Annotated in this window: 53 protein-coding genes and 1 tRNA gene; 21 read left to right on the plus strand and 33 right to left on the minus strand. The window is 71.3% G+C overall.

Annotated features, from left to right (window positions below):
* Positions 1-1391, minus strand: a 1391-nt coding sequence (locus ACSJD1_RS11750; RefSeq protein ID WP_438855495.1) for an ABC-F family ATP-binding cassette domain-containing protein, incomplete at its 3' end; no start/stop codon positions are given.
* Positions 1392-1504: 113 nt separating this feature from the next.
* On the opposite strand from ACSJD1_RS11750, the gene ACSJD1_RS11755 reads away from it, so the two are divergent.
* Positions 1505-2623, plus strand: a complete 1119-nt coding sequence (locus ACSJD1_RS11755; protein ID WP_438855496.1) for a winged helix DNA-binding domain-containing protein — start codon at positions 1505-1507, stop codon at positions 2621-2623.
* 158 nt (positions 2624-2781) lie between these two features.
* Here the strand turns inward: ACSJD1_RS11755 and ACSJD1_RS11760 are convergent, their stop codons facing one another.
* Positions 2782-3348, minus strand: coding sequence for a YceI family protein (locus ACSJD1_RS11760; RefSeq protein WP_438855497.1), 567 nt, complete (start codon positions 3346-3348; stop codon positions 2782-2784).
* A 74-nt stretch (positions 3349-3422) separates the two neighbouring features.
* Complete coding sequence (locus tag ACSJD1_RS11765; RefSeq protein WP_438855498.1) at positions 3423-4607, minus strand: glycoside hydrolase family 3 N-terminal domain-containing protein; 1185 nt, start codon at positions 4605-4607, stop codon at positions 3423-3425.
* A gap of 62 nt (positions 4608-4669) precedes the next feature.
* Here ACSJD1_RS11765 and ACSJD1_RS11770 point away from each other — a divergent pair, with 62 nt between their 5' ends.
* The 5 genes from ACSJD1_RS11770 (at position 4670) to ACSJD1_RS11790 (ending at position 9845) form a co-directional block, all read left to right on the plus strand.
* On the plus strand, positions 4670-5512 hold the full coding sequence (locus ACSJD1_RS11770; protein ID WP_438855499.1) for an oxygenase MpaB family protein: 843 nt from the start codon (positions 4670-4672) through the stop codon (positions 5510-5512).
* Positions 5509-6003: an Lrp/AsnC family transcriptional regulator gene (locus ACSJD1_RS11775; RefSeq protein WP_155052368.1), complete on the plus strand. Its 495-nt coding sequence runs from the start codon at positions 5509-5511 to the stop codon at positions 6001-6003. Before ACSJD1_RS11770 ends, ACSJD1_RS11775 begins: the two co-directional genes overlap by 4 nt.
* Before the next feature lie 109 nt (positions 6004-6112).
* The gene (pdhA, locus tag ACSJD1_RS11780; protein ID WP_438855500.1) at positions 6113-7249 is read left to right on the plus strand and encodes a pyruvate dehydrogenase (acetyl-transferring) E1 component subunit alpha; all 1137 of its coding nucleotides are present in this window, start codon (positions 6113-6115) and stop codon (positions 7247-7249) included.
* The gene (locus tag ACSJD1_RS11785) at positions 7246-8274 is read left to right on the plus strand and encodes an alpha-ketoacid dehydrogenase subunit beta (RefSeq protein ID WP_438855501.1); all 1029 of its coding nucleotides are present in this window, start codon (positions 7246-7248) and stop codon (positions 8272-8274) included. Before pdhA ends, ACSJD1_RS11785 begins: the two co-directional genes overlap by 4 nt.
* A complete protein-coding gene (locus tag ACSJD1_RS11790; RefSeq protein ID WP_438855502.1) occupies positions 8271-9845 on the plus strand; it encodes a dihydrolipoamide acetyltransferase family protein in 1575 nt (524 codons plus the stop codon). Before ACSJD1_RS11785 ends, ACSJD1_RS11790 begins: the two co-directional genes overlap by 4 nt.
* A 92-nt stretch (positions 9846-9937) precedes the next feature.
* Here ACSJD1_RS11790 and ACSJD1_RS11795 read toward each other — a convergent pair whose 3' ends face one another.
* Entirely contained in the window at positions 9938-10444 is a 507-nt protein-coding gene (locus tag ACSJD1_RS11795) for a hypothetical protein (RefSeq protein WP_438855503.1), read from the minus strand.
* A gap of 121 nt (positions 10445-10565) precedes the next feature.
* On the opposite strand from ACSJD1_RS11795, the gene ACSJD1_RS11800 reads away from it, so the two are divergent.
* Positions 10566-10781, plus strand: a complete 216-nt coding sequence (locus ACSJD1_RS11800; protein ID WP_438855504.1) for a hypothetical protein — start codon at positions 10566-10568, stop codon at positions 10779-10781.
* 39 nt (positions 10782-10820) lie between these two features.
* On the opposite strand, the gene ACSJD1_RS11805 is transcribed toward ACSJD1_RS11800, so the two are convergent.
* The 10 genes from ACSJD1_RS11805 to rplU all read right to left on the minus strand — a co-directional run bounded on the left by ACSJD1_RS11805 (position 10821) and on the right by rplU (position 17943).
* Positions 10821-10896: transfer RNA gene (locus ACSJD1_RS11805), tRNA-Ala, on the minus strand.
* An 80-nt stretch (positions 10897-10976) separates the two neighbouring features.
* A complete protein-coding gene (gene rsfS / locus ACSJD1_RS11810; RefSeq protein WP_438855505.1) occupies positions 10977-11384 on the minus strand; it encodes a ribosome silencing factor in 408 nt (135 codons plus the stop codon).
* 52 nt (positions 11385-11436) lie between these two features.
* A complete protein-coding gene (locus tag ACSJD1_RS11815; protein ID WP_438855506.1) occupies positions 11437-12159 on the minus strand; it encodes a hypothetical protein in 723 nt (240 codons plus the stop codon).
* A 569-nt stretch (positions 12160-12728) separates the two neighbouring features.
* Entirely contained in the window at positions 12729-13328 is a 600-nt protein-coding gene (gene nadD / locus ACSJD1_RS11820; protein ID WP_438855507.1) for a nicotinate-nucleotide adenylyltransferase, read from the minus strand.
* Between the two features lie 16 nt (positions 13329-13344).
* Positions 13345-13566 (minus strand): hypothetical protein, encoded by a 222-nt coding sequence (locus ACSJD1_RS11825; protein WP_438855508.1) that lies wholly within the window; start codon positions 13564-13566, stop codon positions 13345-13347.
* 69 nt (positions 13567-13635) lie between these two features.
* Positions 13636-14916, minus strand: a complete 1281-nt coding sequence (locus ACSJD1_RS11830; RefSeq protein WP_438855509.1) for a glutamate-5-semialdehyde dehydrogenase — start codon at positions 14914-14916, stop codon at positions 13636-13638.
* Between the two features lie 46 nt (positions 14917-14962).
* On the minus strand, positions 14963-15748 hold the full coding sequence (gene proB, locus ACSJD1_RS11835; RefSeq protein WP_438855510.1) for a glutamate 5-kinase: 786 nt from the start codon (positions 15746-15748) through the stop codon (positions 14963-14965).
* The gene (gene obgE, locus ACSJD1_RS11840; protein WP_438855511.1) at positions 15745-17280 is read right to left on the minus strand and encodes a GTPase ObgE; all 1536 of its coding nucleotides are present in this window, start codon (positions 17278-17280) and stop codon (positions 15745-15747) included. The genes proB and obgE overlap by 4 nt, the downstream gene beginning before the upstream one ends.
* A 75-nt stretch (positions 17281-17355) precedes the next feature.
* Positions 17356-17613, minus strand: a complete 258-nt coding sequence (gene rpmA / locus ACSJD1_RS11845) for a 50S ribosomal protein L27 (protein WP_067948501.1) — start codon at positions 17611-17613, stop codon at positions 17356-17358.
* Between the two features lie 21 nt (positions 17614-17634).
* Positions 17635-17943: a 50S ribosomal protein L21 gene (gene rplU, locus ACSJD1_RS11850; RefSeq protein WP_166548834.1), complete on the minus strand. Its 309-nt coding sequence runs from the start codon at positions 17941-17943 to the stop codon at positions 17635-17637.
* 238 nt (positions 17944-18181) lie between these two features.
* Here rplU and ACSJD1_RS11855 point away from each other — a divergent pair, with 238 nt between their 5' ends.
* Entirely contained in the window at positions 18182-18463 is a 282-nt protein-coding gene (locus tag ACSJD1_RS11855) for a DUF4031 domain-containing protein (RefSeq protein ID WP_438855512.1), read from the plus strand.
* Here ACSJD1_RS11855 and ACSJD1_RS11860 read toward each other — a convergent pair.
* The gene (locus ACSJD1_RS11860; protein WP_438855513.1) at positions 18449-21220 is read right to left on the minus strand and encodes an Rne/Rng family ribonuclease; all 2772 of its coding nucleotides are present in this window, start codon (positions 21218-21220) and stop codon (positions 18449-18451) included. The genes ACSJD1_RS11855 and ACSJD1_RS11860 overlap by 15 nt on opposite strands.
* A gap of 272 nt (positions 21221-21492) precedes the next feature.
* Between ACSJD1_RS11860 and ACSJD1_RS11865 the strand changes: the two genes are divergently transcribed.
* On the plus strand, positions 21493-22116 hold the full coding sequence (locus ACSJD1_RS11865; RefSeq protein WP_438855514.1) for a vitamin K epoxide reductase family protein: 624 nt from the start codon (positions 21493-21495) through the stop codon (positions 22114-22116).
* Positions 22117-22209: 93 nt separating this feature from the next.
* On the opposite strand, the gene ndk is transcribed toward ACSJD1_RS11865, so the two are convergent.
* The 5 genes from ndk to ACSJD1_RS11890 form a co-directional block, all read right to left on the minus strand.
* Complete coding sequence (gene ndk, locus ACSJD1_RS11870; RefSeq protein ID WP_438855515.1) at positions 22210-22632, minus strand: nucleoside-diphosphate kinase; 423 nt, start codon at positions 22630-22632, stop codon at positions 22210-22212.
* Positions 22629-23114 carry a DUF4233 domain-containing protein gene (locus ACSJD1_RS11875; protein ID WP_438855516.1) on the minus strand — a complete coding sequence of 162 codons (486 nt, stop codon included), beginning with the start codon at positions 23112-23114 and terminating at the stop codon, positions 22629-22631. Before ACSJD1_RS11875 ends, ndk begins: the two co-directional genes overlap by 4 nt.
* Entirely contained in the window at positions 23111-24484 is a 1374-nt protein-coding gene (locus ACSJD1_RS11880; RefSeq protein WP_438855517.1) for a bifunctional folylpolyglutamate synthase/dihydrofolate synthase, read from the minus strand. Before ACSJD1_RS11880 ends, ACSJD1_RS11875 begins: the two co-directional genes overlap by 4 nt.
* Complete coding sequence (gene ileS / locus ACSJD1_RS11885) at positions 24481-27807, minus strand: isoleucine--tRNA ligase (RefSeq protein WP_438855518.1); 3327 nt, start codon at positions 27805-27807, stop codon at positions 24481-24483. The genes ACSJD1_RS11880 and ileS overlap by 4 nt, the downstream gene beginning before the upstream one ends.
* Before the next feature lie 272 nt (positions 27808-28079).
* The gene (locus ACSJD1_RS11890) at positions 28080-28430 is read right to left on the minus strand and encodes a GntR family transcriptional regulator (protein WP_438855519.1); all 351 of its coding nucleotides are present in this window, start codon (positions 28428-28430) and stop codon (positions 28080-28082) included.
* Between the two features lie 90 nt (positions 28431-28520).
* Here ACSJD1_RS11890 and ACSJD1_RS11895 point away from each other — a divergent pair, with 90 nt between their 5' ends.
* From ACSJD1_RS11895 to ACSJD1_RS11910, 4 genes are all read left to right on the plus strand, one after another.
* Entirely contained in the window at positions 28521-29861 is a 1341-nt protein-coding gene (locus tag ACSJD1_RS11895; protein ID WP_438855520.1) for an MFS transporter, read from the plus strand.
* A gap of 190 nt (positions 29862-30051) precedes the next feature.
* Positions 30052-32646, plus strand: a complete 2595-nt coding sequence (valS, locus tag ACSJD1_RS11900) for a valine--tRNA ligase (protein ID WP_438855521.1) — start codon at positions 30052-30054, stop codon at positions 32644-32646.
* Entirely contained in the window at positions 32643-33089 is a 447-nt protein-coding gene (locus ACSJD1_RS11905; protein ID WP_438855522.1) for a GNAT family N-acetyltransferase, read from the plus strand. Before valS ends, ACSJD1_RS11905 begins: the two co-directional genes overlap by 4 nt.
* The gene (locus ACSJD1_RS11910) at positions 33089-33316 is read left to right on the plus strand and encodes a hypothetical protein (protein WP_438855523.1); all 228 of its coding nucleotides are present in this window, start codon (positions 33089-33091) and stop codon (positions 33314-33316) included. Before ACSJD1_RS11905 ends, ACSJD1_RS11910 begins: the two co-directional genes overlap by 1 nt.
* A 10-nt stretch (positions 33317-33326) precedes the next feature.
* Here the strand turns inward: ACSJD1_RS11910 and ACSJD1_RS11915 are convergent, their stop codons facing one another.
* The 6 genes from ACSJD1_RS11915 to sufB form a co-directional block, all read right to left on the minus strand.
* Positions 33327-34148, minus strand: a complete 822-nt coding sequence (locus ACSJD1_RS11915) for a methyltransferase domain-containing protein (RefSeq protein ID WP_438855524.1) — start codon at positions 34146-34148, stop codon at positions 33327-33329.
* A gap of 89 nt (positions 34149-34237) precedes the next feature.
* Positions 34238-34567, minus strand: coding sequence for a metal-sulfur cluster assembly factor (locus tag ACSJD1_RS11920; RefSeq protein ID WP_344369016.1), 330 nt, complete (start codon positions 34565-34567; stop codon positions 34238-34240).
* Between the two features lie 20 nt (positions 34568-34587).
* On the minus strand, positions 34588-35355 hold the full coding sequence (sufC, locus tag ACSJD1_RS11925) for a Fe-S cluster assembly ATPase SufC (protein WP_438855525.1): 768 nt from the start codon (positions 35353-35355) through the stop codon (positions 34588-34590).
* 64 nt (positions 35356-35419) lie between these two features.
* Positions 35420-35746, minus strand: a complete 327-nt coding sequence (locus tag ACSJD1_RS11930) for a non-heme iron oxygenase ferredoxin subunit (RefSeq protein WP_438855526.1) — start codon at positions 35744-35746, stop codon at positions 35420-35422.
* Position 35747: 1 nt separating this feature from the next.
* Positions 35748-36929, minus strand: coding sequence for a Fe-S cluster assembly protein SufD (sufD, locus tag ACSJD1_RS11935; protein WP_438855527.1), 1182 nt, complete (start codon positions 36927-36929; stop codon positions 35748-35750).
* 3 nt (positions 36930-36932) lie between these two features.
* A complete protein-coding gene (sufB, locus tag ACSJD1_RS11940; protein ID WP_438855528.1) occupies positions 36933-38351 on the minus strand; it encodes a Fe-S cluster assembly protein SufB in 1419 nt (472 codons plus the stop codon).
* 246 nt (positions 38352-38597) lie between these two features.
* Between sufB and ACSJD1_RS11945 the strand changes: the two genes are divergently transcribed.
* On the plus strand, positions 38598-39536 hold the full coding sequence (locus ACSJD1_RS11945) for a COX15/CtaA family protein (protein WP_438855529.1): 939 nt from the start codon (positions 38598-38600) through the stop codon (positions 39534-39536).
* 10 nt (positions 39537-39546) lie between these two features.
* Here ACSJD1_RS11945 and ACSJD1_RS11950 read toward each other — a convergent pair whose 3' ends face one another.
* Entirely contained in the window at positions 39547-42459 is a 2913-nt protein-coding gene (locus ACSJD1_RS11950) for a helix-turn-helix transcriptional regulator (protein ID WP_438855530.1), read from the minus strand.
* Positions 42460-42602: 143 nt separating this feature from the next.
* Between ACSJD1_RS11950 and ACSJD1_RS11955 the strand changes: the two genes are divergently transcribed.
* Positions 42603-42854: a hypothetical protein gene (locus ACSJD1_RS11955; RefSeq protein ID WP_438855531.1), complete on the plus strand. Its 252-nt coding sequence runs from the start codon at positions 42603-42605 to the stop codon at positions 42852-42854.
* A 143-nt stretch (positions 42855-42997) separates the two neighbouring features.
* Here ACSJD1_RS11955 and ACSJD1_RS11960 read toward each other — a convergent pair whose 3' ends face one another.
* The gene (locus tag ACSJD1_RS11960) at positions 42998-43918 is read right to left on the minus strand and encodes a heme o synthase (protein ID WP_438855655.1); all 921 of its coding nucleotides are present in this window, start codon (positions 43916-43918) and stop codon (positions 42998-43000) included.
* Positions 43919-44205: 287 nt separating this feature from the next.
* Here ACSJD1_RS11960 and tkt point away from each other — a divergent pair, with 287 nt between their 5' ends.
* Genes tkt through pgl form a run of 6 tightly spaced genes read left to right on the plus strand, consistent with a single transcriptional unit; the run spans position 44206 to position 52320 of the window.
* The gene (gene tkt / locus ACSJD1_RS11965) at positions 44206-46302 is read left to right on the plus strand and encodes a transketolase (protein ID WP_438855532.1); all 2097 of its coding nucleotides are present in this window, start codon (positions 44206-44208) and stop codon (positions 46300-46302) included.
* 23 nt (positions 46303-46325) lie between these two features.
* Positions 46326-47435: a transaldolase gene (tal, locus tag ACSJD1_RS11970; protein WP_438855533.1), complete on the plus strand. Its 1110-nt coding sequence runs from the start codon at positions 46326-46328 to the stop codon at positions 47433-47435.
* Positions 47432-49036, plus strand: coding sequence for a glucose-6-phosphate isomerase (locus ACSJD1_RS11975; RefSeq protein WP_438855534.1), 1605 nt, complete (start codon positions 47432-47434; stop codon positions 49034-49036). Before tal ends, ACSJD1_RS11975 begins: the two co-directional genes overlap by 4 nt.
* Before the next feature lie 13 nt (positions 49037-49049).
* On the plus strand, positions 49050-50591 hold the full coding sequence (gene zwf, locus ACSJD1_RS11980; RefSeq protein ID WP_438855535.1) for a glucose-6-phosphate dehydrogenase: 1542 nt from the start codon (positions 49050-49052) through the stop codon (positions 50589-50591).
* Positions 50588-51553: a glucose-6-phosphate dehydrogenase assembly protein OpcA gene (locus tag ACSJD1_RS11985; RefSeq protein WP_438855536.1), complete on the plus strand. Its 966-nt coding sequence runs from the start codon at positions 50588-50590 to the stop codon at positions 51551-51553. Before zwf ends, ACSJD1_RS11985 begins: the two co-directional genes overlap by 4 nt.
* Positions 51550-52320 carry a 6-phosphogluconolactonase gene (gene pgl / locus ACSJD1_RS11990; protein ID WP_438855537.1) on the plus strand — a complete coding sequence of 257 codons (771 nt, stop codon included), beginning with the start codon at positions 51550-51552 and terminating at the stop codon, positions 52318-52320. The genes ACSJD1_RS11985 and pgl overlap by 4 nt, the downstream gene beginning before the upstream one ends.
* Before the next feature lie 91 nt (positions 52321-52411).
* On the opposite strand, the gene ACSJD1_RS11995 is transcribed toward pgl, so the two are convergent.
* The 5 genes from ACSJD1_RS11995 to gap all read right to left on the minus strand — a co-directional run bounded on the left by ACSJD1_RS11995 (position 52412) and on the right by gap (position 56254).
* Entirely contained in the window at positions 52412-52777 is a 366-nt protein-coding gene (locus ACSJD1_RS11995) for an RNA polymerase-binding protein RbpA (RefSeq protein ID WP_438855538.1), read from the minus strand.
* 10 nt (positions 52778-52787) lie between these two features.
* Positions 52788-53039, minus strand: a complete 252-nt coding sequence (gene secG / locus ACSJD1_RS12000; protein ID WP_067947350.1) for a preprotein translocase subunit SecG — start codon at positions 53037-53039, stop codon at positions 52788-52790.
* 205 nt (positions 53040-53244) lie between these two features.
* Entirely contained in the window at positions 53245-54033 is a 789-nt protein-coding gene (gene tpiA, locus ACSJD1_RS12005; protein WP_438855539.1) for a triose-phosphate isomerase, read from the minus strand.
* The gene (locus ACSJD1_RS12010) at positions 54024-55238 is read right to left on the minus strand and encodes a phosphoglycerate kinase (protein WP_438855540.1); all 1215 of its coding nucleotides are present in this window, start codon (positions 55236-55238) and stop codon (positions 54024-54026) included. The genes tpiA and ACSJD1_RS12010 overlap by 10 nt, the downstream gene beginning before the upstream one ends.
* An 11-nt stretch (positions 55239-55249) precedes the next feature.
* Positions 55250-56254, minus strand: a complete 1005-nt coding sequence (gap, locus tag ACSJD1_RS12015; RefSeq protein WP_438855541.1) for a type I glyceraldehyde-3-phosphate dehydrogenase — start codon at positions 56252-56254, stop codon at positions 55250-55252.
* Positions 56255-56280 lie beyond the last annotated feature (26 nt).

Here is a 56280-nt window from a genome sequence, read left to right on the forward strand (position 1 = left end):
AGCACGTTCGCGCCCGAGACGACGATGGTGGCGAGTGCCAGGCGGGTCTTCTCGCCTCCGGAGAGCACGCCGGCGGGCTTGTGCACGTCGTCGCCGGTGAACAGGAACGAGCCGAGGACCTTGCGCGCCTCGGTCTCGGTGAGGTTCGGCGAGGCGCTCACCATGTTCTGCAGCACCGTCCGCGAGACGTCGAGCGTCTCGTGCTCCTGCGCGTAGTAGCCGATCCGCAGGCCGTGGCCGGCGTCGACGACGCCGGTGTCGGGCCGGTCGACGCCCGCGAGGATGCGGAGGAGCGTGGTCTTGCCCGCGCCGTTCAGGCCGATGATGACGACCTTCGAACCACGGTCGATCGCGAGGTCGACGGCCGTGAAGATCTCGAGCGAGCCGTAGCTCTTCGACAGGTCGGCGGCGGTCAGCGGGGTTCGCCCGCAGGGCGCGGGAGTCGGGAAGCGGAGCTTCGCGACGCGGTCGACGGCGCGGACCTCCTCGAGTCCAGACAGCAGCTTCTCGGCCCGGGCGACCATCTGGTGGGCCGCCGCGGCCTTCGAGGCCTTCGCACCGAACTTCGCGGCCTGCTGGCGCAGCGCGTCGGCCTTCTTCTCGGCGTTCGCACGCTCCTTCTTGCGGCGCTCCTCGTCGGCCGCGCGCTGGCGGAGGTAGTGCTTCCAGCCCATGTTGTAGACGTCGATGACCGACCGGTTGGCGTCGAGGTAGAACACCCGGTTCACGACCTCGCCGACCAGCTCGACGTCGTGGCTGATGACGATCACGCCGCCGCGGTAGCCCTTCAGGAACTCGCGGAGCCAGACCACCGAGTCGGCGTCGAGGTGGTTCGTCGGCTCGTCGAGGATCATCGTGTCCGCGTCGGAGAACAGGATGCGCGCGAGCTCGATGCGTCGTCGCTGGCCCCCCGAGAGGGTCTTCAGCGGCTGGTCGAGGATCCGGTCGGGCAGGTTCAGGTTCGACGCGATCGATGCGGCCTCGGCTTCGGCGGCGTACCCGCCGAGGGCGGTGAACCGATCGGTGAGGGTGCCGAACCGCTTCATCGCCTTCTCGGCGACGACGGGATCGCTGGAGCCCATCCGCTCGGAGGCCTCGCGCATGCCGACGACGAGCGACCCCAGCCCGCGGGCGTCGAGGATGCGCGTGCGGGCGAGCATCTCGGGGTCGCCGGAGCGCGGGTCCTGCGGGAGGTACCCGATCTCGCCGGAGCGATCGATGCGACCGTCGGTGGGCAGCGTCTCTCCCGCGAGCGTCTTCGTGAGGGTCGTCTTGCCGGCGCCGTTGCGCCCGACGAGGCCGATCTTGTCGCCCGAGGAGACGCGGAAGCTCACGCCCTCCATGAGCAGGCGCGCACCGACGCGGATCTCGAGGTCGTGGACGGCGAGCACGGTGACCTCCGGGGCCGGGAGCGGGGATGGTGGGCGTGCCGAGCGGCACAGCCCTCCAGTCTAGCCTCGGGCGGCGGATGCCGCGTGTCGGCGGTGCGCGGCAGACTGATGCCATGCCGTCCGGTTCGTCCCAGCTCGCGCGTGCGGTGCGCCTGACCTCGCACGGGTTCCGCACCCCGGCCGACGACGCCGCGAGCGTCGTCGGGCGCCTCGGGGCGATCCAGGCGCAAGACCTCGGCGCCGCGAAGTGGGTGATCGGGTCGCGGATGACGCGGCCGACGCCCGACGCGGTCGATGCGGCGCTCGCCGAGCGACGGGTCGTGCGCTCCTGGCCGATGCGCGGCACGCTCCACGTGATGCCCGCGAGGCTGCTGCGCCCGACGCTCCGGCTCACCGCGGCGCGCGTGCTGGCGAACGCCCGGCTGCGTCACGAGCGACTCGAACTCGGCGAAGCCGAGTACCGCCTCGCGCGGGATGCGGTCGAACGCGAGCTCGCCGGCGGCGGCACGGCCACCCGCGACGAGCTCTCCGAGCTGTGGCGAACGGCGGGGATCGACGCGAACGGGCCCCGCACCTACCACCTCATCTGGTGGCTCGCGCTCGACGGCGTGCTCTGCGGCGGTCCGGTCGATGGGCGGCTCCAGCACTTCGCGCTGCTCGACGAGTGGGCGCCGGCGGGCGCCGACGAGCCCGACACGTCCGAGGCGACGCTGGCCGAGCTCTTCACGGCCTACGTCGGCGGGCACGGCCCGGCCACGCTCGCCGACTTCGCCTGGTGGAGCGGTTTGACGATGCGCGACGCCAGAACCGCCCTCGACGGAGCCGGCGACGCCATCGAGCGATTCACCGACCGCCCCCACGACGACGGACCCGACCGATACATCGCGGCCGGTGCGACGGATGCTGCGGCATCCCGCCCGAGCGGCGCGCTCGCGCTCGCCGGGTTCGACGAGTACTACCTCGGCTACGCCGACCGCTCTCCCGTCTGCGATCCGGAGTTCGGCGACCTGGTCATCCCGGGCGGCAACGGGGTGTTCCAGCCCACGCTCATCCTCGACGGCCGCGTGGTCGGCACCTGGAAGCGGGCCGGCACCGCGGCGAAGCCGCGCGTGGAGTTGCGGTGGTTCGAGTCGAAGCACGCCTCGGCGGCATCCCGCTTCGAACGCCCGGTCCGGGCGTGGGCGAGGTTCCAGGGCATCGAGCTGGCGGGCATCGATTCGACGACGCCCTGAACCACAGCGCGCCGACTCGTGAACCCGTTCGCGCGCCCGCGCACGGCCCGGCGAGTCGCACGGCGCGAACGTGGACGAGGGGCCGCATCGGCGTCAGCCGGTACGACCCCTCGGTCCTCATCCGCCCGGCCGCGTGAGGCGACCGGACGGGAACGCGCTCAGTCCTGGACGAGCGCCGCCTGGAGCTCGAGCGTGATGGTGACCTGCTCGCCGAGGAGCACGCCACCGGTCTCGAGGGCCGCGTTGTAGGTGAGGCCGAAGTCCTCGCGGTTCACGACGGCCTTGGCGGTCGCGCCGCCCTTGTAGTTGCCGTACGGGTCGCCGCCGAAGCCGCCGAAGTCGAAGTCGAACGTGACGGGCTTGGTGACGCCGCGCATGGTGAGCTCGCCGTCGACCTTGAACTGGCCGCGCTCGACGCGGACGCCGGTCGAGACGAAGTCGATGGTCGGGTGCTGCTCGGCCTCGAAGAAGTCGCCGGTGCGAAGGTGCGCGTCGCGGTTGGGCTCGTTGGTGGTGATCGAGGCGACCTCGGCCGACGCGGTCACGCGCGACTCCAGCGGGTCCTCGGCGGTGATGAACGTGGCGTCGAAGCGCTCGAACTTGCCCTTGACCTTGCTGATCATGAGGTGGCGGATGCTGAAGCCCACCTCGCTGTGCGTGGGGTCGATCTTCCAGGTGCCGGCGCGGTAGCCGGGGATCTCGAGGGTCGTCGCGGTCGTCGTCATTCGGGTCTCTCTCCCAGTCGTTGCGTTCCGGGCCGGGTGGCCACGATGAATGCAAACGCATGGACCTCGCGGATCTATTCCCCGACTTCCGTGGCGAGTTCGCGACGGAGCTCCAGGACGCGGGTCGCCGCCTCCTCGAGACGCTCCGAGGGGATCCGGCCGTCGGCCACGGCGCCCGCGATCGAGGCTGCCAGCCCCTCGACGCTGATGCCGAACTCCGACGGGTCGGCGGGCAGCACGTAGAGCAGCAGGTCGCTGCCGGCCGCGACCGCCCGGATCGCGTTCTCCCCCGGGTCGGCGTACTCGGCGAGCCCGTTGTGCTGCAGCATCAGCATGTCGTCGGTGACCAGCACGCCGTCGAACCCGAGTTCGTCACGCAGGATCCGGTGCCACTCGGACGAGAGCGACGCGGGAGCGGCATCCACCGCCGGGTAGCTGAGATGCCCGGTCATGACCAACTCGACGTCGGCATCGATCGCCGCCTCGAACGGCAGCGCCGGCCCGGCTCGCCACGCATCGAGCGAGAGCGGTGCCGACGGGACCGAGACGTGCGAGTCGCCCGGCGCGGCACCATGGCCCGGGAAGTGCTTGACCGTGCTCGCGACCGCGCCGCGCTCCCCGTCGACGGCGGCGGCGACGTGCTCGGCGGAGGCCGCGGGGCTGGTCCCGAGGATCCGGTCGTAGATGAACGAGGACGGATCGTCCGTGACATCCGCCACGATGCCGAAGTTGACGTTCACGCCGGATGCCGCGAGCGCCGCCGCGCGTGCGGCGAACGCGTCGTGCGTCGCCGCGGCCGGCTGGTCGCGGAGTTCGTCCGGCGCGGGCGCGGGGTCCCAGGGAATTCGGCTGACGATCCCGCCCTCCTGGTCGATGCCGATCAGGGTCGCCGCCTCCGGATCGGCCTGCAGGGCGCTCGTCAACCCGGCGAGTTCCGCCTCGGAGCCCGGGATGTTGTCGCCCATCAGGATGACCCCGGCGATGCCCCGGTCGATGAGCGCGCGCATCGAGGCGGGATCGGTGCCCGGTGCGTGCAGCATGAGCAGCGAAGCGGCACGTTCCTCGTCGGTCATCGCGGCGACCCGCTCAGCCGCCCACTCGCCCGGAGTCGACGGGGTCGGACTCGGCGTCGGCGTCGGCGTCGCCGAGGCCTCGCTCGTGGCGGCCGGTGCCGACGCACCCGGGCTCGCGCAGCCGACGAGCACCGCGGCACCGAGGAGGACTGCGGCGACCGACGACGAACCCGCTCTCAGACGCACCCGCGAGAGTCTACGCGGCACGGCTGGACGACTCCCGCACGCGCGAGGTGGAGACTGGACGGATGAGCGACGACCACGATCCCGGACGCGAGCGGGCCGTGCTCCGGCGGCATGCGGCGGATGCCACGCTGATGGCGGGCGGCGCCACGGCCATCCTGCTGCAGCTGGCCGACCCTCGCGTCGCGGCCGGAGTCGCGCGCCACAGCCGGTTCCGCGACCGCCCGCTCGATCGGCTCGTCGGCACCCACGCGTACCTGACGGCCCTCGTGTTCGGCGACGAGCAGGACATCCGCCACGTCTCGCGGATCGTCGACGCTCGGCACGCGAGGGTCCGCGGCGACGGCGAGCACCCGCATCGCCCCGCGTACGACGCGCGCGACGCTGATGCGCAGCGGTGGGTCGCCGCGACGCTCCTGGCCGTCGCGCTCGACCTCGAGGAGCGGTTGAACGGCGCACGCCTCGACACGGCGACCGCCGACGCGCTCGTACGCGGATACGCGCCGATCGCCGCACGCCTGCAGGGCGCGCCGGCCGGCTGGCCCGCGACCCGCGCCGAGTTCGAGGCCTGGTGGGCCGACCGGCTGGAGTCGCTCCAGGTCGGCGACGACGCCCGGAGCGTCGCGCGCGACCTGCTCGCCGGCACCGGCCTGCCTCCCGTGCTCGTGCCGCTGATGGTCCCGGTCCGGTTGGTCACCGCGGGCCTCCTCCCGCCGGCGCTCCGCGCCGCGTACGGCATCAACTGGACGCCGCGCGTCGAGCGCGCCGCCGACGGATGGCTCACCGCCATCGCGGTGCTCCGGCGCATCGTGCCGCCCGAGGTCAGGGCCATCCCGACGCGGACTTCGCTCCGACGACTCCGTCGCCGCAGCCGGTACGCTGAGGGTGACCTGCGAGGACGAGGATGACCCAGCACGCACCCCACCACGACGAGCCGCTCGACGCGATCGACCGGCGGATCGTCGCGGAGCTGAGCCGTGACGGCCGACTCTCGGTGCGCACCCTCGCCGAGCGCGTGCACATCTCGCGGACGGCCGCCCACAACCGCGTGCTCGCGCTGCAGCAGCGCGGTGTGATCACCGGCTTCGGCGCACAGATCGACCGCAAGTCGATCGGCCTGAACATCTCGGCGCTCGTCGTCGTCCGCATCGGCGACGTCTCGTGGGAGTCGATCGCTGCGAAGCTCGCCACGCTCCCGTTCGTCGAGAAGGTCCAGGCCGTCTCGGGCGACATCGACATCATCCTCACCGTGAGCGCGCCCGACCACGAGCAGCTCAGCCAGGCGATCCTGCGCGACATCCACGACATGCCCGGGGTCGTCTCCACGCGCTCGCACCTGATCCTCGAGGAGATCGACGGACGACCCCCCGCGCAGTCGCTGGACATCTGGCGCTCCTGAGGGGCTCGCGGCCGGACGATCGGTCCGTGTTTCGCCGTTCCCGTGCCGATCGTTCACCGTTGTCCCGCACGCCGAGCGAGGTCGATGCAGACTGTCGCACCATGGCCACATGAGCCTCAACGTCGAGCATCACGAGCCACGCGTCCTCCCCTCCGAGAAGCCGATCCGACTCCTCGACAACGCCGGGCACGCACTCCACGGCCGCGAGACCGGCGGGTTCGAGCTGCCGCCCGTCGAACGCCTGCTCGACCTCTACCGACGCATGGTCGTCGCCCGCCGCTTCGACGTGCAGGTCACGGCGCTCACCAAGCAGGGACGCCTGGCGACCTATCCGTCGGCGTACGGGCAGGAGGCGTGCGAGATCGGCGTCGTGTCGGCGATCACGGCCGACGACTGGCTGTTCCCGACGTATCGCGACAGCATCGCGCTGCTCACGCGCGGCCTCGAGCCCGGCGAGATCCTCCAGTCCTTCCGAGGCGACTGGCACAACGGGTGGGACCAGCACGCGCACCGCACCGCCGCCATGGCGACGCCGCTCGCCACGCAGGCGCTGCACGCGGTCGGCCTCGCGCACGCCGCGCGCCTGCGCAACGACCCGATCGTGACCCTGACCTACCTCGGCGACGGCGCCACGAGCGAAGGCGACGCCCACGAGGCGTTCAACTTCGCGGCCGTCTGGCAGACCCCGACCGTCTTCCTCGTGCAGAACAACCAGTTCGCGATCAGCACGCCCATCGCCCGCCAGACGCACGCGACGACGCTCGCCGACAAGGCCGTCGGGTACGGCATGCCCGGCTACCACGTCGACGGCAACGACGTCGCGGCGATGTTCGCCGTCGCGACCGCCGCGGTCGCCCGCGCCCGATCGGGCGGCGGCCCCACCCTCATCGAGGGCCTCACGTACCGCATCGAGTCGCACACGAACTCCGACGACCCGACGCGGTACCGCGCTGCGCGCGACGTCGAGCACTGGAAGCGCCGCGACCCGATCGAGCGCCTCGAGAAGTACCTCGTCTCCGAGGGGGCGCTGACCGACGACGTCCGCGCCGAGATCACCGAGGCCGGTGAGACGCTCGCCGCCCGCACGCGCGATGCGATGAGCCAGGCCCCCGAGCTCGACCCGCTGGAACTCTTCGACCACGTCTACGCGACGCCGCGCGCCGCGCTCGCCGAGCAGCGCGCCGCGCTCCAGGCCGAGCTCGCCGCCCGCGCCGGGGACGCACGCGAGGAGGCGGTCGCCCGATGAGCACGCCCGTCACCGAGCCCGTGGCGGATGCCGCGGCATCCGCCCCACAGTCGCTCACCATGGCGGGCGCGCTGAACGCCGCCCTCCGCGATGCGATGGCCGAGGACGACCGCGTCGTCGTCTACGGCGAGGACGTCGGCCCGCTCGGGGGCGTGTTCCGCGTCACCGACGGTCTCCAGGCCGCGTTCGGCGACGAGCGCGTGTGGGATTCGCCCCTGGCCGAGTCCGGCATCGTCGGCACCGCCGTCGGCATGGCGATGTACGGGTTGCGCCCAGTCGTCGAGATGCAGTTCGACGCGTTCAGCTACCCGGCGTTCGAGCAGATCGTCTCGCACGTCGCGAAGATGCGGAACCGGACCAAGGGCCGGGTGAGCCTGCCCATGGTCATCCGCATCCCCTGCGCCGGTGCGATCGGCGGCGTCGAGCACCACTCCGACTCGTCCGAGGCGTACTGGGCCGCGACCCCCGGCCTCACCGTCGTCATGCCCTCGAACCCGGCCGACGCGTACTCGATGCTCCGCGAGGCCATCGACAGCGACGACCCGGTCGTCTTCATGGAGCCGAAGAGCCGCTACTGGTCGAAGGCCGAGCTGTCGCTCCCGGTGCGCACCGCGCCCATGAACCGGGCCGAGGTCGTCCGCGAGGGCACCGACGTCACCCTGATCGGCTACGGCCCCACGGTGCGCACGGCGATGGATGCCGCGGCCGCCGCCGAGGCCGAGGGGCTCTCGATCGAGGTGGTCGACCTCCGGAGCCTCTCCCCGTTCGACGACGAGACGGTCGGCGCATCGCTCAGGAAGACCTCCCGCGCCGCGGTCATCCACGAGGCCGCCCAGTTCGGCGGCTACGGCGCCGAGGTCGCCGCGCGCCTGACCGAGCGGAACTTCTTCCACCTCGCCGCGCCGATCCTTCGGATTACGGGCTACGACATCCCCTATCCGTCGCCGAAGCTCGAGGAGCACTACCTGCCGACGCCCGACCGGGTGCTCGAAGCGCTCGCATCGTGGGAATGGGACCTCGCATGAGCGCGCGCGAGTTCATCCTGCCCGACCTCGGCGAGGGTCTCACCGAGGCCGAAGTGGTCGCCTGGCTCGTCGCCCCCGGCGACGAGGTGAGCGTCGACCAGCCCGTCGTGGAACTGGAATCGGCCAAGTCCGTCGTGCAGCTGCCGACGCCGTTCGCGGGCGTCGTCGAATCGCTCGGGGGCGAGGTCGGTCAGGTGCTGCATGCCGGCCAGGTGCTCATGCGCCTCACCCCGGTGGGCGCCGACGTCGACGCCCCGAGGGCCGACGCGACGACGGATGCCGCCCCGCCGGCCGCCCCTGCGGGCGACGCGATGCCGGCGCAGCCCGAGCCGGTCGCCGCGGAGCCCGGCATCGCCGTGCCGACCGAGGCCGCCTCCGAAGAGTCCGGCGCCGTCCTCATCGGCTACGGCACCCGGACGAGCGCGGCGACGGCCCGATCGGCCACGGCGCCCTCCCGGTTCGGCCGACGCCGGACGGACGGCGAGGCGCCTGCGGCATCCGGACCGGACGCATCGACCGCGGGGACCGAGGCGCCCGCGCCCGATCTCGCCTCGGACTCCGGTGCGGCCCCTGGCGCCTCCGGCGATTCCGGCGCGGCCGGGCACGACGACGAGGAGCGCGCGCTCGCCGAGGCGCACGCCGCGCACACCCTCGAGCACGGGCGCCACTCCCCCGTGATCTCGCCGATCGTCCGGCGGCTCGCCCGCGAGCACGGGTTCGATGCGAGCGAGCTGCTCGGCAGCGGGCCCGACGGCCTCGTGGTCCGCGCCGACGTCGAGGCGTTCATCGCCGAACTCGACGAGGCGCGAGCCGGTCGCGGCGCCGCACCCGCGATGCCGTCGATGCCCCCGGTCGCCGCGGCCCCGTCGGCGCCGCGCGCCGGCGAGCAGCGCGTCCCGCTCGATCGCATGCAGCGGGCCGCCGCGGCGCACTTCACGCGCTCGCGTCGCGAGATCCCCGAGGCGACGGTCTGGATGGACGTCGACGCGACCGAGCTGCTCGCCGCGCGCCGCCAGCTCAACGCGGCCACGGGCGAGAAGTTCGGCATCACGGCGCTCGTGGCTCGCTTCGCGATCGCCGGGCTCCGCCGGCATCCGTCGCTGAACGCCAGCTTCGACGCCGATCGGAACGAACTCGTGCTGCACTCGGGGATCAGCCTCGGGCTCGCCGCTCAGACGCCGCGAGGGCTCCTCGTCCCGGTCGTTCACGGTGTCGACCGGATGTCGCTCCGCGAGCTGCGCGACGCGATCCAGGCCCGCACCGACCAGGCGTCGACCGGCGCGTTCCCGCCCGACGCCCTCAGCGGCGGAACGTTCACGCTGAACAACTACGGCACGCTCGGCGTGGACGGCTCGGCCGCGATCATCAACCACCCCGAGGCGGCGATGCTCGGCATCGGACGTCTCGTCGAGCGGCCGTGGGTCGTCGACGGCGCGATCGCGGTGCGGACGGTGACCGAGCTCACGATCTCGTTCGACCACCGGGTGTGCGACGGGGCGGAGGCGGCCGCGTTCCTCACCTTCATCGCCGGGTGCATCGAGCGACCGATCTCGCTGCTCGCCGACCTCTGAGCTCATCGCGTGTCCCCCGCGGCGCGCGATGACGAGATGGCGAAGGCGCATCCGGACGGATGCGCCTTCGCCGTTTCCGGGCTCCGGCCGGTCTAGAAGAAGTCGTCGGGAGTGCCTGCGGCGCGTTGGACGTCGCGGGTCTCGATACGGGCCGCCTCGAGCTTGGCGACCGCGACGCGCAGACCCGATTCCATCTGCGCGGCCCAGGCGTCGGACTCGCGCGCACTCGTCTCGGCCGCACGGGCGCGGGACTCTGCGGCATCCGCCGAGCGGCGCGCCTCGGCCACCTGCCGAAGCGCGAGCGAGATGCCGTAGTACGCCGCGACCATCGTCGCGATCGGGGCGGCGACGATCGCGAGTGCGGCGATCCCGGAGGCGTCGGCGCTGAAGGCGACGACGAGCGCGAACGCGAGGAACAGCGCCGCGATCGCGACGAGCACCACGAGCATGAAGCGGAGGTCGCGGCTCCATGAACCCCGCTTCGCGGTCGCGTCGGCCCGGGTGTCGGTGGTGTCGGGTTCGGTCTGGAAGACGACGGTGTCGCCGTAGGCGCCGTCGCCGCCCGTGTGGTCGACGGGCCGCGTGGTCGTGTCGCTCATATCGCGCAATCCCCCAGTCTTGGCATGTCCCCCAATTGTGGGCCGGGCCGGTGGGGCGGTCAAGCAAGCGCGCCGGATCATCGCCCGCCGCATTGTCGGTGGGTCGTGAGAACCTCTCGACATGGGAATCGTCGAACTGATGCAGGCCAGGGAGCTCGCCGTGGGCGACATCCTCGTCAGCGCGACCGGCGGCTCGTACGAGATCGCGAAGGTCGCTCGGGTGGGTCGGGGCATCCGCGTCCAGTACCTGACCGAAGACGGCCGGCACGGCCGCTTCACCGCCGCGCCCGAGTCGATCATCCGCGCACGCCGGTCGCACGCGACGCACGCGGCCTGAACGACGAAACCCCCGAGCGATCGCTCGGGGGTTTCATTCTGGTGGATCTGAGGGGACTCGAACCCCTGACCCCCTGCATGCCATGCAGGTGCGCTACCAGCTGCGCCACAGACCCGCTCTTGAATTTCGCTGCCCTCTCGGGGCAACGGATTCAGACTACACCAGCCTCCCAGAGGAAATGAAATCGAGCCGGCCTCAGCTGAGCGACGCGGTTCCGGAGCCTGTCGGGGACCCGTCGCGCTCGATCAGCGGCCCCACGGGGATCGCCGGGCAGTCGCGCCAGAGGCGCTCGAGACCGTAGTACATGCGCTCCTCGCGGTGGAAGACGTGCACGACGAGGTCGCCGAAGTCGAGCAGTGCCCAGCGGCCGCCGTCGCGTCCTTCGCGACGCGCCAGGTCCTGGCCCTCCTCGCGGAGCGCCTCGGTCACCGCATCGGCGATCGCGACGACGTTGCGCTCGGCGGAGCCCGTCACGAGCAGGAAGACGTCCGCGAACGGCAGCGGATCGGACACGTCGAGCGCGACGAGGTCCTCACCGCCCTTCGCGTCCGCTGCGCGCGCAGCGATGGCGAGCAGTCGGTGTGCGTGGTCGGTTGCGGTCATGTCCTCGACTTCCCGGAAGCCGGCGTGCGGCCCGCTCCCATCATGTCCTCGATCAGAAGAGCCCTGCCATCGCGCCGACGACGAGCGTCGCCACCACGCCGAGCGCGAGCACGCCCGCGGTGACGGCGAGCACGAGCGGCACGTTCATGCCCTCCTTGCTCGGGGGCGCCATCATCGCCTTGCTGGGCTGCTGCGTGCTGATCGCCCGGGTCGCCGCGACCGGCGCGACGCCGGGGCCGGCCAGGTCTTCGACCGAGTCGAACAGGCGGTCGACGTCGCTCGAGTCGATCTGGCTCGGATGCACGCCGGTCGCACCGTAACTGCGGGGCAGGTCGATCGAGCCGGTCACGATGATCTCACCGCTCGGTGCGAGCTGATGGCCGAGCGTCCCCTCGTCGGGCAGCGACGGCAGGATCAGCGCGTTCGTCGTCGTCGGGACGCCGCGCGGCGACCCGCCGCGCGAGAGCAACTGGTCGTACGGCTCGGAGTGGTCCTCGGGGAGGTTCAGTTGCGAGGTCCAGTGGCCGACCGGCTTCGGCGCGACGACCGGCTCGTCGAGGCCGGCATCGACGGTGGTGTGCGGTGCCGCCGTGCGAGACGGCGCCGGCTGGTGGGGGTGGCGCGGCAGCTGGAACTCATCGCGAGGGCGTCCTTCGACCGGTCGCTGCGGCGCTCGCTGCGGGGCGCCGCCCGCGGGCGCCGGTCGCTGGGGCGCAGCCTCGGGCGGTGCCTCGTCGATGTCGTCGAAGCCGTCGCCCGCGTGCGACTCGAGCATGGCGCGCAGCTCGCGACGGGTGAGCGTGCGCTCGGGTGTCGTCTGCGGTGCGGGAGTGCTTCGCGGTGGGCCCTGCGGGGGCCGCGGCGCGGCGGCGGGCGGAACCGACCCCTGGCCGACTCCCCGGCCCGGATACGGCCGGTCGTCGACCGGTACCGGCATCGCGCCCGACGTCGTTGCGGAACGCGGGGGCTGCGGTGCGCGCTGCGGCGCCTGGGCCGGCGCACTCGGCGCGGGTCCGGGCGATTGCCTGCGCGGGTCGTTCCACCCCTGCGAAGGTCGCTGCGACGGCGGGACCTGGCGCGGATCGGGCTGCCGCGGCGGCGTGCCCGACGGCCCGCCGGTCGCCGTCCGGCTCGGCGGCGCGACGCGTGGGTCGGGTCCCTGGGGAAACGCCGGCTGCGCCGGCCGCTGCGAGGACGACTGCGCCGCTGGGGCCGGAGGTTGGGCAGACGCGGGCGCGGGTGCGCCGCCGCCTTCGGGGGCCGACGTCGCGGCGCGCTGCTGCTCGAGCATGCGCTCTCGCTCGCGCATCTCTCGGCGCGTGAGCGGCGGTTCCTGCGACGACGTCATTCGACACTCCGGTAGAGGTGGTGCTTGGAGATGTACTGGACGACCCCGTCAGGCACCAGGTACCACACCGGTGATCCCCGGTGCACTCGATCCCGGCAATCGGTCGACGAGATCGCCAACGCCGGGACTTCCAGCAAGCTTACGTCCTGCTCGGGCAGTCCCGAAACGGACAACACATGTCCCGGACGACTCACAGCCACGAAATGCGCGAGGCTCCACAGTTCCTCGACGTCCTTCCAGGAGAGGATCTGCGCGATCGCGTCGGCGCCCGAGATGAAGAAGAGGTCGGTGTCGGGTCGCTCCCCGCGGATGTCGCGGAGCGTGTCGATCGTGTACGTCGGCTTCTCGCGATCGATGTCGACCCGGCTGACGGTGAACCGCGGATTCGACGCCGTCGCGATGACGGTCATCAGGTAGCGGTGCTCCGCCGGCGTGACGACCTCCTTGTAGTACGGCCGACCGGTCGGTACGAACACGACCTCGTCGAGGTCGAACTCCTGCGCGACCTCGCTCGCTGCCACGAGGTGCCCGTGGTGGATGGGGTCGAAGGTTCCGCCCATCACGCCGAGGCGCGGGCGCCGCGCTGCCGAGGTCATGGCCGGACCGATGCGATCAGTGACCGCCGTGCTCGTGTCCGGCGTGGCGGGCGGCGTAGGCCTCGGCCTTCGAGCGGTGGCGGTTGGCGACGTCACGGTAGGAGTAGACGACGACGCCGAGCGCCACGAAGACCGAGAAGACGATGACGCCGAACCAGATCGGGTCGAACGGGAGTTCCCTCGCGTGGACGGTCTCGGTCATGAGAGTGCTCGTCTGCAGTGCGGTCGCCAGGCTCATCAGCCGTTCCTCCAGGTGTTTCGGGTGACGCTCGGGTCAGTCTATCGGTGCGGACGGGCGGGCGCGTGCTCAGCCGCGCACGTGGCCCGCGCCGCGCACGATCCACTTCGTGCTCGTGAGTTCGGGCAGGCCCATCGGGCCGCGGGCGTGCAGCTTCTGCGTCGAGATCCCGACCTCGGCGCCGAAGCCGAACTCCGCACCGTCGGTGAAGCGGGTCGAGGCGTTGACCATGACCGCCGCGGCATCCACCTCGTCGAGGAACCGCTCGGCGTTGCCGAGGTCGTTCGTGACGATCGATTCGGTGTGCTTGGTCGAGAACCGGCGGATGTGCGCGAGTGCATCGTCGAGCGAATCGACCACGCCCACGTTGAGGTCGAGGCTCATGTGCTCGGTGGCCCAGTCCTCGTCGGTGGTCGGCAGGGCGTCGGGGTGCAGGGCGCGCACGCGCTCGTCGCCGTGCACCGTGACCCCGGCTGCCTCGAGCCGGGCGAGCACGGGCGGCAGCAGCCGCTCCGCGGCGTCGGCGTGCACGAGCAGCGTCTCGAGTGCGTTGCAGACACTGGGTCGCTGCACCTTCGCGTTGTGGACGAGGTCGACCGACCAGTCCTCGCGCGCGCTCGCGTCGAGGAACATGTGCACGACTCCGGCCCCCGTCTCGATCACGGGAACGGTGGCCTCGTCGACGACGGCGCGGATCAGGGCGGCGCTCCCCCGCGGGATCAGCACGTCGACGTGGTCGCGAGCGCGCATCAGGTGGCGTGCGCCCTCGCGGCCGAAGTCGTCGACCCTCTGCACGAGGTCGCCGGGCAGACCGGCGCCCGCGATCGCCTCGCGGAGCACCTCGACGAGCACGGCGTTGGTGCGCTCCGCAGCGGAGCCGCCGCGCAGGGCGACCGCATTGCCGCTCTTCAGGGCGAGCGCCGCGATGTCGACCGTGACGTTCGGCCGGGCCTCGTAGATCGCGCCGACGACGCCGAGCGGCACGCGCACCTGCTCGATGCGCACGCCGTTCGGGAGGGTGCGACCGCTCACGGTCTCACCCACGGGGTCGCCGAGCCCGACCACGTCGAGCACGGCGTCGGCGATGGCGCCGATCCGCACCTCGTCGAGGGCGAGGCGGTCGAGCAGGCCGGTGCCGAGCCCCGCCGCGCGACCGCGTTCGAGGTCGTCGCGGTTCGCAGCGACGATGTCGTCGACGCGCGCCCGGAGCCGTTCCGCGATCGCCGCGAGCGCGGCATCCTTCTCGGCGGTCGTCGCACGCGCGAGTCGGCGCGATGCCTCCTTCGCGGCGGCGAGGCGCGCGTCGAGCACCTCGGCGAGGTCGGCGGGGGCGGTGGCGACGTCGGTCATGCGTCCAGCCTAGTTCCGCACCCGAGGGCGGATGCCGCGTGTGACGTCAGCCTGCAGCGGGCTCGAACCAGGTGCCCACGGGCTCCCCCGCGAGCGCCTCGTCGACGAGCGAGGTCGCCGTCACGAGCACGCCGGTGCCGGATGCCGCGGCGATGCGTGCGGCCGAGACCTTCGTCTCCGCGCCGCCGGTGCCGACGCCGGCGCGGCCGATCGAGCCGATCTCGACGCCCGCCAGCTCGTCGCCGAACGGCACGTGCGTGATGCGCTCCGCGCCCGGAAGGTGCGGCGGCCTCGTGTACAGCGCGTCCACGTCGGAGAGCAGGACGAGCAGGTCGGCACCCGTGAGCTCGGCGACCATCGCGGCGAGCCGGTCGTTGTCGCCGAACCGGATCTCGTGCGTCGCGACCGTGTCGTTCTCGTTCACGATGGGCAGGATCCGCAGGCCGAGCAGACGTTCCATGGCGCGCTGCGCGTTCAAGCGGTGGGTCGAGTTCTCGAGGTCGCCCGCGGTGAGCAGGACCTGGCCGGCGACGATCCGGTAGCGCCGCAGCGACTCCTGGTACCGGTAGATGAGGATGTTCTGGCCGACGGATGCCGCGGCCTGCTGGGTCGCGAGGTCATCGGGCCGGGCGTCGAGCGCCAGGTACGGCATCCCGGTCGCGATCGCACCCGAGGAGACGAGCACGACCTCGGCGCCGCGCGCGTGCGCGCCCGCGAGGGCGTCGACGAGCGGGGCGATCTGGCCGACGTTCTCCCCGGAGATCGAGGAGGAACCGACCTTCACGACGATGCGCCGAGCGGAGGCGATCCCGTCGCGGGTCAGACCGGTCATCCCCGCCCCTCGTCGTCGGTGCCGGCGGCGTCCTGGTCGCCGACCCAGATGCCGGCCTCGCGCTCGCGCTCGAGTTCGGCGCGGGCCTCTGCCTTCGCGTCCATGCGCTCGTGGTACCCGCTGCGTCGTTCCGCGCGAGTGGCGCGGCGGCGCTCGTCGAGTCGGTCGTCGGTGCCGCGGGGGGACGACATCAGCTCGGCCGTCGAGGTGAGCGTCGGCTCCCAGTCGAAGACGACGCCGGCACCCGGTCCGATGACCACGGTCGAGCCGGCCACCGCACCGGCGCGGACGAGTTCGTCCTCGACGCCGAGGCGGGCGAGCCGGTCGGCGAGGTAGCCGACGGCCTCGTCGTTCTGGAAGTCGGTCTGCGCGACCCAGCGCTCGGGCTTGGTGCCGAGCACGCGATAGATCGTGCCGTAGCTGCCGCCCTCAGGCTTGACCACGAACTCGGCCTCGCGGACCGCCCTGGGACGGATCACGATGCGAGGCGCCTCGGGCTCCTGCGCCGCCTCGGCCCGGGCACGGTCGACCTCCTCGCCGAGCGCGAAGCCGAGCTGTCGGAGGCCCTCGTGGCTGACGGTCGAGATCTCGAACACGCGGTAGCCGCGCGACTCGAGCTCCGGGCGGACGAAGTCCGCGAGTTCGCGCGCCTCGGGGACGTCGATCTTGTTGAGCGCGACGAGCTGCGGACGCTCGAGGAGCGGCACCTGGCCTTCGGGCACCTCGTACGCCTCGAGTTCGCGGAGGATCACCTCGAGGTCGGTGATGGGGTCGCGGCCCGGCTCGAGCGTCGCGCAGTCGAGCACGTGCAGCAGCGCCGAGCAGCGCTCGACGTGACGGAGGAACTCGAGCCCGAGGCCCTTGCCCTCGCTCGCGCCCTCGATGAGGCCCGGAACGTCGGCGACGGTGAAGCGGTGGTCGCCGGCCTGCACGACGCCGAGGTTCGGGTGCAGCGTGGTGAACGGGTAGTCGGCGATCTTGGGCCGCGCCGCGGACAGCGCGGCGATGAGGCTCGACTTGCCGGCCGACGGGAAGCCGACGAGTGCGACATCCGCGATGGTCTTCAGCTCGAGCGTGACCTCGCCCTCGTAGCCGGGCGTGCCGAGCAGCGCGAAGCCGGGGGCCTTCCGCTTCGGGGAGGCGAGCGCCGCGTTCCCGAGGCCGCCTTGGCCGCCGGGCGCCACGACGAACCGCATCCCGGCCTCGGTGAGGTCGACGAGCTCGGCGCCGGCGTCGTCCTTGACGACGGTGCCGACGGGCACGGGCAGCTCGAGGATCTCGCCGGCGGCACCGGACCGATTGTCGCCGGCGCCGGGCTGGCCGTTCTCGGACGAGCGGTGCGGTCGGCCGTGGTACGCCAGGAGGGTCGTGACCTGCGGGTCGGCCACGAGGACGATGTCGCCGCCGTCGCCGCCGTTGCCGCCGTCGGGGCCGGCGAGCGGCTTGAACTTCTCACGGCGCACCGACACGCAGCCGTTGCCGCCGTGGCCGGCGCGCAGGAACAGGCGCACCTGGTCGACGAAGCTCACCATCGCCGCATCACTACTCCTTCTCGGGAAACACGTGAGGGCGAGCCGAAGCCCGCCCTCACGAAAACCGGTCGCTGCTTACGCGTCGACCGAGACGATGTTCACGACCTTGCGGCCGCCCTTGTTGCCGAACTCGACGGCGCCCGCCTCGAGGGCGAACAGCGTGTCGTCGCCGCCGCGACCCACACCCGCACCGGGGTGGAAGTGCGTGCCGCGCTGGCGGACGAGGATCTCGCCGGCCGAGACGACCTGGCCGCCGAAGCGCTTCACGCCGAGGCGCTTGGCGTTCGAGTCACGACCGTTGCGAGTGGAGCTCGCACCCTTCTTGTGTGCCATAGTCCCTGTCTCCTCTGGCCGTTACTTGATGCCGGTGATCTTGACGCGCGTGAGCTCCTGACGGTGGCCCTGGCGCTTCTTGTAGCCGGTCTTGTTCTTGAACTTCTGGATCACGATCTTCGGACCGCGCAGGTCGTTCAGGACCTCGGCCGTGACCGTGACCTTGGCGAGCGACTTCGCGTCGGAGGTGATCTTGTCGCCGTCCACGAGGAGGACGGGCGTGAGCTGGACGTTGCCGTCCTTGTCGGCCGCGATCCGGTCCATCGTCACGATGGTGCCGACCTCGACCTTCTCCTGCCGGCCACCGGCGCGCACTACTGCGTAAACCACTTCTCGTACCTATCTCCGGGGAGCCTTGCGACTCCGTCTACTTGATGGGATGTCACTGCGCGGGAGACCCCAGCGGGAAGGAGGGTCGTCACTGCCAGAAAACTGTGCGTGCCGTCCGGGATAAGCGGTGGCACCAACGGTCGAGTTTACCGGAAGCCGGCAGGGCGGTCAAACGCGCTCCGACCGCGTGTCGTCGGGGCTCCGAGCGGATGCCACGGGCGCGGCGTACACTCGCTCCATGGCCGTGCTGATCGACCCGCCGCTCTGGCCCAAGCACGGCACCGTCTGGTCGCACCTGGTGAGCGACACGTCGATCGAGGAACTCGTCGAGTTCGCCGATCGGACGGGCATCCCACGGCGCGGTTTCGACCTCGACCACTACGACGTGCCCGCCGAACGGTACGACGAGCTCGTCGCGGCAGGGGCCGAACCCGTGCCGCCGCGCGACCTCGTCCGCCGGCTCGCAGCGAGCGGCCTGCGGGTCACGCCGCGCGAGCGGCGGGCCTCACTCGGTCGCTGAGTCCGCCGACGAGCCGTCCGGTCGGGTGATGACGGGCGGAGCGCCCGCCGGGCTCAGCGCGGCCGTGGAGACGCGACGACCGCGCGAGCGCGAGCGTCCCTCCCCTGCCGCCTTCGGCGCAGGAAGCGAATCGAGCACCGAGTCGAGCAGGTTCTCGGCTTCGGCCACGCGACCGGGCCGCTCGCGGCGCACGGGCGCTTCGGGCAGGTCGATCAGGGCCGCCGTGCGCGACTCCGCCTTCTCCGCGGCGGGCGCCGGCTCGTCCCCCGGTCGATCTCCGGATGCCTCGGCGGCGCGATCCTCGCGATCGCCTGACGGCGAGCGGTCGCCGCTCTGCTGCGACCCCGAACCGCGCGAGCGACGCCGGCCGCGCCGGCGCTCGCTCCGCTGGCCCGGCTCGGTGCCGGCGGGCGCGGCATCCGTCGTCTCGGACTCCCGGGCGGCGGCCTTCGACGCGCCCTCGACGGCCGTCTCGCTCGACGCCGGCGCCTCGGTCGGGGCCGATGCGTCGGCGGACTGGGCCGGACGGTGCTCCTGGTGCGCGACGGTCGACGCGGCGATCTGGGCGAGCGCGTTCTTCACATCCTCCGTGATCGCGTGCGTGCCCTGGTGCGCCTTGTCGACGGCCGGCTGCTGCGACTGACCGCCGTTGCCGCCGCCGTTGCCGCCGCCGCGGTTGCGGCGCCGCTCGACCTGCTGCTGCGGAGCACGGTGCTTCGCCACCGGCTCGTGGTGGACGATGATGCCGCGACCGGCGCAGACCTCGCAGGGCTCGCTGAAGGTCTCGAGGAGTCCGAGCCCCAGCTTCTTGCGCGTCATCTGCACGAGGCCGAGGGAGGTGACCTCGGCGACCTGGTGCTTCGTGCGGTCGCGCGAGAGGCACTCGACGAGGCGGCGCAGCACGAGGTCGCGGTTGGACTCGAGCACCATGTCGATGAAGTCGACCACGATGATCCCGCCGATGTCGCGCAGACGCAGCTGGCGGACGATCTCCTCTGCGGCCTCGAGGTTGTTCTTGGTGACCGTCTCCTCGAGGTTGCCGCCGGAGCCGACGAACTTGCCGGTGTTGACGTCGACGACGGTCATCGCCTCGGTGCGGTCGATGATGAGCGAGCCGCCGGAGGGGAGCCACACCTTGCGCTCGAGGGCCTTCTCGATCTGCTCGGTGATGCGGAATTGGTCGAACGCGTCGCGCTCGCCCTCGTAGGCCTCGACGCGCTCGAGCAGGTCGGGCGCGACCTGGCCGAGGTACTTCTCGATCGTCCGGCGCGCGTCGTCGCCCTCGATGATCATCTTCTGGAAGTCCTCGTTGAAGACATCGCGGACGATCTTGATGAGCAGGTCGGGCTCGGAGTGCAGGAGTGCCGGGGCCTGGACCTTCTCGATCGTCTGCGAGATGTCGGCCCACTGGCTGATGAGCCGGTTCACGTCGAGCGTGAGCTGCTCCTCGGTGGCGCCCTCCGCGGCCGTGCGGACGATGACGCCCTGGTTCTCGGGGAGCACCTCCTTCAGGATCTTCTTGAGGCGCGCGCGCTCGGTGTCGGGGAGCTTGCGGCTGATGCCGTTCATCGAGCCGTTCGGCACGTACACGAGGTAGCGGCCCGGGAGCGAGATCTGGCTGGTCAGGCGAGCGCCCTTGTGGCCGACCGGGTCCTTCGTGACCTGGACGAGCACGCGGTCGCCCGGCTTCAGCGCGAGCTCGATGCGGCGCGGCTGGTTCTTCTCGCCGTTCTCGGCGGCGGCCTCCCAGTCGACCTCACCCGAGTAGAGCACGGCGTTGCGGCCACGGCCGATGTCGACGAACGCGGCCTCCATCGACGGCAGCACGTTCTGCACGCGGCCGAGGTAGACGTTGCCGATGAGCGACGCATCCTGGTTGCGGGCGACGTAGTGCTCGACGAGCACGTCGTCCTCGAGGACGCCGATCTGGATGCGGCCGCCCTTCTGGCGCACGACCATCTGCCGGTCGACCGACTCGCGACGCGCGAGGAACTCGGCCTCGGTGATGACCGCGCGGCGGCGACCCGCGTCGCGGCCGTCGCGACGGCGCTGCTTCTTCGCCTCGAGGCGGGTCGAGCCCTTGACCTTCTGCGGCTCCGTGATGAGCTCCGGCTCGCGGGGCTTGCGGACCTTGACGACCGTGTTCGCCGGATCGTCGTCGTTCGTCCGCGACTCCTCGCCGCTGCGGCGGCGCGACCGGCGTCGCACGCTCGATCCCTCGCGGTCGGCCTCGCGCGCGCCGTCGCGATCGTCACCGCGCTCGGGACCGGACCCGGCCGGCGGCGCGTAGACGGGCGGCGCGTGGAAGATGAGCGACGTGGTCGAGAGCACCGACGGGATCGGCGACTCGGTCTCGGCCGTTCCGTCCGCGGCGGATGCCTCGTCGGCGCTCTCCGCGGTGGCCTCGGCTTCCTCGGTGGCGGCCTGCCGGTCATCGGCCCCGGCGTCGCCGCCGGGCGTGTCGGCGGTCCCACCCGCGGGAGCCTCGGACGAGCCTGCGTCGGCGACGGGCAGGCCGTTGGGCGACTGGTCGCCCGCCGTCTCCTCGACCGGCGCGCTCTCGGCGGCGGCGGTCGATGCCTCCTCGGCCGGCTCCTGCTCGGCCGGCGCGGCCTCCTCGCGAACCGGGGCATCATCCGTGTACCGGGGGACGACCTGGGCACGACGACCCGTGCGGCGACTCCCGAAGAGCCCTCCGCGACGACGAGGCTCGTCGCCACCGGGTTCGGTCGGCGGTGTTGCGTTCTCTTCCACCATCTCTGGTGCACTCCTACACCGGGTGCGACGGCCGCGCCGTCGTTCCCGTACTCCTCAGAGCGGTCCGGCGCGTTTCGCGCTGGTCCGCCAATCCTTCACTGCTGCGCCCGGCGGGTGCCGGTGACGCCAAATCTCGCGGTTCCTCCGCGGATGGGATGCGGTGCATCCTCGAAGCCCTCGTTGGCGTCGCACCGGGCGCGGCCCGGGCGACTGCAACGATTATCGCACGCTCTCCCAGCGACCCGGCGAATCGCCGTGCCAGAATCGGGGTCATGCCCGAATCCCCCCGCGGATCCCGACCGATCGGCATCGCCGTCTTCCTCCTCGTCGCGGGAGCGCTGGGGCTCCTCGCCGCGTTCGAGCTGTCGCTCGAGAAGGTGCTCACGCTCGCCGATCCGAGTCACATCCCGAACTGCAATGTCGGCGTCCTCGTCGGCTGCAGCACCAACCTCGCGTCGTGGCAGGGCAGCCTGTTCGGGTTCCCGAACCCGTTCATCGGGCTCATGGCATGGCCGGTGGTCATCACGATCGCGATGGCGCTGCTCGCGGGCGCGAGCTTCGCCCGGTGGTTCTGGATCGGGCTGAACGTGGGCGTCACGGGTGCCGTCGTGTTCGTGGGCTGGCTGATCTACCAGAGCATCTACGCGCTCGACGTGCTGTGCCCCTGGTGCATGCTCACCTGGGCGGTGACGATCCCGACGTTCCTCGTCGTGACGCTGCGGAACCTCCGCGACGGCGTGTTCGGCTCCGCGCCCGGCCTCCGGCGTTTCGGGGCAACCGCCATGGGGTGGATCGTCGTGATCACGGCGGCCTGCTACGCGCTCGTGATCGTCCTCGCACAGGCGCAGATGAACGCGATCCCGCGCGTCATCATCGACCTGCAGAACCTCTTCTGACCCTCGACGGCCGTCGCGACGAGCGGGCGCGGAGACGACGGCGGGGCCGCGGCATCCGCTGATCGGATGCCACGGCCCCGCGCCGCACGTGGCTCAGGCGAACCAGAGCGAGAGCTCGCGCTCGGCCGACTCGACCGAGTCCGAGCCGTGCACGAGGTTCTGCTGGACCTTCAGCCCCCAGTCGCGGCCGAAGTCGCCGCGGATCGTTCCGGGCAGCGCCGTCGTCGGGTCGGTGGCGCCCGCGAGCACGCGGAAGCCCTCGATCACGCGGTTGCCCGCGACGCGCATCGCGACGACGGGTCCCGACTCCATGAACTCCATGAGCGGCTCGTAGAACGGCTTGCCCTCGTGCTCGGCGTAGTGCTGCGCGAGCAGGTCGCGGTCGGCCTGCACCATGCGGATGTCGACGAGGGAGTAGCCCTTGGCCTCGATGCGGCGCAGGATCTCGCCGGTGAGGTTGCGCGCGACGCCGTCGGGCTTGACGAGGACGAGGGTCTCTTCGATGGCGGTGGTCATGCGGATTCCTTTCCTGGGTCGGCGACCGCGGCGGCCTCGGCCGCCCGGGCACGATCGATGCGCGCGCCGACGATCATGCAGTACACCCACATGCCGCCGAACAGCGCGCCGACGACGAACATCGCCGGGTTGAGGAGCCCCGAGAGGATGAGGAGCGCCTGCAGGGCCCAGCCCAGCACGTACGCCCACTCGTAGCGGAGCAGGGGGATGGTGAGGACGAGGCCGAGGATCACGACGCCGCCCGCCGCCAGCGGCACCCACGACGGCAGGCCGAACGCGCCGCCGTCCTCGCGGGAGAGACCCCAGATCACGAGGGCCGCGAGGAAGACGACCACGATCTCGAAGGTGAGCACGATCGACGCGAGGCTCTCGCGCACGGAGCGCACCCGGCGGGCCGGACGGACCGGATCACCCTCGATGCCGTCGACCGGCTGGTCCGCACCCATCGGCTCGTCGCCGGGGTTCGGTGCGGCGGCGGTCATCGGTCGCTCCAGCCGCGGTCCTCGGCGATCGCGAGCACGTCGCCGACGAGCGTGATCGACCCGGTGACGACGACGGCGCGCTTCTCGGCGCGCCCGGCCCAGTCGCGAGCCTCGTCGAGGGCGTCGTCGAGTCGCTCGGCGACGTCGACGCGGTCGGATCCGACGACGGATGCCACGACGGTCGCGAGCTCGTCGGCGGGCACGGCACGGTCGGACTCGGATCGGGTCGCGATGAAGTGCGCTCCGGTGGGCTCGAGCGCACGCACGATGCCCGCGGCGTCCTTGTCGCCGAGCACGCCGAGCACGACGACCAGCTCGTCGAAGTCGAACACCTCGCCGAGCGCCGCGACGAGGGCCGTCGCACCGTGCGGGTTGTGCGCGGCATCGACGAGGATCGTCGGTTCGGTCGACACGAGCTGCAGGCGGCCGGGTGAGGTGACGGCACCGAGGCCCGCCTCGAGCACGTCGTCGGCGAGCCGCACCGCGCGGCCGAGGAACGCCTCGACCGCGGCGATCGCGACGGCCGCGTTCTCGGCCTGGTGGCGGCCGTGCAGCGGAAGCGCGAGGTCGCGGTACTCCCCCGCGAGCCCGCGGACCGAGACGAGCTGCCCGCCGACGGCCACGCGCGAGTCGACCACGGCGAAGGCCCCGCCCTCGACCGCGAGGCTCGCCTCGTTCCGCTCGGCGACCTCGCTCAGCACGGTGAGGGCCGATGGGTCCTGGAACGCGGTCACGACCTCGGCGCCGGGCTTGATGATCCCGGCCTTGGTCCGCGCGATCTCCTCGACGGTGCGGCCGAGCCGCTCCTCGTGGTCGATCGCGATCGGCGTGATCACGGCGACCTGGCCGTCGGCGACGTTCGTGGAGTCCCATTCGCCGCCCATGCCGACCTCGAGCACGACGACGTCGACCGGAGCGTCGGCGAAGGCCGCGAACGCCAGCACGGTCAGGGCCTCGAAGTAGGTGAGCGCCTCCTCGTCGGCGGCTCGCAGCTCGTCGTCGACGATCGCGACGACGGGCGTGATCTCCTCCCAGATGCGGGCGACGGCCTCGTCGGCGATCGGCTCGCCGTCGACGCGGATGCGCTCCGTGAACCGGACGAGGTGCGGGCTTGTCAGCAGTCCGGTCCGGAGTCCCTGCGCGCGCAGGATCGACTCGATCATCCGGCTCGTCGACGTCTTGCCGTTGGTACCGGTGAGGTGGATGACGGGGGCCGCGCGGTGCGGGTCGCCGAGGAGCTCCACGGCGCGGCGGGTCGCGTCGAGCCGCGGCTGCGGCGCCGACTCGCCGACGCGCGCGAGCAGGTCGGCGTAGACGGCGTCGGCCGCGTCGCGCTCCTCAGGGGACGAGTCAGGGATCGCGTCGGTCATCTGGCGTCCTCCGTCAGCTTCGACACCGCGACGAGCAGCTTCGAGCCGTCGCCGAGCCGGTGGGCGGTCTCGCCGTCGACCTCGCCGACCGTGACGAGCAGCTCCGGAGCGAGCGTCTCGCGGCCGATGAGGTCCCGGTGCACCTCGGCGGCCTCCGCGCCGGCGGCGTCGAGCGTGAGGTCGAGGCGGATGCGATCGCCGACCTCCAGCCCGGCAGCCTTGCGGGACTCCTGCACGGCGCGGACGATGTCGCGCGCGAGGCCCTCGGCCTCGAGCTCGGGCGTCGTACGCACGTCGAGGATCGCGAAGCCGCCGTCGGCGAGGAGGCCGAGCGCGTTGCCGCCGTCGGCACCGCCGCTCGCCTCGAGCACGAGGTCGTACTCGCCCGGCTCGAGCGCGATGCCGCCGGCCATGACCGCGTCGCCGTCGAGCGACCAGTCGCCGCCGCGGGCCGCCTGGATCGCCTGCTGCACCTGCTTGCCGAGCCGCGGACCCGCGGCGCGGGCGTTCACCGTGAGCCGCTTGGTCACGCCGTAGGCCGCAGCGCTCGAGTCGTCGAGCTCGACGAGGTCGACGCGCTTGACGTTGAGCTCGTCGCGCAGGATCGACTCGAAGGGCGCGAGGCTCGCGGCATCCGTCGTCACGACCGTGAGCGACGCGAGCGGCAGCCGGACGCGACGACCGGCCTGCTTGCGGAGCGCGAGCACCGCTCCGGTGACCTCGCGCACGGCGTCCATGGCCGCGACGAGCTCGGGGTCGGCCGGGAACTCCTCGGCGGCGGGCCAGTCGGCCAGGTGCACGCTGCGACCGCCCGTGAGGCCGCGCCAGACCTTCTCGGTCACGAGCGGCAGCATCGGCGCCGCGAGGCGCGTGAGCGTCTCGAGCACGGTGTACAAGGTGTCGAACGCCTCGGCACCGGCGCCGTCCTCGCCCACACCCTGCCAGAACCGGTCGCGCGAGCGACGCACGTACCAGTTGGTGAGCACGTCGCCGAAGTCGCGGAGCTTCTGCGAGGCGAGGGTCGTGTCGAAGTCCTCGTAGTCGGCCGTCACGGCCTCGACGAGGTCGCGGAGCTTCGCCAGCAGGTACCGGTCGAGCACGTCGGTCGACGTCGTCGAGCGGGATGCCTCGTAGCCGCCCTCCCTCGCCGTGTTGGCGTACAGCGAGAAGAAGTACCACGTGCTCCAGAGCGGCAGCATCAGCTGGCGCACGCCCTCGCGGATGCCCTCCTCCGTCACGACGAGGTTGCCGCCGCGCAGCACCGGGCTCGACATGAGGAACCAGCGCATCGCGTCGGATCCGTCGCGCTCGAACACCTCTGAGACGTCCGGATAGTTGCGGAGCGACTTCGACATCTTCTGCCCGTCGCTGCCGAGCACGATGCCGTGGCTCACGACGTTCTTGAACGCCGGACGATCGAAGAGCGCGGTGGCGAGCACGTGCATGACGTAGAACCATCCGCGCGTCTGGCCGATGTACTCGACGATGAAGTCGGCGGGGTTGTGCGTGTCGAACCAGTCCTGGTTCTCGAACGGGTAGTGCACCTGCGCGAAGGGCATCGAACCCGAGTCGAACCACACGTCGAACACGTCGCTGATGCGGCGCATCGTCGACGTCCCGGTCGGGTCGTCGGGGTTCGGCCGCGTGAGCTCGTCGATGTAGGGGCGGTGCAGGTCGGGCTCACCCTCGGGGTTGCGAGGCACCCGGCCGAAGTCGCGCTCGAGCTCCTCGAGCGAGCCGTACACGTCGACTCGCGGGTACTCGGGGTCGTCGCTCTTCCACACCGGGATGGGCGAGCCGAAGTACCGGTTGCGGCTGATCGACCAGTCGCGGGCGTTGCCCACCCACTTGCCAAACTGGCCGTACTTGACGTTCTCGGGGACCCAGGTGATGTCCTCGTTGAGCTCGCTCATGCGGTCGCGGAACTCGGGCACGCGCACGAACCAGCTCGAGACCGCCTTGTAGATGAGCGGGTTCCGGCAGCGCCAGCAGTGCGGGTACGAGTGCTCGTAGCTCGCCTGCCGGAGGAGGCGCCCCTCCGCCTTCAGCAGCTGGGTGAGCGGCTTGTTCGCGTCGGACCACAGCAACCCCGCGACATCCGTCACCTCCGGGAGGAACCGGCCCGAGTCGTCGACCGAGATCACGACGGGGATGCCGTTGGCCTCGCAGACCTTCTGGTCCTCCTCGCCGTAGGCGGGCGCCTGGTGGACGATGCCCGTGCCGTCCTCGGTCGTGACGTAGTCGGCGACGAGCACGCGCCAGGCGCGCTCGAGCCCGAACCGCTCGACGTCGGCGTAGTAGTCGAAGAGCCGGTCGTAGGTGACGTCTTCGAGCTCGGCGCCCTGCACCGTCCGCGAGACCGCGGCGCGTGCCTCGTCGGGCGAGTCGTAGCCCAGCTCCTTCGCGTAGTTGCCCACGAGGTCGAGCGCGAGCAGGTACTCGGCGCCCAGCACCTCGGTGTCGTCGGTGCCGCCCGGGGCGTGCTCGCGGAGGACGGTCGCGTCGGGTGTGCCGTTCGGACCGGCGGGCACGACCGCGTAGGTGATCTCGGGCCCCACGGCGAGCGCGAAGTTCGTCGGGAGCGTCCAGGGCGTGGTCGTCCAGGCGAGCGCGCGCACCGCGGTGAGGCCGAGCGCCTCGGCCTTCGGCCCCGTGAACGGGAAGGTGACCGTGACCGTCTGGTCCTGCCGCGGCTTGTAGACGTCGTCGTCCATGCGGAGCTCGTGGTTCGACAGCGGAGTCTGGTCGCGCCAGCAGTAGGGCAGCACGCGGTGCCCCTCGTAGGCGAGGCCCTTCTCGTGCAGCGTCTTGAAGGCCCAGAGCACCGACTCCATGAACGTCACGTCGAGCGTCTTGTAGTCGTTCTCGAAGTCGACCCACCGCGCCTGGCGCGTGACGTAGTCCTGCCACTCCTCGGTGTAGCGGAGCACGGCGTCGCGCGCGGCGCGGTTGAACGCGGCGATGCCCATCTCCTCGATCTGCACCTTGTCGGTGATGCCGAGCTGGCGCTCGGCCTCGAGCTCGGCGGGGAGGCCGTGGGTGTCCCAGCCGAACCGGCGGTGGACCTGCTTGCCGCGCATGGTCTGGAACCGCGGGAAGACGTCCTTCGCGTATCCGGTGAGGAGGTGCCCGTAGTGCGGCAGGCCGTTCGCGAACGGCGGGCCGTCGTAGAAGACCCACTCCTCGGCGCCCTCGCGCTGGTCGATCGAGGCCTGGAAGGTGCCGTCGGCCTTCCAGTGCGCGAGCATCTCCTGCTCGATCGCCGGGAAGGACGGCGACGGCGTGACGGACTGCGGCTCGGGGTCCTGGCCCTTGGGGTACAACGCTCGCTCCTGCTGGATCTCGCCGGTTCACGAGGACGGCTGGCTCGTCGAGCCCCACCGCGGTACCACCCCGCTTGCCCCGGCGATGCCGGAACCTCTCGTTCGTCAGCTGTGACGGGCTGGACCCGTTCGGTTCTACTGACGGGACGGACGCCGGGGCACCGTTCCGCGTTCTTCCGAAGACTCCCCGGTGATGGCCGGATCGACGTCGCTGTCGTCAATGGTACCGCGCGCTCCGCCGCACCGCGCCCCCGCCCCGCGTCGCCGGTGGCTCAGCGCCACGCCTCGCGCACCAGCGCGAGCAGTGCCTCGCGGTCGACGCCGTTCAGTCGCGCCTCGTCGACGAGGTCGTGGATGGCGCCGGCCAGCGCCGTGTGGTGGCCGAGCCGCTTCGCGACCGTCGCGCCCCGCCCCGGGTGCAGCTCGATGAACCCCTCGTCGCGGAGCAGCCGGTACGCACGCAGCGCGGTGTTCACGTTGACGCCGAGCTGGGCGGCGAGCCCGCGGGCGGGCGGCAGGCGCTCGCCGAACCCGATCCGCCCGTCGACGATCGCGGCGCGCAGGGCGTCGGCGAGTCGTTCGAAGATCGGTCCTGGGTCGGCCGGGTCGATGGCGATGCGCACGCGATGATCGTACCTATTGCGCTAGTCGCCATGTCACAACCATCGCAACTCGGTTGTCGAGGCATCCGCTCGCTGTCAGGATGGCTCCCCGTGACCACCGAAGCCCCATCCCCCGCTTCCCTTCCCGCCGCCTCGTCGCCGGTCCGCCGCGTCGCCTGGGCGTCGATGATCGGAACCTCGCTCGAGTCGTTCGACTTCTACGTCTTCGCCTACTTCAGCGCCTACTTCATCGGCCCGCTGTTCTTCGACCCGCTCGGCACGTTCGGCGGCACGCTCGCCGCGTTCGCCACGATCGGCGTCGCGTTCGTGGTGCGCCCGCTCGGCGCCGCGATCTTCGGCCACATGGGCGACCGGCTCGGTCGACGCGCGACGCTGCTGTGGACCGTCGGCATCATGGGCGTCGCGACCGGCCTCATCGGCCTGCTCCCGACGTACGCGCAGGCCGGATGGCTCGGCGCGGTGCTCCTCGTGCTGCTGCGCGTCGCACAGGGCCTGTCCCTCGGCGGCGAGTGGGGCGGCTCGATCCTGCTCGCGACCGAGCACTCGAGCCCGGTCAAGCGCGCGTTCTACGCCGCCGTGCCGCAGCTCGGCTCCCCCGTCGGCTCGATCCTCTCCGCCGTCGTCTTCATCGTGATGACCCTCGCGCTGCCCGCCGAGGAGCTCGCGGCGTGGGGATGGCGGATCCCGTTCCTCCTCGCGATCCCGCTCCTCGCGGTCTCGCTCTACCTGCGCCTGACGATCGACGAGACGCCGGTCTTCAAGGCCGTCGTCTCCGAGCAGCGGCGCGACCGCGTGCCGTTCGCGACCATGTTCCGCGCGCAGCCCGCGGCGCTCGCCATCGCGTTCGGTGCGGCGCTGCTCGGCATCGGCTCGTACTCGCTGATGAACACCTACACGATCAACTACGGCGTGGGGACGCTCGGCTTCAGCTTCCAGGACCTGCTCGTGGCGACCACCATCGGCGGGCTCCTCCAGCTGGTCACCATCCCGCTGTTCGGCTGGTGGGCGACGCGCATCGGCTCGGCGAGGGTCGTCGCGTACGGCGCGCTCGGCACGCTGCTCATCACCTTCCCGATGTACTGGCTGCTGCAGTTCTCGAGCTTCCCGGTGCTCGTCGGCACGATGATCGTGGGCGGCATCCTGCCGACCATGTCGTGGGCGGCGCTCGGCGGACTCATGAACGACCTGTTCGCCGACCACTACCGGTACTCGGCGCTCTCGGTCGCGTACGCGGTCGCGGCGGCCGTCAGCGGGTTCATCCCGCTCGTCACGGCGCTGCTCGGCGAGTCGACCGGCTACGTCTGGTGGCACCCCGGCGTCGTGCTCGCGCTGCTCTCGGCGATCACGCTCGTCTCCGCCTGGGCGGCCGCGCGCATGCGACGGGCGCCGATCTCGGAGGACGGCCGAGAGGTGGAGACCGCGGCGGTCTGAGCCGGTCCGGCCCGAGGAACCGGGGCGGATGCCGCGGCGCGAGCCTGCGGCATCCGCCCCGTCGTCGTGTGGCGCCGCGCAGCCGCATCCCCGCCGGTCACGGCGGATTCCCCCGACTCCGGTACGCTTGACTGTCGCACATTCAGGCACCCCAATGGACTCGGTGCCGCACATACCGAACCGGAGCATCATGACCGACACCGCGCGCATTCCCGACAAGCCCGCCCTCGAGGGCCTCGAGGCCAAGTGGGGCGGCGTCTGGGAGACCGAGGGCACGTACCGGTTCGAGCGCGAGGGCGCGACCCGCGAGAGCATCTACTCGATCGACACGCCGCCGCCCACCGCGTCGGGGTCGCTGCACATCGGCCACGTGTTCTCGTTCACGCACACCGACGTCGTCGCGCGCTTCCAGCGCATGCGCGGCAAGCACGTCTTCTACCCCATGGGCTGGGACGACAACGGCCTGCCCACCGAGCGTCGGGTGCAGAACTACTACGGCGTGCGCTGCGACCCGTCGCTGCCGTACGTGGCCGACTTCGCTCCGCCGCACGAGGGCACCGAGGGCAAGACCATCAAGCCGGCCGACCAGGTGCCGATCAGCCGCCGCAACTTCATCGAGCTGTGCGAGCGCCTCACCGCAGAGGACGAGCAGCAGTTCGAGGCGCTCTTCCGCCAGCTCGCCCTCTCGGTCGACTGGACCCAGACCTACCGCACCATCGCCGACGAGGCGCTCTTCACCTCGCAGCTCGCGTTCGTGAAGAACGTCGAGCGGGGCGAGGCCTACCAGGCGCTCGCGCCGACCCTGTGGGACATCACGTTCCGCACCGCGGTCGCGCAGGCCGAGCTCGAGGACCGCGAGCAGCCGGGCCACTACCACCGCGTGGCGTTCGCGAAGCCCGACGGCGGGCACGTCGAGATCGAGACGAGCCGTCCCGAGCTCATCCCCGCGTGCGTGGCGCTCGTGGCCCACCCCGACGACGAGCGGTACCAGCCGCTGTTCGGCACGACCGTGACCACGCCCGTGTTCGGCGTCGAGGTGCCCGTGGTGGCGCACCACCTCGCGCAGAAGGACAAGGGCACCGGCATCGCCATGATCTGCACCTTCGGCGACGTGACCGACGTGGTGTGGTGGCGCGAGCTCGACCTGCCCAACCGCGCGATCATCGGCTTCGACGGCCGCATCATCGCCGAGGCGCCCGAGGCGATCTCCACGGAGGCCGGTCGCGAGGCGTATGCGAAGCTCGCGGGCAAGACCGCGTTCTCGGCCAAGCAGGCCGTCGTGGAACTCCTCCGCGAGTCGGGCGACCTCCTCGCCGACCCGAAGGCGATCACCCACCCGGTGAAGTTCTACGAGAAGGGCGACCGCCCGCTCGAGATCGTGTCGACGCGCCAGTGGTACATCGTGAACGGTGCCCGCGACGAGGGCCTGCGCGATCGCCTCGTGCAGCGCGGCCGCGACATCGACTGGCACCCCGACTTCATGCGCGTGCGCTACGAGAACTGGGTGGGCGGACTCGCCGGCGACTGGCTGATCTCGCGCCAGCGGTTCTTCGGCGTGCCGATCCCCGTCTGGTACCCGATCGACGCCGACGGCAACCCGGTGCACGACCAGCCGATCATCGCACCTCGTGAGATGCTGCCCGTCGACCCCTCGTCGGCGCCCGCACCCGGGTACGACGAGGCGCAGCGCGACCAGCCGGGCGGCTTCGTCGGGGAGCACGACATCATGGACACGTGGGCGACCTCGTCGCTCACCCCGCAGCTCGCAGCGGGCTGGGAGCGCGATCAGGAGTTGTTCGACCTCCTCTTCCCGTACTCGCTGCGACCGCAGGGCCAGGACATCATCCGCACCTGGCTGTTCTCGACCGCGCTCCGCGCCGAGCTCGAGCACGGCGTGGCGCCGTGGTCGAACGCGGCCATCTCCGGCTTCATCGTGGACCCCGACCGCAAGAAGATGTCGAAGTCGAAGGGCAACGTCGTGACGCCCGCCGGACTCCTCGACCAGCACGGCGCCGACGCGGTGCGCTACTGGGCGGCATCCTCGCGCCTCGGCACCGACGCGGCCTTCGACCCGCAGAACCCGACGCAGGTGAAGATCGGCCGCCGCCTCGCCATCAAGGTGCTGAACGCCGCGAAGTTCATCCTCGGGTTCGAGGGTCGAGCGGATGCCCCGGTCACCGTGCCCGTCGACCGCAGCATGCTCGCCGGGCTCGCGACGGTCGTCGAGCAGGCGACGCGCGCGCTCGAGTCCTACGACCACGCCCGCGCCCTCGAGGTCTCCGAGACGTTCTTCTGGACGTTCTGCGATGACTACCTCGAGCTCGTGAAGGAGCGGGCCTACGGCGAGGCGAGCCCCGAGCAGGCCTCCGCCGTCGCCGCGCTGAAGACCGCGCTCAGCGTGCTGCTGCGCCTCTTCGCGCCCGTGATCCCGTACGCCGCGGAAGAGGCGTGGAGCTGGTCGAACGACGGGTCGGTGCACCAGGCGGCGTGGCCCGCCGTCGACGAGCTCGCCGCACGCGGCGAGGCGGGCGTGGAGCTCCTCGAGCTCGCGAGCCTCGCCCTCACCGGCATCCGTCGCGCGAAGACCGACGCGAAGGCCTCGCAGAAGACGCCGGTCGCGAGCGCCGTGATCGCCGCGCCGGCCGCCGCGACCGCGCTCCTCGCCTCGGCCGAGGACGACCTGCGCGCCGTCGGACGCATCGCCGACCTCGGCTTCGCCGATGCCGAGGCACTGGAGGTGCGCGACGTCGTGCTCGAGGTCCCACAGGAGGAGGCGAGCGCATGAACGTGACCGTCCGGGATATCGCCGAGAACGACTTCTTCGCCTGGCTCCCGCTCTTCGACGCGTACTGCGCCGGCCGCGGCCGTCGGCTCGACGACACCAAGGCCCTCATCGTCTGGAGCTGGATCCAGGAGCCGCGCAATGCGCTCCGCGCGGCCGTCGCGGTCGACGACGAGGGGAACCTCGTCGGACTCGTGCACGCGCACCCCGAGCCGCGGACGCTCGACGCGAGCACGGGCATCGTCGTCGACGACCTCTTCGTCGTCGAGGCGCACCGTGGGGCGGGTGTCGCAGGTCGCCTGCTCGAGCACGTGCGCGCGCTCGCCGGCGACCTGCACGCGACCCGCATCACGTGGGCGACCGATCCGAGCGACGCCGAGGGCCTGCGCCTCTCGGACGAGGTCGCGCGCCGCTCCCCCGCGGTCGTCTTCGAGCTGGACCTCTGATGCAGCTCGGAACGCGCTGGGCGTTCGGCGACGAGCCGCCGCGATCGGTCCCGATGGAGCTTCGCCCGGGGATCGTCGCGGCGGAATCGGGCACGCCCGACGGCGCCGGCCGGCACTGGACCCTCACCTGGCTCGAGGGTCGGCCGATCGCGGAACTCGACGACGGCACGGTCGTGACGCTCGAGGCATCGGGCGACGACGTGGGCGACGACGGCGACGACTGGTAGCGGCCTCCGCCTACGCTCGGGCGAGGATCTCGCCGTGCGGCATGAGGAACCACCCGTCGGGGTCCGCCGCCCAGCGACTCCACGCCGCGGAGATCGCCTCGAGTTCCGCGCGCGAGGCGTGGCCCGACTCGATCGCGTGAGCGGCGAAGGTCGACTCGAGCGCGCGCTCGGCCCAGTTGCCGCCCCACCACTCGCGATCGCGATCCGAGGCGAAGACCCACACCGAGCCGCTCGCCTCGACCTCGGCGAACCCGGCCGCGCGCGCCCACCGCGTGAGGTGGCGCCCCGCGTTGCCGTCGCCGCCGTTCCACGCGCAGACGAGCTCGTTCAGTTCGCGCCATCGCAGCAGCTCCGACGAATCCGGACTCCAGATCACGCCGCCGTAGTCGACGTCGCGCGCGGCGAGCAGCCCGCCCGGCCGCAGCACGCGCCGGAACTCCCGGAGCGCGTCGACCGGGCGAGCCAGGTGCTGGAGCACCTGGTGGGCGTGTACCACATCGAACACGCCGTCGGGGAAGTCGAGACGGTAGGCATCACCCGTGCGGAACTCCGCGTTCGGCACGCCCTCGCTCTCGGCGAGGCCCTGCGCGCGGGCGACGACCTCCTCGGAGGCGTCGACGCCGACCACGTGTCCGGGACGCACGCGACGCGCGAGATCGAGGGTGATGGTGCCCGGCCCGCTGCCGATGTCGAGCACCCGCAGTCCCTCCCGGAGGTGCGGCGCGAGGTAGGCCGCGGAATTCTCGACCGTGCGCCATTCGTGCACTCGGAGGACGCTTTCGTGATGGCCGTGCATGTATGCGTCGCGGGTCGACGCCGCGCTGTGCTGCATAACCCGAGCCTATGCCCCGGCCGGCCCCGACACGCGGGCGAACGCCACGAGGGAGATCCCGTCCGGGACCTCCCTCGTGGATGGACGACTCAGATCGCGAAGCCGAGCGCGCGCATCATGTCGCGCCCGTCGTCGGTGATCCGCTCGGGACCCCACGGCGGCATCCACACCCAGTTGATGCGGAACCGCTCGACGGTGCCGTCGAGCGCCTCGGCCGTCTGCTCCTCGATGACGTCGGTCAGGGGGCAGCCCGCGCTCGTCAGGGTCATGTTGACGACGAGCGCGTCGTGCTCGTCATCCCAGTTCAGGTCGTAGATGAGCCCCAGGTCGACGATGTTGACGCCGAGCTCCGGGTCCACGACGTCCTTCAGCGCCTCGCTGATCTCGTCGTAGCGCTCTGGTGCGAGTGAAGTGACCATGTCCGTCAGGATACGCCCGGTTACTGGGTCGCCGACTCGGCGACGTGGTAGCGGTCGTACCCCTCCTCCTCGAGGCGGTCGGCGAGCTCGGGGCCGCCCTGCTCGGCGATCTTGCCCGCGACGAACACGTGCACGAAGTCGGGCGTGATGTAGCGGAGGATCCGCGTGTAGTGCGTGATGAGCAGGATGCCGAGCCCGGTGTTCGCATGCGCGCGGTTGACGCCCTCGGAGACGACCTTGAGCGCGTCGACGTCGAGGCCCGAGTCGGTCTCGTCGAGCACCGCGAACTTCGGCTTCAGCAGCTCGAGCTGGAGGATCTCGTTGCGCTTCTTCTCGCCGCCCGAGAAGCCCTCGTTGACGTTGCGCTCGGCGAAGCCGGAGTCCATCTTGAGGTTCGTCATGGCGCCGCGGACGTCCTTCAGCCAGGTGCGGATCGACGGCGCCTCGCCGTCGATCGCGGTCTTGGCGGTGCGGAGGAAGTTCGTGACCGTGACACCGGGGATCTCGACGGGGTACTGCATGGCGAGGAACATGCCCGCGCGGGCGCGCTCGTCGACCGACATCTCGAGCACGTTCTCGCCGTCGAGCAGGATCTCGCCCTCGACGACCGTGTACTTCGGGTGACCGGCGATCGTGTAGGCGAGCGTCGACTTGCCGGAGCCGTTCGGGCCCATGATCGCGTGGATCTCGCCCTCGCGGATGGTCAGGTCGACGCCGCGGAGGATCTCGCGGGTGCCCTGGTCGGTCTCGACGTTGACGTGCAGGTTCTTGATCTCGAGCACGGACATGGTGATTCGGTGTCTCTTTCGTTGGTGGCCGGCCGCGCGGGCCGGAAGCGATGGGAGGTCGGGGTCAGACGGCGAGCTTCACCGCGGGGTCGATGAAGACGCCCCCGTCGGTGATCTCGACCTGGTAGACGGGCACGGGCTCGTACGCCGGAAGCGTGAGCGGCTTGCCCGTGAGGAGGGAGAACTTCGAGCCGTGGGCCCAGCACTCGAGCGTGTCGTCCTCGACGAACCCCTCGGAGAGCGAGATGTCGCCGTGGGTGCAGGTGTCGCCGATGGCGAAGACGTCACCGGCCGCGTCCTTCACGACGGCGATCGGCACGCCGTCGACGACGAACTTCTGCGCCTCATTGACCGCGAGGTCGTCGACCCCGCACACGCGAGTGGATGCCACGTCAGCTCCCCTGGAGTTCCGCTTCGAGCGCCCGGATGAGACGCTCCTCGAGTTCGGCGTCGCCGATCTGCTGCACGACCTCGGCGAGGAAGCCGCGCACGACGAGGCGACGCGCCTCGTCCTCCGGGATGCCTCGCGCCTGGAGGTAGAACAACTGCTCGTCGTCGAACCGCCCGGTCGCCGACGCGTGGCCGGCGCCCTCGATGTCGCCCGTCTCGATCTCGAGGTTGGGGACCGAGTCGGCGCGCGTGCCGTCGGTGAGGACCAGGTTGCGGTTCTGCTCGTAGCTGTCGGTCCCGGTGGCCGTGTTGCCGATGAGCACGTCGCCGATCCAGACGCTGCGTGCGCCCTCGCCCTGCAGGGCGCCCTTGTACGTCACGCGCGAGCGGGTGTGCGGGGCGTCGTGGTGGACGAACACCTGCTGCTCCAGGTGCTGGCCGGCGTCGGAGAAGTAGAGTCCGAGCGCCTCGACGTCGGCGCCCTGCTCGGCCAGGTGGGTCGACGGGTTCACCCGCACGACCTTCCCGCCGAGGGAGACGACGATGTGCTTCAGCTTGGCGTCGCGGCCGATGCGGGCGAAGTGGCTCGCGAGGTGGACCGACTCGTCGGTCCACTCCTGGAGGGAGACCACCGTGAGGTTCGCGCCTTCGCCCACGACGACCTCGACGTTCTCCGTGAGGCGGGCATCGCCGATGCCGCGCAGCACGACGAGCGCCTGGCTGAAGGGCGCGGCCTCGATGATCGTATGGGCGGCGCGGGGGGCCGTGCCGAGACCCGAGCGCGTCACGGTCACGGTCTTGGGCTCCTCACCGGCGACCTCGACGAGCAGGGCCTCGCCGAAGCTCGACCAGGCGTTCGCCGACGCGCGCTCCTCGGGGATCCCGGCGCGCCCGATGCGGGCGTCGTCGCGGGCGATCCAGGAGAGCGAGACGCCCGCGGCATCCGTCGACTCGACCTCGACGCGCGAGCCGTCGAGCTCGCCGGAGGTGAGGTCGGCGAACGCGGCGACGGGCGAGTACTTCCACTCGTGCTCGCGACCCGTGATGGGCGCGAACTCGGCCACGTCGGTCGAGCGGAACCGCTCGGACCGCGTCTGGACGGGAACGATCGGGCCGTCGGAGTGCGCACGGATGCCGTGCTGCTCGGGGGTGGGCAGGGCGGTGCTCTGCATCGCGGTGCTCATCGGTTAGCCGACCGATCCTTCCATGCCCATCTCGATGAGCTTGTTGAGTTCCATCGCGTACTCCATGGGCAGCTCGCGCGCGATGGGCTCGATGAAGCCGCGCACGATCATGGCCATCGCCTCGTCCTCGGGGAGGCCGCGCGACATGAGGTAGAAGAGCTGCTCCTCGCTGACCTTGGAGACCGTGGCCTCGTGGCCGAGCTGCACGTCGTCGACGCGGATGTCGATCGCCGGGTAGGTGTCGGAACGCGAGATGGTGTCGACGAGCAGTGCGTCGCAGCGCACGGTGTTCGCCGAGTGGTGGGCGTTGGCGTCCACCCGCACCTCGCCGCGGTAGCCCGCACGGCCGCCGCCGCGTGCGATCGACTTGGAGACGATCGACGACTGCGTGTACGGGGCCATGTGGATCATCTTCGCGCCGGCGTCCTGGTGCTGGCCCGGGCCGGCGAACGCGACCGAGAGCGTCTCGCCCTTGGCGTGCTCGCCCATGAGGAAGATCGAGGGGTACTTCATCGTCACCTTCGAGCCGATGTTGCCGTCGACCCACTCCATGGTGGCGCCCTCGTGCGCGACCGCGCGCTTGGTGACGAGGTTGTAGACGTTGTTCGACCAGTTCTGGATCGTCGTGTAGCGCACGCGGGCGTTCTTCTTCACGATGATCTCGACGACGGCCGAGTGCAGGGAGTCCGACTTGTAGATCGGGGCGGTGCAGCCCTCGATGTAGTGGACGTAGCTGTCCTCGTCGGCGATGATCAGGGTCCGCTCGAACTGGCCCATGTTCTCGGTGTTGATGCGGAAGTAGGCCTGCAGAGGAATCTCGACGTGCACGCCCTTCGGGACGTAGACGAACGACCCGCCCGACCAGACGGCGGTGTTCAGCGCGGCGAACTTGTTGTCGCCGGCCGGGATGACGGTGCCGAAGTACTCCTCGAAGATCTCGGGGTGCTCGCGCAGCGCCGTGTCGGTGTCGAGGAAGATGACGCCCTGCTCCTCCAGGTCCTCGCGGATCTGGTGGTAGACGACCTCGGACTCGTACTGCGCGGCGACGCCCGCGACGAGTCGCTGGCGCTCGGCCTCGGGGATGCCGAGGCGCTCGTAGGTGTTGCGGATGTCCTCGGGCAGATCCTCCCACGTCTGGGCCTGCTTCTCGGTGGAACGGACGAAGTACTTGATGTTGTCGAAGTCGATGTCCGACAGGTCGGCGCCCCAGGACGGCATCGGCTTGCGGTCGAACAACTGGAGGCCGCGCATGCGTCGCTGCAGCATCCACTCCGGCTCGTCCTTCAGCCGCGAGATGTCGGCCACCACTTCGGGCGACAGGCCGCGACGAGCGGATGCTCCGGCCACGTCGGAGTCGGACCAGCCGAACTCGTACGTGCCGAGACCCTCCAGCTCAGGGCGGTCGATGAGTACGTCCGTCATGCTCTCCCTCTTCTCCTCCCGCGTACCGGCTATCAGTCCGGCCCACCCCCGGCCATCCGGTCGAGGTGCCGGTTCGGTCGTGGGGTGATGTGCGGGTGGCTTCGTCGCGAACCTACAATGGTGATGCGCCGCGCCGCACACGCGCGCGGAACCGCGTCAACCAATCAAGTCTATAGGGTCGAAGGTCCCGGAGTCCCGACTCCCAGAACCCTCACACTCCGACCCGGATCAGGAACTCGACGAGCCGTGAACCGCGTCATCGCCTGGCTGCCCGACCGCATCGACCGGCGCGTCCGCGTCGCCGCATGGCTCTCGTTCCTCGCGCAGACCATCATCATCGCCACGGGCGGCGCGGTGCGGCTGACCGGTTCCGGGCTCGGATGCCCGACCTGGCCCATGTGCACGGCCGACTCGCTCGTCACGACGCCCGAGATGGGCATCCACGGGGTCATCGAGTTCGGCAACCGCCTGATGACCGGCGTCGTCGGCATCGTCGCCCTGCTCGTCATCGTCTCGATCTGGCGGCTGCGGCGCGAACGGCGCGATCTCTGGACCCTCGCGCTCGTCGTCCTCCTGGGCATCGTCGCGCAGGCGATCGTCGGCGGCATCACGGTCTGGACGGGCCTCAACCCCTTCATCGTCGGCTTCCACTACGTCGCCTCGCTCCTGCTCGTCTGCGTGACGGCGGCCTATCTCGTGCGCCTCGATGCGACGCCCGGCCCGCGAGAGCTCGCGGTCCCCCGATGGTTCGCGATCCTCACGCACGCCACGACCGCCGTGCTCGCGATCTCGATCGCGTTCGGCGTGCTCACCACGGCCTCCGGCCCGCACTCGGGCGACGCCGACGCCGGCCGCACCGGGTTCAACGCCGAGCTCCTCGAGCACGTGCACGCGTGGCCCGGCTACGCGCTGTTCGCGCTGACCGTCGTGCTCGCGATCGCCGCGTGGCGCCTGCGCCTGCCGGTCGCGCGCTGGACGATCGTGCTGCTCGCGGTCGAGCTCGTCCAGATCGCCGTGGGCCTCTACCAGGCGCGGAACGGCCTCCCGCCGCTCGCCGTCGGAGTGCACATGGTCCTCGCGGCACTCATGGCCGCGACCATGACCGTCGTGGTGCTGAAGCTCAAGCGACCACTGGCGACGGATGCCTCCGCCGACGACGCACCCATGGCGGCTTCCGCACGCTGAGCGCGAGTCGTCAGGACGCGTCGCCGCTGCCTTCCGCGACCGAGGCGTCATGGAGTCGACGGACGAGTCGGGCGAGTTCGACCCGGTTCGCCGATCCGGTCTTCGCGAGGAGATGTGAGACGTGCGTGCTCACGGTCTTCTCGCTGATCATCAGTGCACGAGCGACCTCTCCATAGGTGCGTCCGACCGCGATGAGCGCGAGGACCTCCCGCTCTCGTCCGGTGAGCCCCGAGACGACCGATGCCGACTCGGGCATCGCGGGTTCCGGCTCGTCGACCGGCACCCGCGCCCGGCGCGCGAGGTCGAGGAGTTCCTCCTCGACCGGCCTCGCGACGAGTCGGCGAGCGAGCGCGAGGGCCGACCGCAGCATCTCGGCCCCGGCGGGTCGGTCTCCGCCCCGTGCAAGCAGTGCCTCGGCCGCGCGCCACCTGGCGTAGGCCTCCTCCCATGGAAGTCGCGCGGTCGAGCATCTCGTCGCCGCGAGGGACCACGCGTCGGCGACCCCTGGGTCGGCGCGGGCCCTGGCGCACTCCGCGACGTACAGGGCGTCGAGGGCCGCGACCTGTCGGCGCATGAGCTCCGTCGCCGTGCCGACGTCCTCGATGACGTGCGGGAAGCGTTCGACCAGCGCGTCCAGCCGGTCGAGCACCTCGTCGACGGGTCGGCCGGCGTCTCTGCCGGACTGCGCGAGGTCGGCGAGGGCGCGGGCGGCGAAGGGCATCAGCCATTCGGCCATCGTCGGATTCGTTCCCCGGTCGACCGCGCCCTCGAGCGCGGCATCGTAGGCCCCGGCAGCGTCGCCCGTCGCGAGACGGACCTCTGCGCGCACCGCGTCGTACTCGAGCGGCAGGAACTCCGACCCTCCCACGACGAGTTCCTCGACGCGCAGCAGGTGCGCCTCCGCCTCCCGCAGCTGCCCCTGAAGGGCCGCCAGCCTCGCCGCGGTCAGGCGCGCCTCAACGTCCCCCAGCGGGCCGGGATCCGACCCCAGTGCGACACGCAGCCGTTCGTCGGCCTCGCGCCAGCCCCCGCTGGCCAAGTGCGCATTGGCCTCCGCTGCCGAAAGCCAGGCGAGGTACGCATGGGGTCCACCGTTCGCCTCGAGGCGCCGCCGGGAGGACTCCATCCGCTCGGCGTACGTCGAACTCGCCCAGGTCTCGGTCGCGTTCGCCGCCCACATCGCGCCGTGCACGTACGCGAACCAGTCGCGCGCCTCCAGCGCGGGCGCCATCGCCTCCCGCCCGAGTTCCGCCGCGCTCGCCACGTCGCCCTCGAAGGTCGAGATCATGGACGCGACGCTGAGTGCGAACGAGAGCGCACGCGGATCACCGGCTGCCCGGGCGTGCGCCAGCGCCGCGGCCGCGTGCTCGACCGCGGCGGGCACGCCGTGCCACTGCTCCGCCTGGGCGAGTTCGGCCAGCGCGAGGGCGTACTCCGGGCTCGACATGTCAGCCGACGCGAGCCTCACGGCGCGCTCCAGCTCGGGCAGTTCGGCGAAGGCGAGTCCCCGCATGAACCGGAGGTGCGTCCGTCGCACGAGCAGCGCGGCCGCACGCAGCGGCTCGGCCTCCTCGTCGATGCGTTGCAGGAGCAGGTCGACCGCCTCGAGCTCCTCCGCCGTGGCGCCGGCGTCCTCCGCCGCGCTGCGGAACCGATCGAGGAGCGACTCCATCGACGGCTCGGCACGGGGCAATTGCGCGCGGAGCTCGACGGCGCGCCGCAGCAGGCGAAGTTCCTCCGCCGTACCGGTGGCCGCGCGGGCGGCGCTCGCCGCACGGAGGGCCGCGTCGAAGGCCGCGCCGGCGTCCCCGGAACGATGGCGGTGGTCCGCCACGGCGACCGCCGAGGACACGGACAGCTCCGCAGCGCCGCCGGCCTCGATGGCGTCCGCGAAGCGGCGGTGCCACTCGCGCCGTTCATCGGAGCCCAGCGTCGCCTCGAGCGCCTCGGCATTGAGCGGATGGTGGAACCAGAAGCCGCCGTCGTCGAGCAGGTCCAGCGTTCCGGCGTCCACCGCCTCGAGCAGGAGCGATCGCGTCGCCGCGACATCCGTCCCGCCCACCACCGCCGCGAGCTCGTCCGCCCGCATCGCGCGCCCACCGACCGCGAGCATCGTGGCGAGGTGGCGTGTGGGCTGGGAGAGCCGGTACCAGGACTGCAGCACCGCCGCGCTGAGGTCGGCCGGGAACGAGTCGGGAACGGCCCGCGCGTCAGGCGCGAGCCCGGCGACGAGCAGGCGCGTGAAGTAGGGGTTGCCCCGACTGCGGGCGTGCACGTCGTCGATCAGCGACTGGTGCGGCAGGGTGCCGAGCAGTCGCTCGACGTGTGCAGCGGTCCCCGCCCGGTCCAGCGGGCCCAGCTCGAGCTCGGACGTCCGGGGCAGGCGTCGGACGTCGGCGAGCCAGCGCTGCAGCGGGTGGCCCAGGCCGACCTCGCCGGCGCGCAGGGTCACGACGATCGCGAGGCGGCGCGATGCCGGACCGGCGATCGCGTACATCAGGGTGTCGAGCGTGCTCCGATCGGCCCACTGGACGTCGTCGATCACCAGCCGGACGGGTCGCCGGGCGCACTGCTCGTCCAGCCAGGCATCGAAGCGCACGGCGAAGTCGCGGCCCGCACCGTCGGCCGCCTCGAGCGGCGGCGCGGGGAGGTGCGGATTCCCCCGGAGCGCCGAACGGATCGGGAGGAACGGAATGGACATCGAGGTGAGCGGCAGGCACGCACCGACGAGGGTCTCGCCATCCGCCCGCCTGAGCTCGCATGCCGCGGCGACGAGCGCCGTCTTGCCGACGCCGGCATCGCCCGACACGACGAGGGCCTGGGCCCCCTCGTCCCACGCCCGGTCGAGGAGTCCTCCCACGATGTCCAGCTCCCGCTCACGGCCGGCCAGTTGCGGCCGAGCGGTCGCGGCTGGCACGACCACCCGACCAGTCTGGCAGTCGCGCGTCCGGGAATCAGGTCTTTCGTCACCCGTCTCAGGGCCGGGACCCGATCCGGCAGCGTGCGGACACGCGCATCGTCGTGGGTGTCGACGCACCGTCGGCCCATCCCGGAAGGAACACGATCATGCGCACCACCACCACCGCCCTCACCTCGGCGCTCGTCGTCTCGGCGGCCGCGCTGCTCTCCGCCCTCACCGCCGCACCCGCGATCGCCCGCCCCGAGCCGGCTCCCGAGCCGACGCCGACCGTGGTCTCCGTCCAGGTCGCCGACGACGACCGGTGCCCGCTCCGACGCGTCGGCACCCAGTTCGTCCGGTGCGACGATCTCACCGGCGCAGGAGTCCCCGCCCCGTCCTGGATCCCGCAACAGGACTGAGCCCTCGTCCACGCACGCGCTCGGAGGCCACGGGGTGGAGCCTTCGGGCGGTGTGCGTGCGCGCGGCGCCCACCTAGCGCGCAGCGCGAGGGAGCGCCCAGTCCACGTTCGGACGTGGCGGCCGATCCGACACCACGACGCGCCTAGAAGGGCAGCAGCGGGTCGATGCCGACCGCGAGGAAGAGCAGCGACAGGTAGATGATCGAGCCGTGGAAGACCCGCATCGGCGAGACCTCCTGACCGCGGATCGCGAGGTTGTAGAGGCGGTGGCACTCGGCGATGAACCACACGCCGGCGACGAGCGCGACGCTCGAGTAGAGCAGGCCCATGCCGGCGACCGGGATGAGCAGCAACGACGCGGCGACCGTCGCGTAGGCGTACAGGATGACCTGCAGGCCCACCTGCGCCCGACCGCGCACCACGGCGAGCATCGGCACGCCGGCCGCCGCGTAGTCGTCCTTGTACTTCATCGACAGCGGCCAGTAGTGCGGCGGCGTCCAGAGGAAGATGATGAGGAAGAGGATGAACGGTGCCCAGGTCAGGCTCTCGGTCACCGCAGCCCAGCCGATCAGCACGGGCATGCAGCCGGCCACCCCGCCCCAGACGATGTTCTGGGCGGTGCGACGCTTGAGGATCAGGCTGTAGAAGACGACGTAGAGCAGGATCGCGGCGAGCGAGAGCAGCGCGGCGAGCCAGTTCGCGAACACCCAGAGCCAGACGATCGACGCCGCGCCGAGCGCGTACGCGAAGACGAGCGCCTCGCGATCGGAGAGCTCCCCCGTGACGAGCGGGCGACCCTTGGTGCGCTTCATGACGCGGTCGATGTCGCGGTCGATGTAGCAGTTGAACGCGCCGGCGGACCCTGCGCTCATGGCGCCGCCGACCAGCGTGGCGAGCAGCAGCCACACATCGGGCAGCCCGTTCGAGGCGAGGATCATCGTCGGCGCGGTCACGACGAGCAGCAGCTCGATCACCCGGGGCTTGGTGAGTGCGACGTACGCGGCGACCTTGCGTCGCACGTTCGTCGTCTGTCGAGCGTCACGGATGGTCGGCGCGGCCTGCATGAATTCCTCTTCCGGGCGCGCGCCGACGAGGCGGGGCGCGCGCAACCCGTTCGATTCTAGGCCATCCGATCGTCGCCGGACGGACGCGTCAAGCCCCGTCATAGAGTGAGGGCTACTCCATATACTGAACCCAGCGCGCCCGGTGGCGCGGATTCGACGTGCACCTCCACCTGACGCATGAACCGGATCGGTCCCGGGCTCCACCGCGCCGTCGCGTTTCCCGGCGGGTCCGGGAGCCGAATGGAGAGGCTCCCCGACGCCGTCACGACCGGAAGGAACCCCAACCCGTGGCAACTCTGCACTGGGACCCCATCGACGATCGCGCGGTCGACACGGCGCGCGTGCTCGCTGCCGACGCCGTGGAGAAGGTCGGCAACGGCCACCCCGGCACGGCGATGAGCCTCGCGCCCGTCGCGTACCTGCTCTTCCAGAAGGTGATGCGCCGTGACCCGGCCGACCACGACTGGCTCGGGCGGGACCGCTTCATCCTCTCGGCGGGCCACAGCTCGCTGACGCAGTACGTGCAGCTCTACCTGGCCGGCGACGGCCTCGAGCTCGCCGACCTCGAGGCGCTGCGCACGTGGGGTTCGAAGACCCCCGGCCACCCCGAGTACGGCCACACGGCCGGCGTCGAGATCACCACCGGCCCGCTCGGCCAGGGCCTGGCCTCGGCGGTCGGGTTCGCCTACGCCTCGCGGTACGAGCGCGGCCTGTTCGACCCCGACGCACCGGCCGGCGAGAGCCCGTTCGACCACCACATCTTCGTGATCGCCTCCGACGGCGACCTCGAGGAGGGCGTGACGAGCGAAGCCTCCTCGCTCGCCGGGCACCAGCAGCTCGGCAACCTCGTCGTGATCTACGACTCGAACCAGATCTCGATCGAGGACGACACCGACATCGCCTTCACCGAAGACGTCGCGAAGCGCTACGAGGCGTACGGATGGCACGTGCAGACGGTCGACTGGAAGAAGACCGGCGCCTACGTCGAGGACATCGCCGAGCTCGACGGCGCGATCGAGGCGGCCAAGGCCGAGACCGGCAAGCCGTCGATCATCGTCCTGAAGACGATCATCGGCTGGCCCGCACCGAACAAGCAGAACACCGGCAAGATCCACGGCTCGGCGCTCGGCGCCGAGGAGCTCGCCGCGACGAAGGAGGTCCTCGGGTTCGACCCGGCGGAGAGCTTCGTCGTGGCCGACGAGGTCATCGAGCGCACGCGCGGCAACGCGCGCGACCGGGCCGCCGAGGCGAAGCAGGCGTGGCAGGCGTCGTTCGACGCGTGGGCGTCCGCCAACCCCGAGCGCAAGGCGCTGCTCGACCGGCTCGAGGCCGGCGAGCTGCCCGACGGGCTCGAGGCCGCGCTCCCCGTGTTCGAGGCCGGCACGGACGTCTCGACGCGTGCCGCGTCGGGCAAGGCCATCAACGCGCTGGCCGCGCACCTGCCCGAGCTCTGGGGCGGATCCGCCGACCTCGCGGAGTCGAACCTCACCACGATCAACGGGGCGCCGTCCTTCATCCCGGCCGAGCATTCGACGCACGAGTTCCCCGGCAACCCCTACGGTCGCGTGCTCCACTTCGGCATCCGCGAGCACGCGATGGGCTCGATCCTGAACGGCATCGTGCTGCATGGCAAGACGCGTGCGTTCGGCGGCACCTTCCTGATCTTCAGCGACTACATGCGTCCCGCCGTCCGGCTCGCGGCGCTCATGCAGATCCCGTCGATCTTCGTCTGGACCCACGACTCCGTGGCCCTCGGGGAGGACGGCCCCACGCATCAGCCGATCGAGCAGCTCAGCGCGCTCCGCGCGATCCCGCACCTCTCGGTCGTCCGCCCCGGCGACGCGAACGAGACCGCGTACGCGTGGCTCGAGATCCTGAAGCGCCGCGGCGGGCCGGCAGGCATCGCGCTGACCCGCCAGAACATCCCCGTGTTCGAGCGCGGCGATGGAGCGGCATCCGGCGACACCCTGGCCGCGGCCTCGAACGTCGCGAAGGGCGCGTACGTCCTCGCCGAGGCGGCCTCCGGCACGCCCGACGTGATCCTCATCGCCACCGGTTCCGAGGTGCAGGTCGCGCTCGCCGCACGCGAGCAGCTCGCCGCCGAGGGCGTTTCGGCCCGCGTCGTGTCCGCGCCGAGCCTCGAATGGTTCGAGGAGCAGGACCCCGACTACCGCGAGTCCGTGCTGCCGAGCTCCGTCACCGCGCGCGTCAGCGTCGAGGCCGGCCTCGCGCTCACCTGGTACCGCTACCTCGGCACTCGCGGCCGTGCCGTGTCGATCGAGCACTTCGGCGCCTCCGCCGACTACAAGACCCTGTTCCGCGAGTTCGGCATCACGCCTGAGCACGTCGTGGCCGCCGCGAAGGAATCGCTCGCGTCGAACTGACCGAGCAGAAGGAGACATCGAACATGAGCACCACCCCCACCGCCGCCCTCTCGCAGGCCGGCGTCAGCATCTGGCTCGACGACCTCTCGCGCGAGCGGATCACCTCGGGCGGCCTCGAGCGGCTCATCGCCGAGCGCGACGTCGTCGGCGTCACCACGAACCCGACGATCTTCGCCGGCGCCCTCGCGAAGGGCGACGCGTACCGTGACCAGGTCGCCGCCCTCGCGGCCGACGGTGCCGACGTCGACCGCGCGGTCTTCGAGATCACGACCGACGACGTCCGCGACGCCGCCGACCACTTCCGGCCGATCTACGACCGCACCGACGGCTACGACGGCCGCGTCTCGATCGAGGTCTCCCCCGATCTCGCGAACGAGACCGAGGCGACCATCGCCGAGGCGCACCGCCTCTGGGAGAAGGTCGATCGCCCGAACGTCATGATCAAGATCCCCGCCACGCGCGCCGGCCTGCCGGCGATCACCGCGGCGATCGGAGCGGGCATCAGCGTCAACGTGACGCTGATCTTCAGCCTCGACCGGTATCGCGAGGTCATCGACGCCTATCTCGCCGGCCTCGAGCAGGCCAAGGCGGCCGGCCTCGACCTGTCGACCATCCACTCGGTGGCCTCGTTCTTCGTCTCGCGCGTCGACACCGAGATCGACAAGCGACTCGAGGCGATCGGCTCGCCGGAGGCCCTCGCGTTGAAGAGCCGGGCCGGGGTCGCCAACGCCCGCCTCGCGTACGAGCTCTACCTCCAGCAGTTCGCCGCGCCTCGCGCGGTCGCCCTGCTCGACGCCGGCGCCAACCGCCAGCGGCCGCTGTGGGCCTCGACCGGCGTCAAGGACCCGGCGCTGCCCGACACGCTCTACGTGACCGAGCTCGTGGCCCACGGTGTCGTCAACACGATGCCCGAGAAGACGCTCGAGGCGACGTTCGACCACGGCGTCGTCGAGGGCGACACCGTCACGGGCGCGTTCGCCGAGGCGGGCCGCGTGCTCGACGCCCTCGCCAGCGTCGGCGTCGAGTACGACGACGTGACCGAGCTGCTCGAGCGGGAGGGCGTCGACAAGTTCGTCGTGTCCTGGAACGAGCTGCTCGACACCGTGCGTTCCGCCCTGGAGGCGGCTCGGTGAATGTCCGCATCTCCGTGAACGGCCCTGCGGCCGACGCGGTGCGCCGGATCGTGCCACGACTGGTGGCCGATCGGGTGGCGACGGGCATCACCGTGCTCGACTCCAGCCTCTGGGGACCGGCCGCCGAGTCGGAGGCCGCGAAGCGGCTGGGGTGGACCGAGGCCATCGCGGTCTCGCGTCCCCTCCTGCCCGAGATCGCGGCGCTGCGCGACGAACTCCGGGCGCGCGGCATCGACCACGTGGTGCTCGCGGGCATGGGCGGCTCCTCGCTCGCGCCCGAGGTCGTCGCCCGCACGGCGGGCGCGAGCCTCACCGTGCTCGACTCGACCGAACCCGACCAGGTTCGTGCGGCTCTCGCCGATCGGATCGAGCGCACGGTGCTCGTCGTCTCGTCGAAGTCCGGGTCCACCGTCGAGACCGATTCGCAGCGTCGTGCGTACGAGCAGGCGTTCGGGGATGCGGGCATCGACCCCGCCACGCGCATCGTGGTCGTGACCGACCCGGGCTCGCCGCTCGAGGAATCCGCACGTGCCGCGGGCTACCGCGTGTTCACCGCCGATCCGTCGGTCGGCGGACGCTACTCCGCGCTCACGGCGTTCGGTCTCGTGCCGACCGGCCTCGCCGGCGTCGACATCGGAGAGCTGCTCGACGAGGCGGAGGCGATCGAACTCGCCCTCGCCCTCGACTCCGACGAGAACCCCGGCCTCGTGCTCGGCGCAGCCATCGCGGCGACGGACCCGCGGCGGGACAAGCTCGCGATCGTCGCCGACGGAACCCACATCGTCGGCTTCGCCGACTGGGCCGAGCAGCTCATCGCCGAGTCGACCGGCAAGGACGGCACGGGCATCCTGCCGGTCGTCCTCGGTCCCGACGCGCCCGAGCTCGCATCGCGTCCGAGCGACCTCCAGGTCGTGCGCCTCGTCGACGACGCCGGCACCGACCGGTTCGTCGACGGCACCGACGGCGAGATCCGGGTCTCGGGGACGCTCGGCGCGCAACTGCTCGCCTGGGAGTACGCCACGGCGGTGGCCGGCCGGCTGCTCGGCATCAACCCGTTCGACCAGCCCGACGTCGAGTCGGCGAAGGTCGCGGCGCGCGGACTGCTGGAGGCACGCCCCGAGCCGGCGCCCGCGGCGTTCGTCACCGAGGGGATCGAGGTCCGCGGCACGCCCGACGTGATCGGCGCGGCCAGCGACCTCGCCTCCGCGATCGAGGTACTGCTCGAAGAAGTACCGGCAGACGGGTACCTCGCGGTGCAGGCGTACGTCGATCGGCTGGCGCACCCCGGATTCTCCGAGCTCCGCGACCTGCTCGCAGCGCGCAGCGGCCGTCCCGTGACGTTCGGGTGGGGTCCGCGGTTCCTGCACTCCACCGGCCAGTACCACAAGGGCGGTCCGGCGAACGGGGTGTTCCTCCAGCTCGTCCAGCGTCCGACGGACGACCTGCCCATCCCGGGCCGGCCGTTCACGTTCGGCGAGCTCATCACCGCCCAGGCCTCCGGCGACGCGTCCGTGCTCGCCGAGCACGGCCGGCCGGTCCTCACACTGACCCTGCCCGATCCGAGCGCCGACCTGCGGTCGTTGCGCGAGGCCATCGGCTGACCCTGGAGCACACATGCATCCGGTCGAGATCACGGCGTCGCACAATCCGTTGCGATCGCCCAAGGACTACCGCCTGAACCGGATCGCCGGCCCGTCGAGCCTCATCATCTTCGGCGTGACCGGCGACCTCTCCCGCAAGAAGCTCATGCCCGCGGTCTACGACCTCGCGAACCGGGGCCTGCTTCCGCCGGGCTTCGCCCTCGTCGGGTTCGCCCGGCGCGACTGGGAGGACGAGGACTTCGCCCAGGTCGTCCACGACTCCGTCAAGCAGTACGCCCGCACGGAGTTCCGCGAGGACGTCTGGAACCAGCTCTCGCAGGGCATCCGCTTCGTCCAGGGCACGTTCGACGACGACGAGGCGTTCGAGCGCTTGCGCACCACCGTCCAGGACCTGGACCGCGAGCGGGGCACCATGGGCAACCATGCGTTCTACCTCTCGATCCCGCCCAAGTCCTTCCCGCAGGTGACCGAGCAGCTCAAGCGGTCGGGCCTGACCGAGCAGAAGGGCGACCAGTGGCGACGCGTCGTCATCGAGAAGCCGTTCGGGTCCGACCTCAAGACCGCGATCGAGTTGAACGATGTCGTCGCATCGGTCTTCCCGCCCGACGCGGTGTTCCGGATCGACCACTACCTCGGCAAGGAGACGGTCCAGAACATCCTCGCGCTCCGGTTCGCCAATCAGCTCTACGAACCCATCTGGAACGCCAACTTCGTCGACCACGTGCAGATCACCATGGCCGAGGACATCGGCGTGGGCGGTCGTGCAGGTTACTACGACGGCATCGGCGCCGCGCGCGACGTCATCCAGAACCACCTGCTGCAGCTGCTCGCGCTCACCGCGATGGAGGAGCCGATCTCGTTCGACGCTGCCGACCTGCGTGCCGAGAAGGAGAAGATCCTCCGCGCGGTGCGACTGCCGTCCGACCTCGCGACGGCGACCGCACGCGGGCAGTACTCGGGAGGATGGCAGGGCGGCGAGAAGGTCACGGGCTTCCTCGACGAGGACGGGATGAACCCCGACTCGACGACCGAGACCTACGCGGCCATGAAGCTGCTCATCGGCACGCGCCGTTGGGCGGGCGTCCCCTTCTACCTCCGCGCCGGCAAGCGCCTCGGACGTCGGGTCACCGAGATCGCGGTCGTGTTCAAGCGGGCCCCCCAGCAGGTGTTCGCCGACAGCCAGACCTCGCAGCTCGGCCAGAACGCCCTGGTCATCCGGGTCCAGCCCGACGAGGGCGTCACCATCCGCTTCGGCTCGAAGGTCCCGGGAGCCGGCATGCAGGTGCGCGACGTGACCATGGACTTCGGGTACGGTCATGCGTTCACCGAGGCCAGCCCCGAAGCGTACGAACGCCTCATCCTCGACGTGCTCCTCGGCGACCCGCCGCTCTTCCCCAGGCAGGAGGAGGTCGAGCTCTCCTGGAAGATCCTCGACCCGATCGAGGAGTTCTGGGCGACGCAGGGTCGGCCCGAACAGTACAAGCCGGGTTCGTGGGGTCCGTCCTCGGCCGACGCGCTCCTCGCCCGCGACGGACGCACCTGGAGGCGCCCATGATCGTCGAACTGCCCGACACGACCACGAGCAAGGTCTCGAAGACGCTCGTGAAGATCCGCGAGGAGGGCGGCGTCGTCGCCCTCGGCCGTGTGCTGACCCTCGTCATCGCCACCACGCACGACGGCGAGGAGGAGGCCATCGAAGCCGCGAACGACGCCTCACGCGAGCACCCGATGCGCGTCATCGTGGTCTCGACCGAGGACGAGGGCGAGGCAGGACCCAGCCGACTCGACGCGGAGATCCGCGTCGGCGGCGACGCCGGCGCCAGCGAGGTCGTCATCCTCCGGGCGAGCGGGGACGCCGCACAGGACGAGCAGGGGCTCGTGATGGGACTGCTCCTACCCGATGCGCCGGTCGTCACCTGGTGGCCCGGCGCCGCGCCCGAGGTGCCCGGAGACTCGCCGCTCGGTCGAATCGCCCAGCGCCGCATCACGGACGCCTCGACGCAGCCCGACCCGCAGGCGGCGCTCGACGCCCTCGCCACGAGCTACCGCCCCGGCGACGCCGACTTCGCCTGGACCCGGCTCACGCTGTGGCGTGCGCAACTGGCCGCAGTGCTCGACCAGCCGCCCTTCGAACCGGTGAGCACCGTCCAGGTCACGGGATCCATCGATTCTCCCTCGACGACGCTGCTCGCCGCCTGGTTGTCGATGCAGCTCGGCGCGACGACGAACTGCGCGCTCACCGGGCTCGAGCACGGGTCCCACGGCATCCGCGGGGTCTACCTCGGCCGCGCCTCCGGCACGATCGAACTCGTGCGGGATGTCCCGGGCGTGGCCACGCTCCGCCAGCCCGGGCAGCCGGTGCACGACGTCGCACTCCCCCGACGCAGCCTCCGCGACTGCCTCGCCGACGAGCTGCGCCGCCTCGATCCCGACGAACTGTACGGTGAGGTGATCACCCGCGGTCTCGGGCTGCTGCCCGCCCACCGCACCGCCGAGAGCGAAGGAGCCCCCGCATGACGAACGAGCGGCGCGTACTCGTCCACCCCGACAAGGACACCCTCGCCGGGGCGGTCGCCGCTCGCTTCATCACCAAGGTCCTCGACCTGCTCGACGTGCAGGAGACGATCCACGTCGTCCTCACCGGAGGATCGATGGGCGCCGCCGTGCTCGAGGCCGTCTGGGCGTCGCCGGCCCACAAGTCGGTGGACTGGCAGCGCGTGCACTTCTGGTGGGGCGACGAACGATGGGTCCCCGCAGGCGACGACGAGCGCAACGACCGCCAGTCGCGGGAGGCGCTCCTCGACGCGCTGCAACTGCCGGAGGATCACATCCACCCCTTCCCGGCCTCGGACTCCGGGCTCTCGCTCGACGAGGCCGCTGACGCCTACGCCGCCGAGCTCGCCAGGTACGGCGCCGAGGGGCAGCCGCATCCGGTCTTCGACATCGTGTTCCTCGGCGTGGGTCCGGACGGACACATCGCCTCCCTGTTCCCGCATCGATCGGGCATCCAGGTCGTCGATCGACCGGTCATCGCCGTCCGCGAGTCGCCGAAACCGCCGCCGGAGCGATTGAGCCTCACGCGCCCCGTCATCAACGCCGCGCAGCGGATCTGGCTGGTGCTCGCCGGAGCAGACAAGGCGTCGGCCCTCGGGCTCGCCCTGGCCGGCGCCAGCCGTGACGAGGTGCCCGTCGCGGGGATCAAGGGCCGCAGGCGCACGGTGTTCTTCGTCGACCGGGCCGCCGCCGCCGAGGTGCCCGACGCGCTCATCGCCCGCGACTACTGACGGGCGCCGAGGTCGAACGCGCCATCGGTCAACGAACGACGAAGGGCCGCCCGAACGGGGCGGCCCTTCGTCGTTCCCGGGATCGGGACGCTCAGTCGTTCGAGGCAGTTCCCCGACGCGCGCGCAGCTGCTGCAGCGCCTCTTCGAGGAGCGCCGCAGCCTCCTCCTCGCTGCGACGTTCCTTCACGTACGCGAGGTGGGTCTTGTACGGCTCGAGCTTCGCAACGGCCGGCGGATTGTCCTTGTCGCGACCGGCGGGCAGGCCGGTCGACGGGCTGTCGATGACGTCGGGGATCTCCTCCTCGGGCACGTTCGCCGCGAAGTGCCGCACGGTCTCGTTGCCCTGAGCGTCCCAGTAGCTCACGGCGACGCGCTCGGCGTGGAAGCCGCGGTCCTGCTCGCCCATCGGCCCCGACCCGACCCGCGAACCGCGGATCGCACTGTTTCCAGAAACCACGTCGCCTCCGTCAGATTCCGGCGTCGAACTTGGTGATGAGACCGAGCACCACGATGCACGTCACCCAGACCAGTCCGAGGATGATGGTGATGCGGTTGAGGTTGCGCTCCGCCACCCCGGACGCACCGAGGTTCGAGGTGACGCCGCCGCCGAACATGTCGGACAGCCCGCCACCGCGGCCCTTGTGCAGCAGGATCAGGAGCGTGAGCAGGATGCTCGTGAGGCCGAGCAGCACCTGCAGGACGACCTGGAGAATCTCCACGGTGAAACCTTTCCGGGCATGACCGGGTATGTCGATGCCGCCTGTCGAGTATAGCCGCAGCGCCGTGCGGGCCCCGGGCGCGCGGCGGGCGCGGCCGGGCGGGGCGGGGACCCGGCGGGGGCGCCCCTGCCCCCCCGCCCGGCGCCCGCCCCGGCGGGGGGGGCCCCCCCCCCCCCCGCCGCGGCAACGGGTCGGGCTGTTCGGTTCAGGCCCCGACGTGCTTCTTGAATCGGACGATGCTCGAGAACTCGTCGAGATCGAGGCTCGCGCCGCCGACGAGCGCGCCGTCGACGTCGGGCTCGCGCATGAAGGCCGCGATGTTCGCCGCCTTCACCGAACCGCCGTAGAGGATGCGCGTCGACGCTGCGAGGTCGGCGCCGGCGATCTCGGCCAGTACTGCGCGGAGGGCCGCGGCGACCTGCTGCGCCTGCTCCGGCGTGGCCGCCTGGCCCGACCCGATCGCCCAGACCGGCTCGTACGCGACGACGAGGCCCTTCGAGACATCGACGCCCTCGAGCGCTGCGCGAAGCTGCGCCACGGGCACGGCGCTGGCGCCGTGCTGCTCCAGGTCCTCGGCGGTCTCGCCGACGCACAGTACGGGCACGAGCCCGTGACGGTGGGCGGCGACGACCTTCGCGTTGACGACATCGTCGGTCTCCGAGTGCATCGTGCGCCGCTCCGAGTGCCCGATGATGACGTACGCGCAGTCGAGCTTCGCCAGGAATGCTCCCGACACCTCGCCGGTGTAGGCTCCCGAGTCCTTTGCCGAGAGGTCCTGCGCACCGTACTTGACGGGCAGGTCGTCCGCCGCGACGAGGGTCTGCACCGAGCGGAGGTCGGTGAACGGCGGGAAGACCGCGACCTCCGCGTCGGCGAAGTCGTGCTTCGCGTCGGAGAGGTTCCATGCGAGCTTCTGCACGAACGCGATCGCCTGCAGGTGATCGAGGTTCATCTTCCAGTTGCCCGCGATGAACGGGGTGCGGGTCACTGCCATCCGAGGACCTCCAGTCCGGGGAGCTTCTTGCCTTCGAGGAATTCCAGGCTCGCGCCGCCGCCCGTCGAGATGTGCCCGAAGGCCGACTCGTCGAAGCCGAGCTGGCGCACGGCCGCGGCCGAATCGCCGCCGCCGACGACGCTCAGGCCGTCGACCTCGGTGAGCGCGGCTGCGACGGTGCGCGTGCCGTCGGCGAAGGGAGCGAGTTCGAACACGCCCATCGGGCCGTTCCAGAACACGGTCTTCGCGGCCCTCACGCGCTCGGCGAACGCGGCGGCCGTGTCGGGGCCGATGTCGAGGCCGAGCCCGGAGGCGCCGAACGGCGTCTCCTCGATCGCGTCGGCCGCGGCGACCTGATGCGCCGCATCGGCCGAGAACGATGCGGCGACGACGACGTCCGTCGGCAGGACGATGTCGACGCCGCGCTCCGCGGCATCCGCGAGGTAGCCCTTCACCGTGTCGATCTGGTCCGCTTCGAGCAGGCTCGAACCGACCTTGTGGCCCTGCGCGGCGAGGAAGGTGAACAGCATTCCGCCGCCGATGAGCAGCGCATCGACCCGCGGAAGGAGGTGCTCGATGACGCCGAGCTTGTCGGACACCTTGGAGCCGCCGAGCACCACCACGTAGGGGCGCTCCGGGTTCTCGGTGAGCCGGTCGAGCACGTCGAGCTCGGCCGCGATGAGCAGGCCCGCCGCACTCGGGCGGAGCTGCTCGAGCTCGTACACGCTGGCCTGCTTGCGGTGCACGACCCCGAACCCGTCGGAGACGACCGCATCGGCGAACTCGGCGAGCTGACCGGCGAACGCCGTGCGCTCCGCCTCGTTCTTGCTCGTCTCCCCCGGGTTGAACCGGAGGTTCTCGAGCACGAGCACCTCGCCGTCGCCGAGCTCGGCGACCTTGGCCGCGGCATCCTCGCCGACCGTGTCGGCGGCGAAGGAGACCGGGGCCGCCAGCAGGTCGCCGAGGCGCGAGGCCACCGGCTCGAGGCTGTACCTCGGGTCGGGCGCGCCCTCGGGGCGGCCGAGGTGCGAGATCACGATCACCTTGGCGCCCTGTTCGACGAGTGCGGTGAGCGTGGGGACCGACGCGCGCACGCGGCCGTCATCCGTGATGACCCCGTCCTTGAGCGGGACGTTGAGGTCGCAGCGGACGACGACGCGCGTTCCGGCGAGCGGACCCAGGGAATCGATGGTCCTGAGGGTCACGTCTGCTCGCCTCAGAGTCGCTCGGCCACGTACTCGGTGAGGTCGACGAGGCGGTTGGAGTAGCCCCACTCGTTGTCGTACCACGCCGAGAGCTTGACCTGGTCGCCGATGACGCGCGTGAGCCCCGCGTCGAAGATCGACGAGTGCGGGTCGGTCGTGATGTCGCTCGAGACGATCGGGTCCTCGGTGTACTTCAGGATGCCCTTCATCGGACCCTCGGCGGCCTTCTTGTAGGCGGCCTTGACCTCGTCGACCGTCACCGGGCGCGACGCCGTGACCGTCAGGTCGGTGATCGATCCGGTGGGCACGGGCACGCGCAGCGCGAAGCCGTCGAGCTTGCCGACGAGCTCGGGCAGCACCAGGCCGATCGCCTTCGCGGCACCGGTCGAGGTCGGCACGATGTTGATCGCGGCGGCACGGGCGCGGCGGAGGTCCTTGTGCGGGCCGTCCTGCAGGTTCTGGTCGGCGGTGTACGCGTGCACGGTGGTCATCAGGCCGCGTTCGATGCCGAACTCGTCGTTGAAGACCTTGGCGAGCGGCGCGAGGCAGTTCGTCGTACAGGAGGCGTTGGAGATGATGTCGTGGTTGGCCGGGTCGTACGAGTCCTCGTTCACGCCCATGACGAAGGTCGCATCCTCGTCGGTCGCGGGCGCGGAGATGAGCACCTTCTTCGCGCCGGCGTCGAGGTGCTTCCTCGCATCGGCGGCCTTGGTGAAGAAGCCGGTCGACTCGATGACGATGTCGACGCCGAGGTCGCCCCACGGCAGGTTCGCGGGGTCGCGCTCGGCGAAGGCCTTGATGGCCTTGCCGTCGACGATGAGGTTCTCGTCGTCGTACTCGACCGTCGCGTCGAGGCGCCCGGTGATCGAGTCGTACTTCAGCAGGTGCGCGAGCGTCTGGTTGTCGGTGAGGTCGTTCACCGCGACGATCTCGAGGTCGGCGCCCTGGGCCAGGGCGGCGCGGAAGTAGTTGCGGCCGATACGGCCGAAGCCGTTGATGCCGATCTTTACAGACACAGGAAATCTCCCCTGTAGTGACGGGC

It is taken from the genome of Agromyces excoecariae (assembly GCF_051715505.1).
Lineage (GTDB): Bacteria > Actinomycetota > Actinomycetes > Actinomycetales > Microbacteriaceae > Agromyces.

Coding starts and splice junctions, on each gene's coding strand:
- ACSJD1_RS11875 (WP_438855516.1), bottom strand. CDS start 23,114: ATGACCGCCGCCGCACCGAACCCCGGCGACGAGCCGATGGGTGCGGAC.
- ACSJD1_RS11855 (WP_438855512.1), top strand. CDS start 18,182: ATGGCCGTGCTGATCGACCCGCCGCTCTGGCCCAAGCACGGCACCGTC.
- rsfS (WP_438855505.1), bottom strand. CDS start 11,384: ATGACCGCAACCGACCACGCACACCGACTGCTCGCCATCGCTGCGCGC.
- ACSJD1_RS11790 (WP_438855502.1), top strand. CDS start 8,271: ATGAGCGCGCGCGAGTTCATCCTGCCCGACCTCGGCGAGGGTCTCACC.
- ndk (WP_438855515.1), bottom strand. CDS start 22,632: ATGACCACCGCCATCGAAGAGACCCTCGTCCTCGTCAAGCCCGACGGC.
- rpmA (WP_067948501.1), bottom strand. CDS start 17,613: ATGGCACACAAGAAGGGTGCGAGCTCCACTCGCAACGGTCGTGACTCG.
- ACSJD1_RS11915 (WP_438855524.1), bottom strand. CDS start 34,148: ATGCAGCACAGCGCGGCGTCGACCCGCGACGCATACATGCACGGCCAT.
- ACSJD1_RS11755 (WP_438855496.1), top strand. CDS start 1,505: ATGCCGTCCGGTTCGTCCCAGCTCGCGCGTGCGGTGCGCCTGACCTCG.
- ACSJD1_RS11960 (WP_438855655.1), bottom strand. CDS start 43,918: ATGCAGGCCGCGCCGACCATCCGTGACGCTCGACAGACGACGAACGTG.
- sufD (WP_438855527.1), bottom strand. CDS start 36,929: ATGAGCACCGCGATGCAGAGCACCGCCCTGCCCACCCCCGAGCAGCAC.
- tpiA (WP_438855539.1), bottom strand. CDS start 54,033: ATGGCAGTGACCCGCACCCCGTTCATCGCGGGCAACTGGAAGATGAAC.
- obgE (WP_438855511.1), bottom strand. CDS start 17,280: ATGGTGAGCTTCGTCGACCAGGTGCGCCTGTTCCTGCGCGCCGGCCAC.
- sufC (WP_438855525.1), bottom strand. CDS start 35,355: ATGTCCGTGCTCGAGATCAAGAACCTGCACGTCAACGTCGAGACCGAC.
- ACSJD1_RS11775 (WP_155052368.1), top strand. CDS start 5,509: ATGACCCAGCACGCACCCCACCACGACGAGCCGCTCGACGCGATCGAC.
- pdhA (WP_438855500.1), top strand. CDS start 6,113: ATGAGCCTCAACGTCGAGCATCACGAGCCACGCGTCCTCCCCTCCGAG.
- zwf (WP_438855535.1), top strand. CDS start 49,050: ATGCATCCGGTCGAGATCACGGCGTCGCACAATCCGTTGCGATCGCCC.
- ACSJD1_RS11865 (WP_438855514.1), top strand. CDS start 21,493: ATGCCCGAATCCCCCCGCGGATCCCGACCGATCGGCATCGCCGTCTTC.
- ACSJD1_RS11770 (WP_438855499.1), top strand. CDS start 4,670: ATGAGCGACGACCACGATCCCGGACGCGAGCGGGCCGTGCTCCGGCGG.
- ACSJD1_RS11985 (WP_438855536.1), top strand. CDS start 50,588: ATGATCGTCGAACTGCCCGACACGACCACGAGCAAGGTCTCGAAGACG.
- ACSJD1_RS11815 (WP_438855506.1), bottom strand. CDS start 12,159: ATGCTCGAGTCGCACGCGGGCGACGGCTTCGACGACATCGACGAGGCA.
- valS (WP_438855521.1), top strand. CDS start 30,052: ATGACCGACACCGCGCGCATTCCCGACAAGCCCGCCCTCGAGGGCCTC.
- ACSJD1_RS11825 (WP_438855508.1), bottom strand. CDS start 13,566: ATGAGCCTGGCGACCGCACTGCAGACGAGCACTCTCATGACCGAGACC.
- ACSJD1_RS11860 (WP_438855513.1), bottom strand. CDS start 21,220: ATGGTGGAAGAGAACGCAACACCGCCGACCGAACCCGGTGGCGACGAG.
- ACSJD1_RS11800 (WP_438855504.1), top strand. CDS start 10,566: ATGGGAATCGTCGAACTGATGCAGGCCAGGGAGCTCGCCGTGGGCGAC.
- ACSJD1_RS11905 (WP_438855522.1), top strand. CDS start 32,643: ATGAACGTGACCGTCCGGGATATCGCCGAGAACGACTTCTTCGCCTGG.
- sufB (WP_438855528.1), bottom strand. CDS start 38,351: ATGACGGACGTACTCATCGACCGCCCTGAGCTGGAGGGTCTCGGCACG.
- nadD (WP_438855507.1), bottom strand. CDS start 13,328: ATGACCTCGGCAGCGCGGCGCCCGCGCCTCGGCGTGATGGGCGGAACC.
- ACSJD1_RS11955 (WP_438855531.1), top strand. CDS start 42,603: ATGCGCACCACCACCACCGCCCTCACCTCGGCGCTCGTCGTCTCGGCG.
- ACSJD1_RS11920 (WP_344369016.1), bottom strand. CDS start 34,567: ATGGTCACTTCACTCGCACCAGAGCGCTACGACGAGATCAGCGAGGCG.
- ACSJD1_RS11785 (WP_438855501.1), top strand. CDS start 7,246: ATGAGCACGCCCGTCACCGAGCCCGTGGCGGATGCCGCGGCATCCGCC.
- ACSJD1_RS11880 (WP_438855517.1), bottom strand. CDS start 24,484: ATGACCGACGCGATCCCTGACTCGTCCCCTGAGGAGCGCGACGCGGCC.
- ACSJD1_RS11760 (WP_438855497.1), bottom strand. CDS start 3,348: ATGACGACGACCGCGACGACCCTCGAGATCCCCGGCTACCGCGCCGGC.
- tal (WP_438855533.1), top strand. CDS start 46,326: ATGAGCACCACCCCCACCGCCGCCCTCTCGCAGGCCGGCGTCAGCATC.
- ACSJD1_RS11830 (WP_438855509.1), bottom strand. CDS start 14,916: ATGACCGACGTCGCCACCGCCCCCGCCGACCTCGCCGAGGTGCTCGAC.
- pgl (WP_438855537.1), top strand. CDS start 51,550: ATGACGAACGAGCGGCGCGTACTCGTCCACCCCGACAAGGACACCCTC.
- ACSJD1_RS11910 (WP_438855523.1), top strand. CDS start 33,089: ATGCAGCTCGGAACGCGCTGGGCGTTCGGCGACGAGCCGCCGCGATCG.
- ACSJD1_RS11795 (WP_438855503.1), bottom strand. CDS start 10,444: ATGAGCGACACGACCACGCGGCCCGTCGACCACACGGGCGGCGACGGC.
- proB (WP_438855510.1), bottom strand. CDS start 15,748: ATGACCGGTCTGACCCGCGACGGGATCGCCTCCGCTCGGCGCATCGTC.